Consider the following 57,671-nt stretch of genomic DNA (forward strand, 5'->3'; position numbering starts at 1 on the left):
CCAGATCGCCGAATCGGTAGGATCCGGTGAAGCCGACAGGATCGCTCGTACGGCCATTGTGCTGAGGCGGATATCCATCGTTCTGGGATTGGCCGGCGCGGCACTTCTTGCAGCCCTTTCCCTTCCGATCGCCGAGTTCACCTTCGGCGATAGCCAGCATACCGCGGGTGTCCTGCTGTTGTCGGTGGCGATCTTCTTTCGGCTCGTGTCGGCGGGACAAATCGCCCTGATACAGGGCATGCGGCAGATCGCAAACCTTGCCCGCATCAACATGTTTGCAGCTTTATGCAGCACGGTCATCAGCATACCGATGGTCTATTTCTTCGGCGAGCAGGGCATCGTGCCGTCGCTGGTTGCCACGGCCGGCATCACGATCCTTACATCATGGTGGTATGCACGTAAAATCCACATCAACGTGCAGACCATGTCGCTGCCGCAGATGAGCCAGGAGACAGCTGCCCTTCTGAAGCTGGGTTTTGTCTTCATGGTCAGCGGGTTTCTGACCGTAGGTGCTGCTTACGCGATCCGCATTATCGTGCTGCGGGAAGATGGTGTTGCGGCTGCGGGGTTGTATCAGGCGGCATGGGCTCTCGGCGGCCTCTATGCCGGGTTCATTCTGCAGGCCATGGGCACCGATTTCTATCCACGCCTGACAGCGGTTGCGGGCGATCACGCCGAATGCAACCGCCTCGTCAATGAGCAGGCGCAGATCAGCATGCTGCTCGCCGGCCCGGGCGTAGTTGCGACGCTCACGCTCGCGCCGCTGGTCATGAGGCTGCTTTACTCTCCTGAGTTCTATCCGGCCGTCGACCTGCTGCGCTGGATTTGCTTGGGCATGATGCTGCGTCTCGTCGCGTGGCCGATGGGGTTCATCGTGCTGGCGAAGGGAGCGCAGAAGATCTATTTCTGGACGGAGGTAGCGGCTGCAATCGTGCATGTCGGCCTTGCCTGGCTTCTGGTCACGAAGCTCGGCTTTATCGGTGCCGGCATGGCCTTTTTCGGGCTCTATGTCTGGCACAACATCCTGATCTACCTGATTGTGCGCCGACTAACCGATTTTCGCTGGTCGCGTGAAAATATCAAGCTCAGCCTGATCTTCCTGCCTGCCTCTGCCGTGGTTTTCGGTGCGTTCCAGCTCTTGCCGCTTTGGCAGGCGACCGCCCTGGGTGGCGTGATCGTGCTCGTCAGCGGGGTCTATTCGTTGCGGATGCTTTTGCGTCTGATGCCACCGGATTCGTTTCCGGCAGCGCTCCGGCCCTGGCTGCCAAAATCGGCCTGAACTGAAAAAGCCGCCGGCGATTGCCAGCGGCTTTTTTGCTCGGATCGATCTCGATAGGAGTCGGCTATTCCGCGGCCCGGATGCTGCTTGCACCGAGGCACTCGCGAATCGTGTCGACCACGGCGAGAAGCTCGGCGTCCATCATCTGCGCATAGAGCGGTAGAATGATGGTTCCGTTTTGTGCGGCGACGCTGTTCTGGAGGCTCGTGCCAAGGCGGTGTGTTTCGGGGGCTGCATAGGCTTCCTCGAGATGAATGTTCATCACGCCGCGCCTTGTCGAGACGCCCCTGTCGAGCAAGGCCTGCATGGCCGAGCGCTGACCGACCCAGTGCGGCAGCCTGATGCAGTAGCTCTGCCAATTGCTGCGCGCCCAGCTCGGCTCCAACGGCGTTTCGACGCCGGGTATATCCTTGAGAAGCTTGGTGTATGCGGCAGCAAGCTGCCTGCGTCGGGCCACGATCTCGGGAAGCCGCTTCAGCTGTTCGCGTCCGACGGCCGCCTGCATGTCCGTCATGCGGTAATTGTAGCCGATCTCGGGATAACTTTCGTAGATGACCTGACTGGAACCGTGGCGGACCGTATCTGGCACGCTCATGCCATGCTGGCGCCATAGCTTGAACTTCCGGTCATATTCCGGATTGGCGGTCGTCAGCATGCCGCCGTCGCCGGTGGTCACGACCTTGCGGGGATGAAAGGAAAAGCAGGCGATGTCGCCGTGCGGCTTGCCGATCTTTTCCCACTGGCCGTTCCAGAGAATTTCGCTGCCTGTCGCGCAGGCGGCGTCTTCGATGACCGGGATGGAATAGCGCTTGCCGATCTCGACGATCTGGCGCAGGTCGCAAGGCATGCCGAGCTGGTGCACGCAAAGGATCGCCTTCGTATTGCGTGTGATCGCGCCTTCGATCAGGTCCGGGTCGATGTTGAAGCCGTCTGCCTCTATATCGACGAAAACCGGAACGCCGCCGCAGTAGCGGATGGCGTTGGCGGTGGCGATAAAGGAATGGCTGACGGTGAGCACCTCGTCGCCGGGACCGATATCCACGGCCCGCAGCGCCAGGTGAAGTGCCGTGGTGCAGTTCGATACCGCGCAGGCATGCGGCGCGCCGACAAGCTCGGCAAATTCCTGCTCGAAGGCCGCGACCTCGGGTCCCTGCGTTACCCAGCCGGACAGAATTACCCGACGAACCGCTTCGACTTCGCGTTCGTCGAGGATGGGCTTGGCAACCGGTATCATTCCGCTGCCTCCCGGGTCGCAGCACTTTCGGCCTGCCACCAAGCGACAAGACCGCGAAGACCGTCGTCGAGCGGGATCTGGGCCTCAAAGCCAATCATATCCCGCGCCTTGGTGATGTCGGCGAGCCGGCGCGGCACGGCATTGACCTTGCGTGCCGGTGCGTGCGTCGGCTCGATCGACGAGCCCATGATGCGGGTCAGCTTCTGCGCCAGTTCGAGCAGGCTGGTCTCCTCACCGCTTGCGACGTTGAACACCTCGTCGGTGACGTCGGACTTTGCCGCCAGGATGTTGGCGCGCGCGATGTCGGCGACATGGACGAAATCCATCGTCTGCGAGCCGTCGCCATGGATAAGCGGCGGCTGGCCGGCAGCCAGGCGCTCCATCCAGCGGATCAGAACCTCGGTGTAGACGCCATAGACGTCCATGCGCGGGCCGTAGACGTTGAAGTAGCGAAGCGCGACATAGTTCAGGCCGTACATATCGGCGAAGCTGCGCAGCAGCCCTTCATTGAAGGCCTTCGCCGCACCGTAGATCGTGCGGTTGTTGTAGGGGTGATGCGCCTCTGTCGTGGGAAAGCTTTCCGCCAGCCCGAGTACGGAGGCGGACGACGCCGCGACGACCTTGGACACCTTGGCATTGACCGCCGCTTCAAGCACGTCGAACGTGCCGCCGGCGAGAACGTCGAAGGCCAGTCGCGGCTCCTCGGCGCATTGGGTGATGCGGATCGCCGCCTGGTGGAAGACGATATCGACGCCGTCGAAGAGCTTTGCCAGCAAAGGCCGGTCGCGGATATCGCCTTCGACGATGGTGAGCGGAAAGGCATCCATCGCAACCTGAAGATTCTCCCGCCGGCCACGGACGAAATTGTCGAGAATGATGATCTCGCGCGGCTGTTCCTTGGCTACGAGATCGGCGATGTGGGATCCGATGAGCCCTGCCCCGCCTGTGATGAGAACGCGCTTATCTTTCATGGATCGCCCCGTTGTTTTGTGACGCGGTTCGCGTCAGATCCGAATCCGTCCGCCAATGCAGGAATTTTGCAGGCACGCCGGCGACGACCGAGAAAGGTTCGACGTCGGACACCACGACGGCGCCGGCTCCGACGATCGCGCCTTTGCCGATGGTGACGCCGGGAAGGATGGTGGCGTTGGTGCCGATGTCGGCCCATGCCTCTATGCGCACCGGCTTGATTTCGAGGTCTGTGCGCACGATCGGCACGTCCGCCGGCATGCCGGTATGGGCAGAACCAAGCACCTTGGCGCCGGGACCGAAGCCGACATATTCTTCCATCACCAGATTGCGCGCATCGAGAAACGCTTGCGGGCCGATCCAAACATTGTTGCCGATCACGCAGGTGCCGTCATAGCGGCCCTGGATATTGGCCTGTGCGCCGACGAAGACGCCATTGCCGAACTCGAATGTCTCGGGGTGCTTGAACACCGCACCGCTGCCGACCTGAAGGCGGGCGCCGCAGCTACGTGAGAGCGCGCGCAAGACGGAGCGGCGCATCAGCGCGTCGACGAAGCCGTCGCCGGATGAAAACCGGCCGTAGAGTTCGACCAGCCCCGAAGCGCCATAGGATGTCTTCAGGGTGTCTGCCAGTTCGAGTTCGTAGGCGGGGTCGGCAAGGATTTCCTGCCGGCCATGAACCGCCTTGACGATACGGGCAGCGTGAGCGGGATCAAGCGACATAGGCTTCCTGCTCCACAGCAGCGACCACCTGTTCTACCTGCCTCGATGTCATCTCGGGATAGATCGGCAGCGAGAGAACCTCACGCGCTGCGGCCTCTGATTCCGGGAATGCGCCTACCTTGTAGCCAAGGTCCGCATGTGCTTTCTGCAGATGGACGGGGATGGGATAGTGCAGTCCCGTCTGTACGCCTTCGGCCTGCAGGGCGCGCTGCAACCCGTCGCGATCGCGCGTCCGAACGGCATAGATGTGATAGACGTGGCGGCGATCCGCGAGCTCGGTGGGCGCAGTCACCTGCCTCGATCCAGCGAGCAGTGCCGAATAATGCCGTCCGTGGTCGCGACGCGCCTCGGTCCAGTCTTCAAGGTGCCGAAGCTTGACCCGCAGGATCGCGCCCTGGATGCCGTCCATGCGATAATTAAAACCCTTCAGCGTGTGGTGATAGCGCTGCTCCTGGCCCCAGTCGCGCAGCATGCGGATCGTCTTGGCGTGCTCGTCGTCATTGGTGACGACGATGCCGCCCTCGCCGCAGGCACCCAGATTCTTGCCGGGATAGAAGCTGAAACAGCCCGACGTACCGATGCTGCCGGCGCGCCTCTTCCTGTATTCGGCACCATGGGCCTGGCAGGCATCCTCGATGACCGGAATTCCGTAGCGGTCGGCGATCTCCATGATCGGCGCCATGTCGGCCATCTGGCCGTAGAGATGGACGGGAACGATGGCCTTGGTGCGCGCGGTGATCGCTGCTTCGAGCTTGGCCGGGTCCATCGTGAAGGTGGTCGGTTCGATGTCCACGAACACCGGCAGTGCGCCCGTGTAGCAGACAGCCGAAACGGAGGCGACGAAGGTGAAAGGCACGGTTATGACTTCATCGCCGGGACCGACGCCGGCCGCAAGCAGCGCCAGATGAAGCGCGCTCGTTCCGGTGTTGACGGCGATTGCGTGCTTTGCGTCGCAATAGGCGGCGAACTCACGCTCAAAAGCTGCAACTTCGTCGCCGAGAACATATTGGGCGGAAGCCAGCACGCCCAGGACGGCGGCATCCACCTCGCCCTTGATGCTCGCATACTGGGCCTTGAGATCGAGAAACGGGATCATGCTATGCGCCTCGCGCGCTCGAGTTCGATGACGCGCCCGCGTTGGGCAAGCGACTGGGTGGCGGCTTCAAGGATGCGTACGACGCGCAGGCCGGCATGGCCGTCGGCCGTCGGGACCTTGCCCTGTTCGATGCAGTTAACGAATTCGCGAAGCTCGACGCCAAGGGCTTCGGTCGAGTCCAGCTGCGGCGCCCACATGTCGCCGGTGCGGTAGCCGACCAGCATCTGGTAGACCTTTTCGCCGTTCTTCTGCGGGTTGCCGTTGAGCGTGATGCCCTTGTCGTAGACCTTGATCTTCTCGCTGGGCTCGAGATCGTCATAGACGATCATCTTGCTGCTGCCGCCGATCAGCGTGCGCCGGACCTTCACCGGGGCCAGCCAGTTCACATGGATATGCGCGATCATGCTGTTGTCGAAGAACAGGTTGAGATAGGCGATGTTCTCCGGCTCGCCCACGACGTGGCTCATGCCCGTTGCCGAGACGGCCACCGGCTTTGCCGGCAGGACATAATCCATGATCGAGAGGTCGTGGACGGCGAGATCCCAGACGACGCTGACATCGTGCTGGAACAGGCCGAGATTCACGCGGACCGAGTCGTAATAATAGATGTCGCCAAGTCCGCTTTCGACGAGCTCGCGCATTTTCCGTACCGCGCCGGTGTGAACGAAGGTGTGGTCGACGGCCAGCACGAGCTTGCGCCGCGAAGCCTCGTCAACCAGCCGGCGTGCCTCGTCAGCGGTCGCCGCCATCGGCTTTTCGACAAACACATGCTTGCCCGCCATCAGGGCGCTCATCGCCAGCCTGAAATGCGCGGAAACCGGAGTGGCGATCGCGATTGCATCGACGCGCGGATCGCGCAGGACTTCGTCGAAGTCGTCCGTGATCTCGACGGCCGGATACCGCGCCTGGACGCTGACCAGCCGCTCTTTCTTGAGATCGCAAACGCTGATCAGCCGCGCACCCGGCGTCTCGGCAAAATTGCGAACGAGGTTGGGACCCCAGTAACCGTAACCAACTACTGCAACGCCGATCATGTCACTCTCCCGAAACGATGCGGCGGACCGGAGCGTCCTTGGCTCTGCCGACGATCCGCGCAGGAACGCCGGCGACGATCGCGTAGTCCGGAACGTCCTTGGTGACGACGGAGCCGGCGCCGATGAGCGCACCCCTGCCGATGATCACGCCAGCGAGAATGGTCGCATTGCTTCCGATTGAGGCGTGTTGCCTGACCAGCGTGGGGATGACGGTCCAGTCTTCGTCGGTCTGGAGCCCGCCATCCGTGGTCACGGCGCGCGGATGAAGATCGTTGGTGAACATGACGCCATGGCCGACGAAGACGCCGTCTTCCAGCGTCACCCCTTCACAGATGAAAGTGTGGCTCGAAATCTTGCAGTTCTGGCCGATCGTGGCATTGCGCTGGATTTCGACGAATGTGCCGATGCGCGAACCTGCGCCGACATGGCAGCCATATAGATTGACCAGATCCGGGTGATGGATGACCACACCTTCGTCCAGAGTGACATCGGAAGAAATCATTCCGTCAGTTTCCCTGTTTCCTGAGCCGCTGCCCCGCACACTCCGCGATGCGCCGGCTGGATATGGAAACAGAGGAGCAATCCATGCCCGTCATGCCGATCCCCGCCGTTCACTTGCCAGAGTTTTGAAGAAGCGCTGAAAGTAAATCCGTCCGATAACCAGATTTCTTTTCAGGATCGGAGTAAAGGAAAGAAAACGCAGTACATTCCCGTCCGAAAGGCTTAGGCGGCATAGACCGAGTGGCAGGGTCTCAATACCCGCTACTTGCCCAGCAGACGGCATTTGCGGGCTTGCGTGGCACTGAGCTCGGGGCGGTGCGCATAAGCTAAGCGATAGTAAGCCATTCGAGCACTGGAAGGTGCTGGTAATAGTACCCGGCCTAATCCTTAGGGCTTATAGAGTGACCGAGCTATCCTCCGGAGAAATCAGGGATAGAAACCGGACCTACTCGTAAGCCTAAAGTTCGGAGCCAGCGAAAACATCTATAGTTTTGTCAAACTCGCCAGTGAGTCCATGTGGAACGCGTGGCCGCTGATCAAGCGCGGAGGTAGACAGAGTGCAAGTCGGGGAACGGGTTTTCGAACAGATACAGGAATCGGACGCAAGGCCGAAGCTGATGATCGCCACGCGGGTGTTTGGCGCCAGTGGCCAGCCCTGGATGTGGCGGCAGGTGGTCGGGCTTCAGGGCTTCCGCAAGGAACTGCTTTGCTGGGAACGGCAGAACGCCGGTACCCAACCGACGACCGACGTTCGCGAGCACGTGCTGCCGGGCAAGCTTGCGCCCTACCACAATGACGGACGCTGGCTCTATCGGTCCCGGGCGATCTTCAATGGCAGCTTCTATGCGGCGATCGGCGAGGAGCGCACGCGCCTGAAGCAGCTGTTCGACAAGGACCGGCCGGATGTCATCCTTTGCAATTTCGGAGACATCGCCATGCGCCTGCTGCCGACTGCGCGCGAGGCCGGCATTCCGCTGGTCGCTTATTTCCACGGCGATTTTTCCTTCATCAGGAACAGGTGGTATCGCTGGAGCCTCTATCGCTGCCTGCATGATTTTGCCGCGATTGTCGTGGTGACGGATGCGGAGCGGCAATGGCTGCGCGAACACGGCGCGCCGGAAGACAAGATCCACTATATCCCCTGCGGTGCGCCGACGGATGTGTTCCGGCCGGTGCCCGAGCGCAGCGACGATCTGGTGCGGTTCGTGATGGTTTCGCGGCTGTCCGAGGAAAAAGGCTGCGATGTTTCGATAAGAGCCTTTTCCGAGGTCGCAAAGCAGAATCCGAAGGTCCGGCTCGGCATTTTCGGTGACGGGGTCGAGCGTGAGAATCTTGGAGAGCTCGTCAAGAGGCTGGGGCTTGTCGACAAGGTGACTTTCCATGGCTTCATCGACGAGCTGAGCCTGGCGAAGAAACTGCCGTTGCATGACATCTTCATCCAGCATTCGCGCATCAAGGAAGGGTCGCCGGTATCGATCGTCGAGGCGATGTCCTGCGCCCTGCCCGTGGTGGCAACGACGATCGGCGGCATCACCGACCAGATCGCCACCGGCCAGAACGGTTATCTGGTTTCGGAGGGCGACATCGACGGCATGATCGCAGCGATGCAGCGGCTTGCATCAGACCCGGTACTGCGTAAGCAGCTCGGGGCCGTTGGCCGGGAGCGCGCCGTGGCCTGTCACGACGCCGCCAAGCAGACGCGGCGTCTCGGCGAACTGGTCATGGATGTCACGCGCATGAGCAGCATGAAGCGACAGGACGCACTGGCCTCATGACCACCGTCCAGATCATCGTGCCGTGCTACAATTACGGCCGCTACCTGCGTGCATGCGTAAACAGTGCGTTGTCGCAGGAAAACGTCGATGTGAAAGTTCTGATCATCGACGATTGTTCATCCGACGATACGCTGGATATGTGCAAGCAGCTGGCGTCCGAAGATCGCCGCGTGGACTATATCCACCATGCGGTGAACAAGGGGCATATCGCAACCTACAATGAGGGTCTGGCACTTGCCGAGAGTGACTATCTCGTTCTTTTGTCGGCCGACGATCTGCTGACCCCGGGCTGCCTGTCGCGGGCGACGGCCCTGATGAACTATCATCCTTCGGTCGGGCTGACTTACGGCTATCCCATACCTGTCTACGGCCCGGCGCTTCCGCCCGCGAGGACCGAGGATACCGGTTGGACGATCTGGCGTGGCGGCGACTGGATCGAGCGCATGTGCCGGGCCGGGAAGAACTTTATCTGCTGTCCGGAGGTGGTGATCCGCACCAGCATCCAACACCGGTTGGGTGGATACAAGGCATCGCTTCCTCATTCGGCCGACATGGAAATGTGGCTGCGCGCAGCCGCCATCTCGGATATCGGCCGCATCAATGGCGCCGATCAGGCCTATTACCGCGTTCACAACGCAAACATGCATCGGACGGTACATGCCGGCTTCCTCTATGATCTGCGGGCGCGCCGCGATGCCATTCTGTCGGCTTTCGAAAACGAGGCTGGTGCCTTGCCGGATGCGGCTGCGATGCAGGAGACTGCGCGGCGGACGCTTGCGCTGACTGCGCTTCGCTATGCCTGCCAGATCATCGATTCCGGCCGCGCCGAAAGTGAACCGGTCGACCTCTACCGCGAATTCGCACTCGATCTCTATCCGGCGGCAGCGAACACCAGGCAGTGGCAAAGCCTTGAGCGCAGGCGCAATGGCGTCGATGGTGCGATCTCGACCGTGGTGGCACGCGGTCACGCGCAACTGCGCGAGATCGCCGACAAATATGCGTGGCGTCGCTGGTGGCAGACCGGGCTGTATTGATCGAGCCGCCAGTCCGCTGATCGGCCGGCTTTTGGGCGCGCAGCGTTAAACGCGTTCCACCGCCGCATCCTTGAGCAGAAGCTCGGAATAGATGTTCGTCACGTCGTCGCGTTCGCGCGCCGGCGAATATTCGGACAGGACGAAGCGGGATGCTTCAAGCCCGCGATCGCGGCACCAGCCGGGTTGGTGGCGTTCCGCGAGAATGGCTTTCTCGACAGCACTCGCGAAACCAAGGATGTCGCCGGACTCGATCGGCGCGCTGAACTCCGGGCGAAAGAATTCCCGCCCCGCAAAACCATGATTGCCGATCACGTAGTTCCCGCATGCCATCGCCTCCGCCGGAGGCAGGCCGAACCCTTCCTGATGGGTAAAGGCAAGGAAGACGCGTGTGGTTCGCAGGCGGTCCGCGACCTGGGAATGTGTCAGCCTGTCCAGCGGCACGACCTCCCAGCCGTCGAGAATTCCCCGCGCCTCCAGCATCTCCAGGACCTGCCGCGCATCTTCGCGCCCGCGCCTCGGCATATAGGCTATGCGCTGTCCGGATGGTTCGCTCCCCGGATGGAACAGTGCCGGATCGATGCCGAGATGGACGCGCCGTATGAGCGCTTCGCGGAACGCCCAGCCGAGCATCTCTTGATTGTGCCGCGAGACGGTGATGATGCCGGCGAGGCCCGGATTGGCCGCGTAGAGACGCGCAACCTGATGGACCGGCCGCTTCCAGGTCAGATGGCTGTTCTGGTTGAAGATGACGTGACGCGTGCCCCGCGGCAGCTGAAGCAGAAGGTCGATATCGACTTCGGGAACCACGAGCAGGTCACCGCCACGCAGGGTCGCGCTGGCGATATCCGTCACCCTGGTCTCATGCTCGAACCACTCGCAGCGGAAGCCGGGACGATGGTGGAGGACAAAGGCGCTGATCCCGGCTGCGCTCAGAATGTCGACGTGCCGGTATATGACGCGTATGCCGCCCGAAGGCTCGGGATGGTCCGGCGTCAGGAAGTAGACCGTAGGCGTCGAGGTCTTCTCGTTGCTGACCTGAATCTCCAACCGGCGCCTGCGCCGGCGATCCTTCGCCTCGCTCATCCTTCGAAACAGGGATCGCGCCAGATTTTCCGCAGACACCAAGGTCATTCTTCAGCTCACCGCTTGCTGGTCATGCTGCCGGAGCTTCGTGATGGCCTAAGCTTGGAGTATCCCCGACCCGTGGGAAAGAGTTCCACGATGCAAGGTGCAAAGCAATTCCACCTTTTATACATCAAAGTAACTACTCACATGACCCGGATATTTACTGCTACCCAAGTTGCAGGAGCGTAAATTCGGGTCTGCCTCAAAGATTATCTGCGAGCGGCCGACATTTGGAACGCGGGTGAACCGGGCAACCAAAATGGTGGATGGAACTTTCGGTGCGGTGCCTGATCACGCCGGCGAGGCCAGGCAGGGCCGGCAGTCAGGAACGGGCAGGCGTTCGTCCCGGGCCGAACAGTCCGCGCGTGAAAAGTCTACGCACCGTGGCCTGCCATGGCCGGTCTTCCTGTTCATGGCGGGATTGCTCATTCCCTGGATCATCACCATCGGCCCGATCCGGATGTCGCTCTATCGCTTCATTCTCCTGGCCTTTCTCCTGCCTTGCCTGATCGGCTGGATAAGCGGCAGAGCGGGGCGCATCAGGATCGCCGACATTTCGTTCATCCTGTATTGCTTCTGGTGCTTTCTCGCGATCGGGATGATCCACGGCTTCGACTATGCGTTTCAGCCATCCGGCATGATCTTCATCGAGACCGTCGGTGCTTACATGCTGGCCCGATGCTTCATCCGCGACGCCGATGATTTCTACAACATGGTGCGCATGCTGCTGCGGCTTGTGACCCTGCTCCTGCCCTTCGCGGTGTTCGAGGCGATAACCGGGCGCAATATCCTGCTGTCGGCTTTCTCTGCGGTCTATCCGACATTTCCCGACAATTTCGTCGATCCCCGCTGGGGCATGCGGCGCGTCCAGAGCGTCTTCGAGCATCCGATATTGTACGGCGTGGTCTGTGCCAGCGCGCTGGCTTTCACCCATATGGTGCTTGGCTACGGGAAGAGCTTTGCGGGCCGCTGGCGCGGCACGGGCATTGTCATAGCAGCGACGTTCTTTTCGCTCTCTGCCGGCCCTATGACGGCGCTGGCCAGCCAGGGAATGCTGCTCGGCTGGAACTGGGCGCTCAGAAGCATAGAGGCGCGCTGGAAGATCCTGTGCGCCTTCGGCTTCCTGGCGGCGATGTCGATAGAGCTTCTGTCCAACCGTTCCGTGCCTGTCGTGTTCATGTCGTATTTTTCGTTCGACGAGTCTTCGGCCTATGTCCGCGCCGAAATATACCGATACGGATCCGCATCGATCATGAACCACCCGCTTTTCGGTGTTGGCTTTGGCTATTGGGAGCGGCCGTCATGGATGAGCCCCAGCATCGACATGTTCTGGATCATCGACGGGGTCCGCCACGGGCTGCCGGCGGAACTGTTCATGGCGCTGGGCTTCTTTGCGGTTTATCTGCCCGTGGCGTTCAAATCGGGGCTCGACGAGAGAACGCAAGCGTACAAGACCGCATTCGTGATCGCGATGACTGGTTTCTTCCTGGTCGGGTGGACTGTCTACTTCTGGAACGCGACCTACGTCATCTTCATCTTCCTGATCGGCAGCGGCGTATGGGTACTCGACGTGGAGACAAACGCCGCAGCGGCGACCCCACGCGACAGATCGCGCGGTGAGACGGCCGGCAATGATCGTCGAAATGGGCATATGGCGGAACGTGGCAAGCCACCCGTCGCGGAAGGCCGGAAACGGCCATACGTCTAATTGCCGACCGGTCTAAATCTATAGATGCCAGCCTACTTTCTGGCTGCTCGTGTATGCCTCAGGTAGCTTCGTAGCGGAGACTCCGCAATCGATGAAGAGTTCGTTCAGCCAATCCTCGGGGGTGCGGTTCATGACTGCCATTATGGAATCCCGCAGGTTCGTCGCCGACCACAGCGCGGTCGTCGAAGAGAAGGTGACGACTGCGACCACGCTGGAAGAGGTCGAAGCGCTTCGCGACGTCTGGAATTCGCTTCACGTCGACGATATCGATTCCGACATCGACTACTACATGACCGTGGTGCGCCATGCCGATCAGGTCATCCGGCCGCATGTGGTTCATATCCGCCAGGACGGGGGAGCCGACCTGCTCGCGGTTGCCCGGCTTGAAAACCTGCCCGTGCCTTTCCGGTTTGGATACCGGCGGCTCGGGTCCGCCACCTTGCGTGCCATCGTGGTGACCTTCGGCGGCATACTGGGTGCAAGGAACAAATACGAGGAAGAAATCGTCCTGCGACACCTGATGAAGGACCTCGACAAGGGTGTCGCGGACCTCATCCTGATGCGCAATGTCGACGTGGACAGCACGCTCTACACGACTGCCCTTGCAGCAACGGGCTGGGCGCAGCGGGCACATGCGCAGCCGGTTTCCCGCCGCTGGATGGCTGTGATACCGGATTCGATGACGCGGTTCCTCGAGACGCGTTCGGCCAAGACGCGAGGCAATTTGCGCCGGCACGACAATCAACTCCGAATGGAATTCGCAGGCCGGTTGGAGCTTCGGCATCTGGATCGTCCAGAAGATGCGGCCGATCTGTATCGAGACATGGAAGCAGTTGCCGCGAAAACCTATCAGCGTGGTCTCGGCGTCGGATTTTCCGGCACGCCGATGCAGTGCGCGCTGATCAAGCTAGGGCTCGATCGCGGCTGGTACCGAACCTGGATGCTCGATATCGATGAGCGCCCTGTCGCCTTCTGGAGCGGCTTTGGCTATGGCGGCACTTTCCAGATCGGCACGCCCGGTTTCGACCCCGATATGAGCAAACTCTCGATCGGGCGCTTCACGATGATGCGAATGCTCGAGGATCTGTGCGCCGATCCAGCCATTTCGGAGCTCGATTTCGGTCATGGCGAGGCCGAGTACAAATCCTCCTTCGGTCGGGCGGTTCGCTCCGAAAGCGAGGTCATGCTTGCCGCGTCGCGGCCATGGCCGACGCTGGTGATGCTTGCGGTGTCGTCGCTGTCCTTTGCCAACAATCTGGTTCGCCGGCTTGTCGAGAATTCCGAATGGGGTCGCCGCCTGAAGGCAGGATGGCGCCGTCGCATGGCCAGCAGGTAACCATGGCCAGGCTTCTGCTCGTAGCACCAACCTGTAATGGCGAGGATGTCGGCGAGGCGTGGGTCGCCTATCAGTGGGCGCGACGCCTCGGCGAGCGGCATGACGTGACCTTGCTGACCTATCACAAGCGGGGAGCCCGGCCTGCGACGCAGCAGCTTCCGGGCATGAAGGTCGTGGAGTGGACCGAGCCGCCGCTGCTTGGCCGCGCCGAGCGGCTGAACAGCATGCTGAAGCCTGGCTACGTCCCGTTCTATTTCCGCGCCAGAAAATGGATACGCCAGGCAATCGCCGAGGGGCAGCATTTCGATCTCGTGCACCAGCCCGTGCCGGTGGCCATGCGCTATCCCTCGCCTGCAGCCGGTCTTGGCATTCCGTTCGTCATAGGACCCGTGGGCGGCGGCCTGTCATCGCCGGATGGCTTTGCCGGCGACGAAGGTTCCGCGCCCTGGTTCATGGCGCTGCGCGGGCTCGATCGGTACCGGCAACAGTGGGATCCGTTTTTGCGCAAGACCTTCAGGACCGCAGACTGCGTGTTCGGAATAGCCGCCTATGTGAAGGAACAGCTGGCCGCAATCCCGCTGCGCCGCTTCGAGGTGATGAGCGAAACGGGTTTGGACGAGATCCCGGCACCGATCGATCGCAGCGGGCGATCCGGAACAATCCGGCTGCTTTACGTCGGACGCCTCGTGCGGACGAAAGGCGCTCGCGACATCATACGCGCCATGGGCATGCTGCGCGATGTTTCAGTCCGGCTGGACATCGTCGGCGAAGGGCCGGAACGAGCGGAATGCGAAGCGCTCATCGGCCAGCTTGATCTCGGCGATCGCGTTGCACTTCATGGCTGGCGCTCCAAGGCCGAGGTCGCGGAATTCTACAAGCAGGCGGACGTCTTCGTTTTTCCGAGCTATCGCGAACCAGGCGGCAACGTGGCACTGGAGGCGATGGGGTTTTCGCTGCCGCTCATCGTCGTCGATCGCGGTGGACCGGGAAGTGCGACAACAGACGCCTGCGCCATAAAGCTGTCAGTCACCACGCCGGAAGCGCTCGCGATCGATATCGCGGCTGCAATCCGAAGGCTGGCGACCAATCCGGCACTGCGGCGCAGGATGGGCGAGGCAGCTCATGCGCATGTCAGGAAAAGCGCTTTGTGGAGCGCCAAGCTCGATCGTGTTGACAGTATCTATGCGCAGCTTATCAGCGCGCGTCGCAAGGACGCCTGATCATCAAACCACCGGCGCTGTCTCTATAGAGTGAGTGCGGCACGCAGCGCTGCTCGATGCCCCGGTCCGAATGTGAATCGCATGGTCTCGCCGACGACTATGCTCAGCCGGAACAAGGCCGTGGAAAGACGCCCGTGATGGCGGCGATAATAGCGAATCCGGTTTTTCGTCATCAGTGCCGAGAGGAACGGATTGTCGTGATATTCGCCGCCGATATGAACGACCTGCGCCTGTGGGTGATACACCACTGACAGGCCGCTTCGGCGGACCCTCTCCAGATAATCGACTTCTTCGCTGTAGAGGAAGAATGACTCGTCCCATTCACCGACGACCCGACGCGCTCGGGCTCCAACAAGCAGGGCGGCACCCGTCGCCCATTCGACGACGCCGCCGCGATCGTAGATCGCCGGATCATCGACGATCTCGCCTGCGCCTATGCGTGCGGCAAACGTCGTTCCCAGCAGCGCGTCCGACCATGCCGTCTTCATCGACGGTTCGCGCCGAAGCGACAAAGCCGTCGTACCATCCTCGTGGAGGATCTGCGGCACGACTATGCCCGCCTTGGGGTCTGACAGTCTTTTGCTGAGCAGGCGCACGGAACCTGGCAGAAGCCGGACATCGGGATTGAGGATCAGGACGTCCACTTCGGATCCGACTATCGCCGTCGCGGCGTTGATGCCGGCAGCGTAGCCGGCGTTCCGGCCCATCCTGATCACCCTCGGATGGGTCGGATGGGCTAGCGCGATATCGACCGACGCATCGTGAGAATCATTGTCGACGATGATGATCTCATGACGGCTGATCCCGGCCAGTCCATCAGGGATCGAGTCGAGCAGACCGGGCAGGACCTTGGCGCTGTTGTAGGTGACGACCACCACGGCAACGCCAGCCGTGTCATCCACGGCGGCAGGCGCAAGGATCGATGCAGGTTCAGTCGGTCCGTCCATTTGCATTCACCCAGACTCTTGGCTTCGAGACGCCGAAATACAGGGAAATTCTGCCGGATATTTTGCAGGAATATCAGCACAATGAAAGTCTACATGAGGTGGTGAACTTAGAGGTACACCAACAAGCTCTTTCAGCCATGGAGCTGACTCCGATGATACTAACCATAGTCCTATCGGAGTAGGTCGAACGCTCCAGTACAGGTCCGGAAAACGGCTCCGTAAGTCTTTCAGGGCGATAGAATATTTCTTCAGATTTTCTAGCATCGGTCTGTGTCTCGGCGTGGCGGGACTGTGAAGCGTCAGCTCATCGCCGTGCCTTTCAACTGTAACCGCCAGTGCCCTCGGGCACATGGAGAAACCCTCGTGCAGTGGCCGAAAGGTCGACGCACGCAAGATCGAGAGGCCGTCGGCAAGCCGCATGAACCCGCAGCCAAATCTTACCGGACCCGTCGAAGTTTTCCCCATCGACCGTCTTCAGGCGCTCGACGCCGAATCCCGCGCAACCCGGGCGCGGACAGAGCAACTCATCGAGCTGGCCAAGAAGGGCCTGCCGCAGATGTTTGCGCATGGCGCATTCGTTCACACCGTTCGCGAGGTCAAGACAGCATCAGGCCGGAGTGTCCGTCCCGAGGGCGACAGCCTGCGTTATGCGGCAAATGTCGCGTCGGGACTGGCCTTCGTGGATGAGGCCGTGCAGTGTCATATCCTCGAAGGCGCGACCGCCGCGGATCTGGCGCTGAATTGCGCACGGCGCGCGGAGAAATCCAAGGATCCCGGCGCGGTCGCACTCTGCGCCTGGGCCGCGGCAGAGGTGGCCGATGTCTATGCCACGCCGCTGTTGAAGCGCTTGACTGCTCTGCTCGAGTCCGAAGAGACGATTGCCACGGTGGATTGTTCCTGGACGCTGATTGCCGCCCTTGCGGCGCGTCACCTTGGCGACACCGAGCATTTGACCACGCTTGCGGCCAACCGCCTGATGGGCGGGCAAGGCGCGACCGGGCTTTTCCCGCATATGCTGCCCGCCGTTTCCAATGGCCGGCTGCGTGCTCACATCGGATGCTTTGCCGATCAGGTTTACTCGACGCAGGGGCTTGCCCGCCTGTCTGTGGCCAAGAACGATCCGACAGCGCTGGCCGCAGCCGAAGCATCGGGCGGGCGCATCGCTCACCTCCAGGGTCCAGCCGGTCAATGGTGGTGGCACTATGACACGCGCGACGGAAGCGTCGTCGAGGGGTACCCCGTCTACAGCGTGCATCAGCATGCGATGGGACCAATGGCCCTGCTCGACCTGCGCGAGGCCGGCGGCACCGATCATATGAAGTCGGTGGCCAAGGGATTGCGCTGGCTGGACGAACACCCCGAGGTCGACGTTCCGATGGTGTCCGAAGAGGACGGCGTGATCTGGAGAAAGGTCGCGCGCCGCGAACCGAAAAAGGCTGTCAGGGCAATTTCGGCACTCACCACGGGGCTCAAGCGCGGCTTCCACCTGCCAGGGCTCGACATCATGTTTCCGCCAAGCCGCGTCGACTACGAGTGCCGTCCGTATGAACTCGGCTGGATGCTCTATGCGTGGCTCTCAGGCGGTGTCGTCGAGCGGTTGCGCAACAGCGCAGTCCGTGGCGGCAGGTGACAGACCAGGGAGTATTCAACATGCCGACCGAGCAGCAATTGTTATTCGGGCTCTATCTCGAGCCGCTGCGGATGGATGAGGTGATCCAGCGCTGCCACACGGCTCTGGTGACGAGGAGCAAGCTGCTGCTCGGCGTGCTCAACGCGGCCAAGGTAGTCAATCTGCGCAGCGACGCGCTTTTGCGAGACTCGCTTTTGGAGTGCAATATGCTGCTTGCAGATGGACAGTCCATCGTCTGGGCGAGCAGGTTGCTCGGGCGCCCCCTGCCCGAGCGGATCGCCGGCATCGACATCTTCGAACAACTGCTAGCGCTGGCACACCGCGAAGGCCGCTCCATCTATCTTCTCGGCGCCCAGCCCGATGTCTTGCGGATGCTCGAGACGCGTTTGCAGGAGCGGTTTCCGGGCCTGAAGGTGGCTGGCCGGCATGACGGTTATTTCAAGGCCAACGAGTCCGCCGCCATAGCAGCCGAGATACGGGCCTCCGGAGCCGACATGCTGTTCCTTGGCATGGCTTCGCCGAAGAAGGAGATATTCCTCGGCTCCTATGGGGCAACGCTGAATGTTCCGATACTTCACGGCGTCGGCGGCTCGTTCGACATCCTCGCAGGGATCACCCGGCGCGCGCCGGCGATCTGGCAGCGCGCAGGGATGGAGTGGGCCTACCGGCTGCTGCAGGAGCCGCGCCGCCTGTGGTGGCGGTATCTGAAGACGAACACCGCCTTCCTGCTGCTTACTGCCCGCGAACTGGTTCATCCCGCTCGCGCTTTCCGGCCGACAAGGTCGATCACCGGCGGCGGCACATTGGCTGCCAGCCGTCAAAACCAGTAACCAGGCGGGCGTGGGGCTCCTTTGATGAATGAAGTTTTTTCCGGTCGATTGGCCATAGTCGGGATGGGGTATATTGGCCTGCCCACCGCCGTCGTTCTGGCGACGCGCGGCATCGACGTGATCGGCGTCGACATCAATCCTGCAACGGTTGCCGCGGTATCGCGTGGCGAGGTTCCCTTCGTTGAGCCGGATCTGGCGGTAGCCGTCAGCGGCGCGGTCGCCATGGGCCGCCTCTCGGCCACCAGCGAGATGCCCGAGGCGGACGCCTTCATCATTGCCGTGCCGACACCGTTCAACGGTGATCGCACCGCCAATCTTTCCTATGTCCAGGCTGCCGCCGAGCAGATCGCGCCTAAGCTGAGGTCGGGCAACATCGTCGTGCTGGAATCGACCTCGCCGCCCGGAACGACCGAGAAGATCGCCGAATGGATCGGCGCGTTACGGCCCGATCTGAAAATGCCGCATGACGGCGAGACCGGTGCCGATATTTTCGTCGCCCATTGCCCAGAGCGGGTTCTGCCGGGCCGCATCATGATCGAGATGATCACCAACGACCGCGTCGTCGGTGGACTGACGAAGCGCTGCGCCGAGCGCGCCGCATCTATCTATCGGGTGTTTGCGCAGGGCGAAATCCTGCTCACGGATGCCGCCAGCGCCGAGATGGCCAAGCTCGTCGAAAACGCCTATCGCGATGTGAACATCGCATTCGCAAACGAGATTTCGCTGATCACGGAATCGCTGCATATCGACGTCTGGGAAGTCATCCGCTTGGCCAACAGGCATCCGCGCGTCAATATATTGAGCCCCGGTCCCGGCGTCGGCGGGCATTGCATTCCGGTGGACCCGTGGTTCATCGTTGCGGCCGCACCAAAGCTGTCGCCGCTGATCCGCACCGCGCGCGAGGTCAACGACCGGCGGCCGCATCATGTCGCCGAGCAGGTTGCCGAGAAGGCCAAGCGCTTCCGCGAACCGACCATCGCCTGCCTTGGCCTGACGTTCAAAGCCAATGTCGACGACGTCCGGGAGAGCCCGGCCATCGAAGTCGTCGGGCTGATTGCCGAAGCACTTCCCAATGTCGACATATTGCTTGCAGATCCCTATGTGGACTCCCTGCCGTCGATGCTTTCGGGTTATTCGAACCTGCGCATGGAAGGCGCTTACCAGGCCGTCGAGCGCGCCGACATCGTCGTGCTCCTGGTTGAGCACGAACCCTTCAAGGCGATCCGCAACACGCGGCTGGGCGGCAAGGTCGTCTACGACACGCGCGGTGCCTGGCGCTGAGGCCAGGCTTCGTTTCCCGCTGAATAATCGATCCAGCCCTCCGTCGTTACCAACGGAGGGCTGTGTTTTTCGTGGCCTGATCGCACGGATAATCCGGCCAAATCGATTCCGTTGAAGTTGAAAAAAAAAGCCGGCCCATCCCGACATCATCGGAACGGGCCGGCTGTTCACGCTTGACTGGAGGTCAGGCGGCGAAACCGCTGACGACCTGCGCTGCGCGGCGTGGAGATACGCTTTCCTCGATCCGAATCGTCGGATCGAATTCTACCGGAAGATCGCCGATGCCGAAGAAATGCTCGATCGCGCGGACGGAACGTTCGGCGGCGTGCCCGTCGCCATAAGGGTTCACGGCATGTGCCATGGTCTGGTAGGCGGCCTTGCTGGTCAGCAAGGTCGACACCTCGTCGACGATAAGGTCTTCATCGGTGCCGACCAGCCGCACCGTGCCGGCGGATACGGCTTCCGGGCGCTCCGTCGAATCCCGCATGACCAGCACCGGCTTGCCGAGTGACGGAGCTTCTTCCTGAACGCCCCCGCTGTCCGTGAGCACGACGCTGCAATGATACATGGCGCGCACGAAGTCGCTGTAGCCGAGCGGCGCTGTGATCAGCACATTGTCGAGCCCGGCCAAAGGCGGAAGCAGTACCTCGCGGACTGCCGGGTTGAGATGGGCCGGCAACAGGAAGGCAATGTCGGGAAAGGTCCTGGCCAGGCGGGCGATGGCGCGGGCCGTGCGGGCCATTGGCTCGCCCCAGGATTCGCGCCTGTGCGCCGTGATCAGAACGCTGCGACGGCCGTTGATCTTGCCAAGGTCGGGATTTTCGGCCGGCAGATCCCTGGAGACAACATCCAGCAGGGCGTCGATGACGGTGTTGCCGGTGACGACGATGTTGCTCTTGTGAATCCCGTCGCGGAGCAGGTTCTCCCGCGATGTACTGGTCGGTGCCAGATGAACCGCTGCCAGTTGCGTCGTGAGACGGCGATTGGCTTCTTCCGGAAACGGATTGTAGGGGTCGCCGGTTCTCAGGCCTGCCTCGAGATGGACGACCGGAACCTTGCGATAGAAGGCGGCGAGTGCCGCGGCAAAGCAGGTCGTGGTATCGCCCTGGACGAGAACGGCATCCGGTTCTTCGGCCTCGATCACCTTCGAGACGCCGTCGAGCACGCGGCTGGTTATGTCCTCCAGCCGCTGCCGCTCGGTGATGATGTTCAGGTCATGGCTCGGCCGGATACCGAACAGGTCGTTGACCTGGTCGAGCATCGCCCGGTGCTGGCCAGTCACCGCCACAACCGGTTTGCAGTGACGGGAGCGGCTCAACGCATCGATCAGCGGGGCCATCTTTATGGCTTCGGGACGTGTACCGTAGACGATCAAGACCTTGCGCATATCGAAATCCTTCTTCTGCCGGCCCTCATGCGAATGGCCGGGCTGTTGGACTAGTCTGCGAAACCCTGCTTGCCTGGTGTCTCGACCGCGGTTGTCGCGGCCATGTCGAGAAACTGCATCTTGCGGTCGGCGACGACCTGCCGGACGACTTCCTCGTCGACGACGGAAATGTCTTCGGCGAAAGCGTAAACCAGCGCGTAGTCGCAGATCTGGTTGATCACGCGCGGCAAGCCGCGGCTTGCCTGGAAGACGATTTCGCAGGCCGCCGGCGTGAAGATCTCGTGGTCGGCGCCTGCGACCTTGAGGCGATGGGCGATGTAGTCCTGCACGGCCTCGGCAGACATGCCAAAGAGATGAAAATCGGCGGCGACGCGCTGTGCGAACTGCACCATCTTCGCGCGGCTGATGATCTGTCTCAGCTCCGGTTGCCCGACCAGCACGATCTGCAGCAGCTCGTCTCTTTCGCCATTCATGTTGGAGAAGCCTCTCAGTTCCTCCAGCATCTTCTCCGAAAGGTTCTGGGCCTCGTCGAAGATGAGAATGGTGTGGCGCCCAGCTGCGTGCTGCTCCTTCAGGAAGGCCTCGAACTGCGAGAACATCTGGACATAGGACATCCGCCCGGTGATGGGCTGCCCGAGCGACGACAATATCCAGTGGAGCAATTTGCCCCGTTCGCCATGGGCATTCGAGATCAATCCCAACTTGAGGTCGGAAGGTGCGGAACGCAGCAGATGCCAGATGAGCGTGGTCTTGCCGGCACCGACCTCCCCGGTGATGACGGTGATGGGCGCGAAGGTCGCCAGCCCATATTCGAGCATCGCGTAAGCGCGGGTGTGATTTGCCGACCAGAACAGGAAGTCGGTGTCAGGCCGCAGGCTGAAGGGCCGTCCGGTCAGGCCGAAATGTTCGGAATAGATCAGAAAGGTACTCGACATCGCGATCCTGCGAACACTGCCTGCGTCAGTAACCGTATTTCTCGGGTGCGTAGCGACACTTGTTCAGCACCACGCCGAGCACCTTGGATTTCTCCGAAAGATCCCGCTCGCAGATGTCCACTTCGCTGAAGGTGCTTGCCTCCGCGGCCGCAACCAGGATCACGCAATCGACATTGGGCAGGAAAGCCATGACGTCGTCGTTGGCGAGCATCGGCGGAAGATCGAAGATCAGGACGTCGGGCTTGAGTTTCTGCTTGAGGCTTTTCAGCGCCTGCGCCGCCTCCGGGCTCTGCAGCAGTTCAGCGGCAAAGCGGACCGGCCGGCCATTGGCGCCGATGGCTATGTTGTCGCCATATCGGATGAAGACGTCCTCGACCTCGCTGCGGCCGCGCAGGAAACTTTCGATCGAAGGCGGCTCCTTGATCCCAAGAACCTTGCTGACCTGCGGACGGCGCAGATCGAGATCGATCAGAACCGTCCGGCATTCCTTGTGGTGGGCCATGCTGAAGGCGAGGTTCAGCCCGACTACCGTCTTGCCGCAGGCCGGCGTGGGCGAGGTGATCGCGACGGAGGTCCAGTTGTTCTGGCGCAGATACTGCAGGACCTTCGTCCGCAGCATATCGAACTGCGTGTGCGCCAGGTCTGACCGGTTGATCGTGACGAGCCGGGTCTTGGCGAGATGTTTGGGGTCCGGCTTGAGCGAGGGCAAGCTCGCCCACAGCATGTCGCTTCCCATCCTTGCGACGGTCGTGGTCGTCTGATCATTCGCCGGGTCGGAACCCCGCTGTTGCTTGGCCTTCTGCAAGGCTGCGTGAATATGCTCCATCGTCTGTGTTCCCGCACCTCTTGCAGATGGCTCTGCAGTCCCTTGTTTGCCTGTCACGCTAGATCACCCTGCCGCCGTCAAATCCGGAGACAGTCCGTTCGGTCGAAAGCCCGGCTGGACGGTCCTGCCGGTCGATAGGGATCGCGCTGGTGGCCGTCGTCGCGACGAACGCGGCGAACCCTGCGGCCTGTGCCAGCTTTGCCGTCTTCTTTTCGCGTTTGACCGGAATGTAGGAGATCGTGGCGAGCGGCTGGATCTGGAGCGTCCGCACGAGTTCGGTCGGACGGCGTATGCTTTTGTTGAGCAGCTCGAGCAGCACGATCAAGCCGAGGCCAAGCCCGATACCGCCGGCGAAGCCAGCGCCGGCAATGCGCCGCCGATTGGGGCTCGTCGGTTTCTGCGGGGCAACGGCAGGCTCGACAACGGTAAACCGCTCGCCCTTGGCGCTTACTTCGATCTGCTCGCCGGTCGAGGCTTCGGCCGATCTTGCGGTCGCGATGTTGTATTGCGCCTGGATATTCTCGCGGTTGCGCTCGAGCGAATTCAGGATCGTTTCGTTGCGCGGGGTTGCCGTGATCGATTTGGTCAACTCGGCAAGATTTTCCGTTATGGAGGCCTTTTCCTGCGTGATGTATTTCAGCCGGTCGTCTATGTCGGACAGCTGGAGATCAAGCTCGGAGGTGCCGCGCTTGCCCTTTGTCGTGTCGGCGTCGCTGGCCTGTTTTGCCTGCATGCCGTTTTCCAGGGTCTTGATGCGGGCGCGCAGCGCAACGATGTTCGGGCTGTTCTCGGAAAACAAAGCGAGCTGCTCGGAAAGGGTGCGCTGCAGGTCCTGCAGCATCTGCTGTTCCAGGGTGACCGGGCCGGCGCTGACGATGCGGCCGGTGCTTTCGAACAGCTCGACCAGATTGTTGCGCCGGCTGCGCAGGGCCGCTTCCTCGCGCTCGAGCGATTGAAGCCGTTCCTGCTGGTTGTTCTGCTGGTTGCGCCTGAAATCCAGACCGTCCGGAAGAGCGTCCTTGTTGGCGTTCTTGAACTTGAGGATTTCGGCCTCGAGCCGGCTTAGTTCTCCACCGAGGCGAGCAACTTCCTGGTTGAAGAACTGCATGGTTTCGCCGGCCCTGTCGGTGCGCAGGCGAACGTTCATCTGGAGAATCAACTTGGTAAACTCGTTGACGACCTTTGCCGCCAGATCGGCATCGCCGGCAATGAAGGACACGCTGAACACCTTGGCGCCCAGGCTGCCGCTTGGGCCGTCCTTCTGCAGCAACTCGAATTTCGTGCGGCCGCGCATGTCCTCGATGATATCGGCCTGCGGAATTTCAGACGCCTTGTCGCCGTAGATTTTCAGCTTCTCAGCGAGTGCGAGAACATTTTCGCGCGTCATTATCTGCTGTTCGATGATCTGCAGCTGTTCCACCGCGTTGATGGGCACGGTCGAACGGGCAAGGTCCGCGGGGATCTGGGGCGACTCCACCAGAATCTTGGCGCTGGCCTGGAATATCGGCGGCAGATAGAGCGCAAGCGCTACCGCCGCGGTCGTCACAAATGTGGCGATCACCAGGAAGTATGGCAATCTTCGAAGGAAGATCGATAGATAGAAGCGCAGGTCTAGATCGCCCATTGCGCAGTGCCCCAAGCCTGAACATCGGAATATGCCGAGTGCTCATTTACAAACGCGGATGGATTGCTTGATAGATCATCGATAGTGGGTGCGCGGCGCGCGGCTAGACCGTTGATCTAATCCCTATGGGTGGTGGCCCGTTTCCCCTTACGTCTTAAGTGACAGGGACCTCTCGGCAATCTGGCGTTGCGCAGCTCTGCCTGTGAGGCGACGTTGCGGCATCACACCCTGGAACATGCAGGCGCCCTGTTGGAACGGTCGATGATTCCGGCATAACCCGTGCAATCAGGCGCGAACCGGCGCGCATCTGCTCGGTCACTTGAGCGTGAAGATCGGGCTTGTGGTGGGGATGATGCGGAAATCTGCCGGGCTCAACCGGAAACGATCCGACGGAGCAATGGCTGCTCAGGCCGCGCCGAATTGGTCGCGCGCGACGGGAGCCGGTACCTCATGCGAGCTAACGACGCTACCCGTAATCTCGGAGGGCACAAAAGCATGCTCCCGCCGTGGCGCGCCCTGAAGATGCGAGTCCGCCAGCCACAGGGCCAGTTTCATGATCGTGAAGGTCGGGTTGGCGCTGCCTGCCGTCGGGAAGACGGAAGCGCTGACCACAGAGACGTTCGGTACGGCATGGCAACGCAGGTCGGGGCCGACGACGGACTCAGCGGGGTCCGTACCCATCCTGGTCGAACCGGAGGGATGCGCGCAGGCCTCCGCATTGTCGATGATCGGAAGTGCCGGATCGCTGCTTGCAGGCGACCACTCGAGCGGGCAGACGCGATCCATGCCGGAGCGTTCCCAATAACCGGCGATGTGGGAAATCGCTGACCGGAAAGTCCGCTCGTCGGTCTGGGTCGGAGCCCATTCGAGTTGCGCCTTCGGCACGCCGAACCTGTCGCGTTTGTCCGCCAGTCGGATATGATTGCTCCATTGCGGCAGTTGTTCCGCGCAGACCATCAGATGCAGGTCGATGCTTGCCGGAACGAAGAGTTGCTTGCGCAGATAGCGCCAGTAGGCCGAGCGGGCCACCAGGCCCATGTTCTTTGACGCCTGCCACAGATCGTTCGGATCGACCTGGCGCTTCTGAATGCCATGCGCCAGCTTCTTGATATAGCCAAGGGGGCTTTCGGTAAGGTCCATCGCGACATAGGCGAATGCGCTTGCCACTGCGTCGCCGCGTTGCGCAGTTTCGGTGAGTTCAAGATGCAGGTCACGCCGCGTCGCATTGAGGAATCGATAGCCGAAAATGCGATTGGTGAGTGATGGGTTCCGCCGATTTATCGTCGCGACTTCCGATTTCAGATGATCCTGGAAGTATCGGCCGAGCACCCGGCACGAACGAAAGGCGTTGTCGTCGGATGCCGCATTCATCAAAAGCAGTAATCTGGTCGTCTCAATTGTGCCGGCAGCGATCACGAATCGGTCGGCGGACACCTCCAGCTGCTTACCGCTAAAGTTGCGGGCGACGATCCCGCTCAGCCTTCCCCCGGCGCGATCAAGTTTGAACTCGCATACCGTGGCGCCGAGCCATATCTCTATATTCTCCAGCTCTTTCAGTTCATCCTTCAAAAGCGTGAAGACATTGCAGTTCTTGAAGCTTGGTACTTTCGCCCATCTATTGAGAAGTGATTTATCTTCTACCGGGAAATACTTTGAGGTTATCTCATCGGAGATGACGTTTCCGCGGAATGGACCGTCGCCAACCTTGAATATCTTCTCGATTTCATCGTGGTAGGATTCGAGAGGGTCTACCGCAATTGGCCAGCGCTGCTGCTGCAGATAGGGTCGCGCCTCGGTCTCATGCTTCCCTATCGGGATCATGCGGCCGCCCCAGCGGCTTGAAGTCCCGCCGAGCCCCCGGTATCGTCCGGTCAACGCCCTGGAATATCGTTCGGCCGGATCCTCGATCTCGTTGAGCGCGTGGATGGCCGGGTCATAGGAAGCGTATCCGCTTTCAACGACAATAACCCGCTGGCCTTTCTTGGCTACTCTTCTTGCAAAAAGAAGACCGGCGATGCCGGCTCCAATCACGCAAAGTGGAGCGGTCGATCGTGAACAGTCATTTTCCAGTTCGGAGAGGTTGTATATTGACATTCCTCTATGTACGCACACGCGTATCGGTTTGTCGATGCTATCCAAAAGGTTGATATCCTTTGGGAAATTGGTGAATTATTTTAAACGCGAATAGGTGTTACAGGTTGGCGCTAGGCTCGGTCCCGGTCAGGTTCCGGCCAACTGATCGGCATTTCGCGAAAAAGCGGAAATGCTTCGCTACAGGAAACGCTGATGCGATTGTCGCCACGAGTAAGCGTCGTCATCCCCCATCTGAACGAACCGGGGGATCTGCGGCGTTGCCTGCGTGCGCTCGCGGCGCAGCGTGTCGATGGCATCCCGTTTGAAATCATCGTCGTCGACAATGGATCGGCCGAGCTTCCCGTAGCGGTTTGCGCCGCAGTTCCCGGTGTCCGCCTCGAGAGCGAGGCTATTCCGGGACCTGGGCCTGCGCGCAATCGCGGCGCGTCGGTCGCTCAGGCAGAGCTGCTGGCATTCATCGATGCAGACTGCATAGCCGAGCCGGGCTGGATCCGCTCGATCGTGGAATTCATGGATCAGAACCCTCGCGTCGACTTCGTCGGCGGCGACATCCGGATCCTGCTCGCGGATCCGGAGCGCATGACCGCGATCGAAGCCTATGAGAGCGTCTACAGCTATCGTGCCAAGCGTTATGTCGAACAGCACGGTTTTGCCGCGACCGGAAACATGGCCGTTCGCGCGGAGGTTTTCCGTGCGGTCGGACCCTTCGGCGGTATATCCTCCATGGAAGATACCGAATGGGGCCAGAAGGCTACGGCGAAAGGCTACAAGATCGCCTATGTGGCCGATGCAACGGTGCGGACCGCATCCTGCAAATCGTTTGCTGAGCTCACGCGCCGCTGGGACCGGCATATCGCGCACGAATTCCGGCAGATCAAACACGGCGGAATGAGCCTTGTAAAATGGGTGGCGACCAGCGGCATCATTGCCGCCTCTCCCGGTGGCGAGATCATACGCATTCTGCGCTCCGATCGCGTCTCCGGCCTTCGCGACAAATGCCTTGCCCTGGCCTGCCTGACGCGGGTGCGCCTCTACCGGGCCAGACGCATGCTGGGGCTGGCTTTCCATGACAACACCGCCTTGATGGTCGGGTCGTGGAATCGCGAAAACTCCTGAGCCTGCCCGGCTTCTCCTGAATTGATTTCCAGCCATTCCCGGCGCAGCTCGCGTCTGCCCTATCGTGGCGGCTGCTGACCGCTCATCCGTTCTACCTCCCCCGTCTGCCGCACTCATTCGACCGCAGGATCGGCGTTGATCGCGCTCGATTCATTGCTGCTGCGACACAGCCAAACGTCGAGCCGCCTGGGGTATCTGACTCGTCAATTCGGACGAAGCGGAAGGCATCCGGGTTGTCTAGCCCGAATTGTTTAAAGAGGATTTATTGATATCACAGTGAACAGGCGATTAACTTTTGGCAAAAGCGTAGCTGTGCGATTCTCTTCTTTTTATAAAAAGAACAAGTCAGAAGAAATCATCCAAGCAACGGTCAGATACGCTTCCTTTTGATCTTATGACAGCTGGCGAAGAAGATTTTATCTTCGTTCGTGGCGGGGAGATTCTGTATGCTTGAAAGTTATCCCAGATCGCATCTTGGCGATCTGCCAGTCGATGCCGCCCCTTCAAGGTCGGAGATTCGATCAGGCGCGTTCTATCTCGGCGTGAAGCGTATCCTCGACATCGGGGTCATACTGCTTATCGCTCCTCTCGCCCTTACCATCGTCGGCGTCCTGGCGTTTCTCATCCATCGGGATGGCGGCAAGGCCTTCTACGGCCAGAAGCGTCTGGGAAGAGACGGCAAGATCTTCACGCTTTGGAAGCTGCGGTCGATGGTTCCCGATGCCGCGTTGCGCCTGGAAGAATACCTGCAGGACAATCCCGCTGCGCGCCGGGAGTGGGATGGGACACAGAAGCTGAAATACGATCCGCGCATTACCAGGCTGGGTTACTACCTGCGTAAGTATTCCGCTGATGAGCTGCCGCAGTTGTGGAACGTGCTTATCGGCGACATGAGCCTCGTCGGCCCTCGCCCGATGTTCCCCGAACAGCGCCCGCTCTATCCCGGCACCGCCTATTTCAGCATGCGTCCGGGAATGACAGGGCTTTGGCAGATAAGCGAGCGGAATGGGTGCACGTTCGCCGAGCGCGCCACGCATGACACCCGCTATGCGACGAAGATGTCGTTCGGCACCGATATCTGGATCCTGATGATGACGGCGGTCGTGGTTCTCAGAGGCACTGGCCTGTAGGCTTTTCGCAGGTCTCACCAATCATTTTCGGTCTCTTGTTTTGTTGGCCACTGCGCAAGCGGTGGCCAACTGCTTTGTATGGCATGGCCGCTAACAAGCTTCCCGGGGACGTCACCTGCCGCGGGCTCTTGCGGCGACATCGTGCAGGAATTTGGCTAAGCTCGAAGTTATCGATCGGGGCCTTTGAGTCGCGCCGAACGCATTTCAAGTCGGTCGACCGCTTTTTGAAATGACTAATATATCGTTTCAAATACACCGTGGCCGGCATTAGAAAACGGGATGTAGAAACGAGTTATTAGTTTTTAGCTGGATGTATACCCGAAAGTTGTACTGAAGGGATTGTGAACCTAGTGTATCTATTAGTGAGAATCGGTCGAGGGCGACAGGAGGCGATGTAAGAATGACGCTTGCTCCGGAGAGCAATCCGAAGATCCAGGATACGCCTCCATTTCGCATTCCGCTCAGCGACGCAGACAGGGCGTTCCTCACAGGCCTGGGAGCAACCTTGCGCCGTTACGCGCCGCATGAAACGATCATGCGGCAAGGCGACGATGAGGGCAGGGCGTTCATCATTCACTCCGGCTGGAGCTGCGTCCATACCGACCTTCCGGACGGCGAACGACAGATCATCGACTTTCCCTTCAGCGGCGACATCATCGGCCTGCGAGCCTATCAGAGCCCGAGCTACATCTCCCTCACGTCGATTACCAAGTTGATTGTATTCGAAGTTCCGGCAAAAGCGCTTACCGCGGCGGTAGAGCACTCGCCCAGGCTGGCCGGAACTTTCCTGTCGGTCGCCGCCCGCCAGAGAGCCATCCTTGTCGAGCATCTTACCAATGTTGGACGAAGGCGCGGTGCTGCGCGCGCAGCCCACCTGCTGCTTGAAATCGGAACCAGGCTGGGCGACGGCCAGCGCTTGGCAAGCCACTACGAATGCCCTCTTACACAATATGATCTAGCCGATGCGCTCGGAATGACGGCGATTCATATCAATCGGATACTCAAGGATTTGCGCGAACTCGACCTTCTTTCCTTTCGGCACAGAACGGTCGATTTCATAAACCTACCAGCGACGAAGAAGTTCGCGGGCTTTAATCCGTCTTATCTTTTACTTGAAAGAATATAGTCCTGTAGCTTTACCTACCAGTAAATACCCGTTCATCACTCAAACGATTTATGCTTTTATAATTTTATTTTGTTAATATAGAATATTACCTAAAGTTTGTTCATCGAATGCTGTGCAGCATCAATAAATTGTTACTAACGGTATTTATATGTGTAGATAGATATGTTTAATATATGCGATCATCATCACAAGATTTACACCAACGGAAATTTAACCAAAAATATTCATTTTTTGCTAACTTAAATTAGCGCCTTTCTCCCGTCGTGATGTACCTTTGGTTGTAGCACTGCTTGCGGTGGGGTGAAACGGGCTGGGTATCAATCACATCCTTTCTTGTGACGTTTGAAGGTGCGAAACAGCACCGCAAAGTGACGTTACCACATGCAACAGTACTATTGGGAGGATGACCGTCGCATAAACGGTCATCTGGGCAAATACAGTTGTCAAACGGAGCGTAAACTTATGAGTACCACGAGTGGAACCAACGGAAGCCATGCTTCTGAACATAACGTGCCAATCGAATTGCTTCAGACATCCATGCTCGGAGGACAGGGGCCTGTCGAAAGCGTGGTCAACTTTCACGGAACGAGAAGCGCAAATCGCTCTCTGGTTGTCCTGGATAATCGAGCACTCGACCGTGAGTGCTTTGCGCAAAGCCTTACGTCCCACAAGATCGGGATGGAAGTATTGGCGTTCGGGACTATCGAAGACTGGAAAGCCGAGAAAGATCTTCATCCGCCGCTGTCGGCTATATTGCTGAACGTTGGCGGATGCAAAATCACCGATGCTCTCGTTGCCGACGAAATCAAAAAACTGACGTCAGAATTTCGGACCACGCCGGTTGTCGTGCTGGCCGACACGGATGATCTGACGCAAATACTCAAGGCGCTCGAATATGGCGCTCGCGGCTACATTCCATCGTCAGTCGGCATCGACGTCTGTGTCGAGGCTATCGGATTGGCGCTTGCCGGCGGCATCTTCGTGCCTGCAAGCAGTGTTCTGGCAATGCGCCAGACCATCGCCTCCGGTGGCGAAGCCGCTCGGCCGATGGCTGGGCTGTTCACATCGCGCCAGGCTGAAGTCGCCCAGGCGCTGCGGCGGGGCAAGGCGAACAAGATCATCGCCTATGAACTCAATCTCCGCGAAAGCACGGTGAAGGTTCACATCCGCAACATCATGAAGAAGCTGAAGGCCACGAACAGGACCGAGGTCGCCTACAAGATCAACGACCTGTTCCCAGGCGAGATGAACGCCGCGTAAGAAGGCCGACAGAGGGTAACACTATCTTCGGCGTAAAATGCAAAGGCACGACGCCGAAGACATCCAAGAAGCAAAGCGCCGCGTAACCTCCGGGTTGCGCGGCGTTTCAGCGATCGGCGGCAAGAAAGTTCTCGATCACCTTTGTATCGAGCCCGGCTTTCGCGCCGATTCGACGGATCAGCTCAGCTGCCGCGGGCCGCGGCCGACCCATCGGCCGATCCATCCAGTAGGAAACCGGATTGAGCACCCGGCGCTTGTCAACCGCCACGATGCGGCCTGATTGCAGCTGGTCCTGTGTCAGAGGCGGCCGCGCCAGGGCAATGCCCAGATTGTGTGCCGCGGCGTCCAGCACCAGATTGTAATCTTCGAAACGGCGATCCTGCGGCCGGGGGCGGTAGTCCATGCCATGCTCGCCGAACCAGGCACGCCATGCCGAGGCGTCGGAATCGTGAATGAGCGGATAGCGCAGCAATCGCTCCGGTGCGCCGGCACCGATTTCCTCGGCCAATGCCGGCGAGGCGATGGGAAAGCACCTCTCTTCGAAAAGCTGCACGGATATTCGCCCGGTAATGCGTCCGCGTCCGCAGCGGATGGAGACATCGATGCCTTCATCGTCGAGATCGGCCTGGCGTATGTCGATATCGAGCACGATCCGCAGCTTTGTCGGGCCATTCTCCAGTGCCGAGAGCCGCGGCATCAGCCACAGCCCGCAGATGGAGGGGATGGAGGTCAAGCGCACGACCGCCGTTCCGCGCGGCTCGCTCCACCGCTCGGTGGTATTGGCGATCAAGGCGAAGGCTTCGGTGGTCCGCAGAAACAGACGCTGGCCTTCGAGGGTGAGCGATACGCCGCGCGCGCCGCGATCGAAGACTTTCAGGCCGAGCCACGCTTCCAGTTTTGCGACCTGACGGCTGATCGCGCCATGCGTGAGGTTCAGCTTTTCAGCCGCGGACGAAAAGCTGCCAAGACGGGCCGAGGCCTCGAAGGCGCGCAGTGTCTCAAGCGGCAGGATGGGTTCTGAGCTGTGATCCATGCTCACAGCAGAACCTCGATTTATTCGTTTGTCAATCAGCTCGCGGCGGCGCTTCTTGTCGACGATCCCAGAGGAGGCCGCCATGAACGCAACCGCAGCATCGCTTTATCGCTCGGCAAACACAGTTACCGCCGCTGCGGTCGTCGTTACGATCCTGGCCTGGGCCTCCGCTTTCCCGGCAATCCGGGCCGGGCTTGCCGCATTCGGACCGCTGGAACTCGGCGCGCTGCGCTTTGCCATTGCCGCCGTTCCAGCCGCGATTTTCCTGGCGGTGACAAGACCTGCCTTGCCGAGGCTCGGCGAGATGTGGCGCTTTGCCTTTGGCGGCGTGGTCTTCGTCGCGCTCTACACCGTTCTCCTGAACTTTGGCGAGCTGACGGTCTCGGCGGGTGCTGCAAGCTTCATCATCAATGTCAGCCCGATCCTGACCGCCGTCTTTGCCATGGCAATGCTTGGTGAGCGTTTTACGGGCCTGGCATGGCTCGGCACCTTCCTGTCATTTGCCGGCATCGGAATCATTGCCCTGGGCGAAGGGCAGGGCCTTCATTTCGACAACGGCGCCTTGCTGATCCTCGGTTCGGCATTGTGCACTTCGCTCAATACGGTCGTGCAGAAGCCGCTCTTTGTCCGTCACAAGCCGCTGACGGTGTCAGCCTGGAACATGATCATCGGCGCCATCTGCCTGCTGCCGGGGTTGCCGAACGGGATCGCACAGATGGCGGTTGCCGATCATCAGGGCCTGGTCGCAGTCATCTATCTCGGAATCGTGCCCAGCCTGATCGCCTATGGAAGCTGGGCCGTAGCCCTGTCGCGCCTGCCGGCTTCGAGGGCCTCGAATTTCCTCTATTGCGTGCCGCCGGTGGCCACCTTGATCGGCTTCCTTTGGCTCGGCGAGGTGCCGACGTTTCTGGGCATTGTGGGCGGTATTTTGGCGCTCGGCGGCGTGGTCATCGTCAACCTGCGCCAGCGATAGCCATCCGGCTCCATCTCCATCGAAATTCACCGCCGTCGCGATATGTCACCGTCGGAAGGGCACCTGCTCCTACCGTGATAATCACATCGGTGGATAGTAATTACGGGCTATGTATCCACTTTAGAAGGGTGGTGCACACCGATTGATGCCGTTCACTGATCCGCAAAAGCTGGCAGGATCAACGTTCTTGAATATCTGATCCAGATGTTCGGGTCAGGCGGCAACCGGGGCGATGCACATGCTCAGAATCCATTTCAGGAATCATGATTATTTGAGCGCTTCCGGCGGTTCGACCAGGGTCTATACCGCGGCGAGCGAGGACATTTCAGCAAATGCAAACGCAGGGCCATCGACGGGCATCACGGCCGAGGCCGAAGAGTCCGACGGCAGAAAGCGTGTAGCCTGTTCCCTTCCGGACGCGCCCCATGGCGGTGGCGGAAAAGTGCTGACGGCCATGCTTGGCGACGAGGGTCATTCATCCGCCTTGTCCGGCGTTGCGGCGTCTGCGCGCATGTTTTCGGCTCACAGTGACGCCGAGCTGAAGAGTATCGGCTTTTCACTGGAGAGGTCCGTTACCGTCCCGCAGACAGGATCTTCTGGAGCGTCTGCCGCATTTGCCCCATTCCCATCCTGGACCGTAGGCACAACATCTGCCCTGTCCGCCGGCTCATCGAGCGCCGTTTCGCGGGTGTCGAGCGATGCGTCGTCAGGAGTCGTCGATGTCTTGTCGCCGACCGCGCCGGTTACGTCGATCGTGGACGTCATTTCCTCGGGCACGGCCGGGGGCATCACCAGTCCCGCCACGTCCACCGCACCGGCGACAAGCATACTGCCTGCCGCAACAGGCGCGCACCTGCCTGCTGTCGACGTCTCCGGCATAGCGCCGGCGGCTACCGATACGGACATGGACGGCGGCGTCACGCCTCCTGTGGGACCCTCGTCGGTTGGCGCCGAAACGCCGGCTGGACCTTCGACCTCGAGCCTTGTCACGCCAGCGGCAGCGGCCAATTCAGATCCCGCCGCCGGCACTCCCAATGTGGAGAGTTTCAGTGCGTTCGTTGCGGCGGCCGCTGCCGGAGATCCCGCCGCAGCGGCACCTGCGGCAGCAGCCTTGGCTGCGACACCCAACAAGATTGCCATCGAAAACGCGAAGCAAGGCAACCCGCAAAGCGAATGGGGCATCACCGGGGACGGCGATGGCAACATCCAGGGTTTTGCCACCGAAATCAGCACCAATATCGGGCAGACGGTGGACTTCAAGATCGCCACCGATTCCACTCATTATCGCATCGACATCTATCGCATGGGCTATTACGGCGGCGACGGTGCGCGCAAGGTCGCCTCGATCGACCAATCGCTGACGACCGCGCAGGTCCAGCCGCATCCGATCGTCGACATGTCGCTCGGGCTTATCGACTGCGGCAACTGGTCGGTATCGGCAAGCTGGGGAATTCCGGCAGACGCGACCTCAGGCATCTATTTTGCAAAGCTCGTGCGGCTGGATGGCACCCCCGGCGAGAGCATCATTCCTTTCGTCGTGCGCGACGACGCCTCGGCCAGCGATATCGTCTTCCAGACGTCCGACACGACCTGGCAGGCCTATAACGCCTGGGGTGGCGCCAGCCTGTATTTCGGCGAGGTGCCGGTCGATCCGGCCGATATGATCGGCTACATGCCGCCCAATTGCAGTTGCGGCATCAACGCCATCGGCCGTGCCTCCGCGGTCAGCTACAATCGCCCCATCATCACCAACACCAGCCCGGTCGGCGGCACGCACGATTTCATCTTCGGCGTGGAAAGCTCGGCCGTCAGCTGGCTCGAGCAGAACGGCTACGATGTCTCCTACATTTCAGGCGTAGACGCGACCCGCAACGGCAGTCAGCTGCTGAACCACCAGGCGTTTCTTTCGGTCGGGCACGATGAATACTGGTCGGCCGAACAGCGCGCCAATGTCGAGGCCGCCCGCGATGCCGGCGTCAATCTCGCCTTCTGGAGCGGCAATGAAGTCTATTGGAAGGTTCGCTGGGAAACCAGCATCGACGGTAACGGCACGCCTTACCGCACCATGGTCTGTTACAAGGAAACGTGGGGCACCAGCAGCGATCCGAGCGATGTAGGTACCGGGACGTGGCGCGATCCGCGCTATGCCGATCCCGGGCAGGAGCCCGAAAACTCGCTCACCGGCACGATGTTCTCGGTCGACGGTTATCGTCTGGACACGATCACCATTCCGTCCGATTACGGCAATCTCCGCTTCTGGCGAAACACTGACGTCGCCAATCTTCAGCCTGGACAGACGCTTGAGCTCTCGCCGAACCTTCTCGGTTACGAGTGGGATTCGGACGTGGACAACGGCTTCAGGCCGGCTGGCCTGATCAACATGTCGCTGTCCACCGTTTCGGTGAACACCTATCTGCGCGACTACGGCACCAGCGTTGGTGCGGCAGATGCGACGCACAGCCTGACCATGTATCGCGCCGAAAGCGGCGCGCTGGTGTTTGGCGCGGGCACGGTGTTCTGGTCTTGGGGCCTCAGCGACAACCACGAAGGCCCGGAAACGGCCACGGACCGCAACGTCCAGCAGGCCATGGTCAACATGTTCGCGGATATGGGCATCCAGCCGACAACGCTGGACGCAAGCCTGATCCTGGCGACACAATCCACCGATCACACCAAGCCGATCTCGACGATCACGTCTCCGACGCTGGGCGCAAGTTTCGTCGAAGGGCAGCGCGTCACCATCACCGGCACCGCGCAGGATCTCGGCGGCGGCGTTATCGCCGGCATCGAGGTTTCGCTGGATGGCGGCCTGCGCTGGTTCAAGGCCACGGGCCGCGAAAACTGGAGTTTCAGCTGGGTCGTCCAGGCCAGCGGCACATACAACATCATGTCGCGCGCCGTCGACGACAGCCTGAATCTCGAAACGCCCGGCACCGGAAAACAGGTGACGGTCACTCTGCCGTCAACGTCGAGCCTGTGGTCCATGGCCGCCAAGCCGGCGGTGGAAACGGCGATGGACCGCGTCGGCATCGAACTCGGCGTCAAATTCGAGACCACCACCGGCGGCTTCGTGACAGGCATCCGTTTCTACAAGGGCTTCTACAATGTCGGCGAACATCTCGTCAGCTTGTGGAAAGCCGACGGCACGCTTCTGGCGACCGGTGTTTCCACCGGAGAATCGCTGTCCGGCTGGCAGACCGTAACCTTCTCGAGCCCGATACAGATCGCGGCAGGAACGACCTATGTCGCCTCCTATCATACGGGTGGCTACTATTCGATCACAGATGGGTATTTCAACTCCGCCTACTCGAATGGCGCGATCAAGGTTCAGGCCGGAGGCGGCGTCTTCGCCTATAGCGAGAGCACCGGCACTTTCCCCGGCAACAGCTTCAACGGCAGCAACTACTGGGTGGATGTGGTCTTTGACGCAGGGCCAAACTCACCGCCCGTGGCAACCGATGACAGTGGCTTTACGGTCACCAAGAACGGCACGCTGACGATTTCCATCGCGGCGCTGGTCGCCAACGATACCGATCCCAATGGCGATGCGCTGACGATCACCGCAGTCGGCAACGCCGTCAACGGAACGGTGACGCTGGATACCCAGACCGGCAATGTGATCTTCACGCCAAATGCCGGCTATTCCGGTCCGGCGACCTTCAGTTATACGCTTTCCGACGGGCGAGGCGGAACGGACCAGGGTGGCGTCAGCCTGACCGTCGAAGACGGGCCGGCGGGCGTTTCGCTGTTCCAGCCAAGCGACGGTCCGACGGGTGGCGCGTCAAACGAAGGTGTCGGGCTCGAACTCGGCATGAAGTTCGTCGCATCGGCCAGCGGCACCATAACCGGCATTCGCTACTACAAGGCGGCCGGCGACACCGGCACGCACACCGGCTCGATATGGAGCGCCACGGGTGCGCTTCTCGGCACTGTGACCTTCACCAACGAGTCCCTGAGTGGTTGGCAGACGGCCAAATTCTCAAGCCCGATCCAGCTCACCGCCGGCACGACCTATACCGCTTCCTATCATACGACCGGAAGCTACGTGGCGACGTCGAACTACTTCACCACCGCCATTACCAATGGACCGCTGACTGCACCGTCGTCGACGACGAGCGGCGGCAATGGCGTGTACACCTACAGCGCAGGCGGCGTTGCGCCGACATCCAGCTATCAGGCGACGAACTATTGGGTCGACGTCGTCTTCAACCAGTCGACGGTCAATACCGCGCCGGTCGCCAACAACGACAATGGCTTCGTCGTCACTTATGACACGCCGCTTGCCATCACGTCCGCCTCGCTGCTTGCAAACGACACGGACCCGGACGGCGATGCGCTGACGATAACGGGCGCCAACAATGCCACGAACGGCACTGTTTCGTTCAACAGCCAGACCGGCGCCATCACCTTCACGCCGACCGCAGGTTACAGCGGGCCGGCAAGCTTCTCTTACGGCATATCGGATGGCCGCGGCGGAACCGCATCGGCAACGGTCAACCTGACGGTTCGTCCGCTCGATACGAGCAAGAACCTGTTTTCGCCTTCCGACACGCCGGCCAACCCGGCGGTCAACGATCCGAACTCGGTGGAACTCGGCGTCAAGTTCATCGCGTCCGCCGGCGGCACGATCACCGGCCTGCGCTATTACAAGAGCGCGCAGGATACCGGAACGCACACCGGCTCCCTGTGGACCAGCACGGGCACGCTGCTTGCCACCGCCACCTTCACGAATGAGACGGCAAGCGGCTGGCAGACAGTCAACTTCTCGCAACCGGTCACGGTGTCGGCCGGCACCACCTATGTCGCCAGCTATCACTCCAACGGCTTCTACTCGGCAAGCGACAACTACTTCACCACCGCGCACACCAATGGCCCGCTCACAGCACCGTCGAGCGCGTCGAGCGGCGGCAATGGCGTTTATCGCTATGGCTCCAGCAGCCTGTTCCCGAATGCGAGCTACAATGCGACGAACTACTGGGTGGATGTCGTCTATCAGCAGGCGACGCAGAACATGGCTCCCGTCGCCAACAATGACTCGGGTTATTCGGCGAGCTTCAACACGCCCTATGCAATCCAGGCGTCCGCCCTGCTTGCCAATGACAACGATCCTGACGGCGACCCGCTGACGATCACCGGCGTCAGCAGCCCCGTCAATGGCACCGTTGCCTTCGACAGCCAGTCGAACATGGTCACGTTCACGCCGACGACCGGCTACACTGGACCGGCAAGCTTCTCCTATGCCATCTCCGACGGCCATGGCGGCACAAGCTCGGCCCAGGTCTCGCTCAATGTCATAGGGCAGGGCGCCGAACAGAGCGTGTTCTCTCCAAGCAGCACGCCGGCGACGGTCACCGTCAACGACAACAATTCGGTCAATCTCGGCATGAAGTTCCAGGCCGACGTCGCTGGCTGGATCACCGGGTTCAAGTTCTACAAAGGTCCCAGCAATACCGGTCCGCATACCGGCTATCTCTGGACGGCAGGCGGGACACTCCTGGCAAGCGCCACCTTCACCAACGAGACCGCGAGCGGCTGGCAGTCCGTCGACCTGTCCCAGCAGGTCCAGATCCAGGCGAACACCACCTACGTCGTCTCCTACAGCACCAACGGCTCCTATTCGGCGACCGGCAACTTCTTCACCTCCGACATCGCCAACAACAATCTGCATGCCCTGTCATCGACCCTTAGCGGTGGTAACGGCGTCTACGCATACGGGTCGAGCGGGCTGTTCCCGACGAGTTCCTTCAACAGCACAAACTACCATGTGGATGTGGCGTTCAGACCGCAGCTTGCGGCGTAGAGGTGAGCATGGGGGCCCAGAAAATACGCGACAATCGCCTGCCGGTGACGGTGCTGGCAGGGTTTCTGGGCGCCGGCAAGACGACGATTCTGAACCACGTCCTGCGTAACCGCGAAGGACGCCGCGTCGCGGTCATCGTCAACGATATGAGCGAGATCAACATCGATGCCGATCTCGTTCGCGATGGCGGCGCCGACCTTTCGCGCACCAATGAAACGCTCGTTGAACTCACCAATGGCTGCATCTGCTGCACGCTGCGGGATGATCTGCTGGGCGAAGTGCGCCGGCTGGCAGCCGAAGGGCGCTTCGACTACCTGTTGATCGAAGGCACCGGCATCGCCGAGCCCCTGCCGATCGCGGCGACATTCTCTTTCAAGGACGAAAAGGGCGCGGCCCTTGCCGATGTCGCACGGCTCGACACGATGGTGTCGGTCGTTGATGCGGCAAACCTGCTTTCCGACTATTCGAGCTCGGATTTCCTGAGCGATCGCGGCGAAACCCGCGACAAGGATGACAAGCGCACGCTGGTCGATCTCCTCGTCGAGCAGATCGAGTTTGCCGACGTCGTGGTGATCAACAAGATCTCGGAAGTGATGGCTGAGGCCCGCGCCACCGTGCGCCGGATCGTTGCCGCCCTCAATCCCGATGCGCGCGTCATCGAGACCGATTTCGGCCACCTGCCGCTTAGTGCGATCCTTGACACCGGCCTTTTCAGTGAGGCGAAGGCGGCGAGACATCCGCTCTGGCACAAGGAACTATATGGCTGGGGCGATCATGTGCCGGAAACGGAAGAATATGGCATCGCCAGTTTCGTCTATCGCGCCAGGCGTCCGTTCGACCCGTCGAAGCTAAACGACTTCCTTGCGCAGGAATGGGCCGGACTCATCCGAGCGAAGGGGCATTTCTGGCTGGCCACCCGTCCCGACTGGATCGGCCTGCTTTCGATCGCCGGCACGCAGCGCCGCACCGAGGCGAAAGGTCTGTGGTGGGTGACCGTGCCGAAGGCGCACTGGCCGCGCTATCCGCAATTCCGCGAGCTGCTCGATCGCCATTGGAGCGAGGTCTGGGGCGATCGCCGGCAGGAGTTGGTCTTCATCGGCGCAGGTCTCGATGAACAAGCGATCTGCGCGGCGCTCGACGAATGCCTGGTCGGCGAAGAAGCCGGCTTTGATCCTCGGCTTGCGCGCGAGCTCAACGATCCGTTTCCACCGTGGCAGCACGCACATGCTGCATGACAGAACTCGAACCTGAAACCCATGGAGATGACAATGAGCAACGAACTCTACGCCGACGGCATTGGTGAAATCACCGTCACCGGCACGATCGTCAGGATCGACCTGATGTCCCTGTCCGCCACTGAGCGCGACGACAAGAACAATCCCAAGCCGGTGTTTCGCCAGCGGGTGATCATGCCGGTGGATGCTTTCGCCAATGCAGTGGATCTCATGCAGAAGGCGCTTGGCGGTCTCGTCGAAGCCGGTGCGGTGCGCCGGGTCGGTGACGTCCAGAAGGCGCCGGTGGCAGATACGGGCTCCCAGGGAAAACCCCAGAACGCATCACCGAACTTCAACTGACCGGTAACGCAGCTTCTATTGCTCGGGCGGGGCCATGGACACGTATCAGCATACCAGCCTTCAATGCCTGGCCTTGGTCGCGCGCCATCATGGCGTCGACCTATCGCCCGAACGGCTCGTTCACGATTATGCAGTGGGCGACCAACCTGTCGCTACGCGGAAGCTCCTGCGAATGGCGAAGGATGCCGGGCTGCGCGCCCGGCATATGAAGCTTGCCTGGCGTTCGCTTTTCCAGTTGGGCGATGCCTATCCCCTGCTTGCCGAACTTGAAAACGGCAACTGGGTGGTGATTGCCGGCGCCGCCATTGGCGGCGAAGAGGACATGATCCGCATCCTCGATCCGCTGGCCCAGCGTCCGGAATTCCTTCTTCTGAACGAACAGCAGTTTTCGAAGGGCTGGAGCGGGTCCGTCATTCTTCTGAAGCGTAACTATCGTCTGGCCGATGACGACCAGCCGTTCGGCTTCCGCTGGTTCTTGCCCGAAATTATCCGCCAGCGCAGCCTGTTCCGCGATGTCGCCCTGGCGGCATTCGTTCTCTACGGGCTCGGCCTGACAACGCCGATCTTCTTCCAGCTCGTCATCGACAAGGTGCTGGTGCATCAGAGCTATGCGACGCTGACCGTCCTTGTGATCGGCGTTGCCGTTGCCCTTGTCTTCGACGCGGCCTTCACCTTTCTCAGGAAATACCTGCTCCTCTATGCGACGAACAAGATCGATATCCGCATGGCGACTCGCACGTTCGGGCATCTCCTGAACCTGCCTATCGCGCTGTTCGAGCAGGCATCGGCCGGCGTTCTCGTCAAGCATATGCAGCAGACCGGCCGCATCCGCGAGTTCCTGACCGGGCGGCTCTTCCTGACGCTTCTCGACGGGTTGTCGCTTCTGGTCTTCATACCGATCCTGGTTCTCTACAGCGTCAAGCTCACCTTCGTCGTCCTCGGCTTTGCCGCTTTGGTCGGCCTCGTTGTCATGTGCCTTGTGGGGCCGTTCCAGAGACGATTGCAGGCGCTCTATCAGGCCGAAGGCGAAAGGCAGGCACTGCTTGTCGAAACCGTTCACGGCATGCGCACCGTCAAGTCACTTGCCCTGGAGCCGCGCCAGCGCCGCGTCTGGGACGACAGCTCGGCGCAGTCAATCTCGGTTCGCTTCCGTGTCGACAAGATCTCGAATATTGCGCAGGCGCTGACCGGTCTTCTCGAAAAGCTGATGAGCGTCGCCATCATCGGTCTTGGCGCGCTCGACGTGTTCAGCGGAACGATGACGATCGGCGCGCTCGTTGCCTTCAACATGCTGGCCGGCCGGGTCTCCGGGCCGCTCGTCCAGATCGTCACAATGGTCCACGAGTATCAGGAGGTAGCACTTTCCGTCCGCATGCTTGGCGAGATCATGAACCAGCGCCCCGAGCAGTTCGGGCGCGGGCGCGGTATCAGACCCGAGCTCAAGGGCCAGATCGAGTTCGAAAAGGTGACGTTCCGCTACGGGCCTGATGGCGCGCCGGCGCTTGACGACGTTTCGTTCACCGTGCCTGCGGGCTCGGTGTTCGGCATCGTCGGCAAGAGCGGTTCGGGCAAGACGACGGTTACGCGCCTGATCCAGGGGCTTTACCAGAACCAGCAGGGGCTGGTGCGCATGGACGGCTATGACAGCCGCGAGATCGATCTCGTTCATCTCAGGACAAGCATAGGCGTCGTGCTGCAGGACAATTTCCTGTTCAAGGGGTCCGTCCGTGAAAACATCGCGGCGGCAAAGCCCAATGCGAGCATCGAGGAGATTGTCGAAGCCGCCCGCATTGCCGGTGCGGAGGAGTTCATCGAGCGGCTTCCGCGCGGTTTCGAAACCCTGCTGGAGGAAAACGGATCGAACCTCTCCGGTGGCCAGAAGCAGCGCCTCGCTATTGCGCGCGCTTTGATCACCGACCCCAAGCTGCTTATCCTGGATGAAGCCACCAGCGCGCTCGATCCCGACAGCGAGGCGATCATCCGCCAGAACCTCAGCAAGATCGCGGAGGGGCGCACGGTCATCATCGTTTCGCATCGCCTGTCGACGCTGGTCGACGCCGACGCCATCCTGGTCGTCGATCGCGGCAAGATCGCCGACATCGGCCGCCACGATCAGCTCGTCTCGCGTTGCATGACATATCGCCATCTGTGGTCCCAGCAGACGAGGCAGGTGGCATGAACGCGCACACGCCAAAGCCCAGCGAGAACCTGCCCGTACCGGTTAATAAGCCGGCAACCGAACTGGTTGTGAAGCGGCCGCCGCTTCCGCCGGTCATTGCCGAATTCCAGTCGGACGCGGTGGAACTTGAAGAACGCGTTCCGCCGAAGATCGCGCGGCTTACGCTCTACGGCGTCACCGCGCTCATCGTCGCTGCGGTGACGTGGGCCTCGGTCTCGCAGATCGACGAGGTGGTCATCGCCCCCGGCAAACTGATCACCACCCAGCCGACAATCATCGTGCAGCCGCTGGAAACCTCCATCATCCGTTCCATCGATGTCGCCAATGGCGATGTCGTTCGTGCGGGTCAAACGCTTGCGACGCTCGACGCAACGTTCAGCCAGTCGGATGTCGACCAGCAGCGTGCGAAGTTTGCCGCACTCGACGCGCAGGTCAAGCGCAGCGAGGCCGAACTCAGCGGTGCTGATTATTCCAAGATCGCCGGCAGTTCGTCGGATGAGCAGCTGCAGGTGCAGCTCTTCGGCCAGCGGCTCGCCTTCTATGTCGCGCAGATCCAGAATTTCGATCAGCAGATAGCAGGGCAGGCGGCGTCGATGACGGCCGGCAAGGAACAGGAAACGATCCTGCTCAGCCGGCGTGAAAATCTCAGCCTGATCGAAAATGCGCGCGAGAAACTGTACAAGCAGGAAACCGGGTCTCTGCTCAATCTGCTCAGTTCGCGCGACGCCCGTCTCGACGTCGATTCGAGCATCTCGCAGTTGCGCGGCAAGGCCGAAGAGGCCGGCCATTCGCTGGCGAAGCTCCGGGCCGATCGCCAGGCCTTCATCGAGGATTTCCGCCGCGTGACGATGGAAAAGCTCGTCGAGCTCAGAAGCCAGCGCGACACGGTCGGCGAAGAGCTGAAGAAAATGGAGCTGCGCCGCAACATGGTCGTCCTGACGGCGCCGGCAGATGCGGTCGTGCTCGATCTTGCGCAACGCTCCATCGGGTCCGTCGTGCGCGAGGCCGAGCCGATCGTCACGCTCGTTCCGCTGAACGTGCCTTTGGAGGCGGAGGTCTCGGTCAATTCGCGCGACATCGGGCGTATTGCAGTGGACAAGGACGTGCGGATCAAGTTCGACGCCTATCCGTTCCAGAAATTCGGCACGGCTTCCGGCTCGATCCGAACCATCAGCCGCGATGCCTTCACGCCGAGCCAGCAGGAAGCGGCTGTAGGTCAGCCCGCGGTTCCGTATTTCAAGGCGCGCGTCCTGCTTGCAGACACGCGGCTACATGCTTCGGCCGAGCCCGTGCGGCTATTACCCGGCATGACGGTGTCGGCCGAGATCAAAGTCGGCCGGCGGACAGTGATCTCCTATTTCCTCTATCCGCTCCTGCGCGGCCTGGACGATGCCATCCGCGAGCCGTGACCGGCATTCAACGTTGGATGCTCGAAAACGAAAAAGCCGCGGCGAACCGCGGCTTTTCGTTGCTTGTAAATTGGAGCGGGTGAAGCGATTCGAACGCTCGACCCCAACCTTGGCAAGGTTGTGCTCTACCCCTGAGCTACACCCGCTCGCGCGGTCTCTCGACCGCAAGCCGCGCCTATATGGCGGAAGAGACGGCCGAATGCAACAGGGAAAATTGCACGAAGATGCGTAATAATTGTGGCCTTCGGCGACACCCCGGATTTTGGCTGGCTCGTCGCGTGCAAATGTTTCGTCGCATTGCGCAGAACGGGGTTGTTTCCATGCGATCTTTGGCGATAACCGTTCCACCAGAGATAATGACAAGCCGGATGCCATCCATGCCGAAACATCCCGATGAGCTCTTTGCCTTTCTCGAAGGGCTTGGAATCGCGGTCGCAACGAAGGCGCATCCGCCGCTTTTCACCGTTGCCGATTCACAGTCGCTGCGCGGCGAAATCCCCGGCGGTCACACCAAGAACCTCTTTCTGAAGGACAAGAAGGATAACTTCTTCCTGGTCACCGTCGATGAGGACGCCGCGGTCGATCTCAAGCAGATCCACCATCTTATCGGCGCGTCCGGCAGGGTTTCTTTCGGCAAGCCTGAAGCACTGATGGAGCTTTTGGGCGTCGTGCCTGGTGCTGTAACCGTGTTTGGCCTGATCAACGACAGCGAAGGCCGCGTAAAAGTCATTCTGGACAGCACATTGATGGAAAATGCGGTCATCAATGCCCATCCGCTGACCAACGAAGCCACGACCTCGATTTCCCGCGATGACCTTGTCGCCTTCGTAAAAGCGACCGGCCACGAGCCGGTTATCTTGAAAGTCTCCGCATGATCGCCACATGGGTGACGGAAAACGGTTTTCCGTGTGCCCATTGCGCGCGTAGAATAAGCCGAACACGCACCGGAAAGCGGTGAAAGGGTAACAATGAGCAACCAGGACAATTCATTCGGCGGCCCCAGCGGCAATTACGCCACCAGCTTCAGCTACGGCGCACCCAAGCCGGCGGAGCCGCAAGGCGGCTCGCCCGCTATGGTGCTTGGCTCCGACGCCGGCGCGGAGCCTTTCGTGGTGAAGGACACGACGACAGCGAGCTTTGCCGCCGACGTCATACAAGAGTCGCGAAACCAGCCCGTGCTCGTGGATTTCTGGGCGCCCTGGTGCGGTCCTTGCAAGCAGCTGGCGCCGGCGCTCGAAAAGGCCGTGCAGGAGTCCAGAGGCCGGGTCAAGCTGGTCAAGATGAACATAGACGACCATCCGGCGATTGCAGGACAGCTCGGCATCCAGTCGATCCCGGCGGTCATCGCGTTCAAGGATGGGCAGCCCGTCGACGGCTTTATGGGGGCAGTGCCCGAGAGCCAGATTCGCGATTTCATCCAGAAGGTCGCCGGCAAGGACGACGGCAAGGGACAGCTCGAGGAAGCCCTGGCCGCGGCCGCCGAGGCGCGCGCGGCCGGCGATCTCCAGACGGCAGCCGACATTTTCGATGCCGTGTTGCAGCAGTATCCCGATAATCTCGATGCGCTGGCCGGCCTCGCAGATCTGCTGTTCGAGGCGGGTGATGTTGCCGGCGCGGAGGAAATTCTGGCCAAGGTGCCGGCTGACGCCAAGGATACGGCAGCACTTTCGGCAGTGAAAGCCAGGCTCGCTCTGGCCAAGCAGGCTGCTTCGCTCGGCAATCCGGCGGAATTCGAGGCGCGCCTCGCGGCAAACCCCAAGGATTATCAGGCGCGGTTTGACCTTGCCATGATCCAGAACGGGCTCGGCCAGCGCCAGGAGGCCGCGGACAATCTGCTGGCGATCGTCAAGGCGGACCGGACGTGGAACGATGACGGCGCGCGTGCCCAGCTTCTGCAGTTTTTCGAAGCGTGGGGCATGACCGACGAGGTGACGCTGGCGACCCGGCGAAAACTGTCGTCACTCCTGTTCTCGTGATCGGATATGGAGAAAGGCGAGGGCCAGCCCTTGCCCTTGCCTCCCTCCATTCCACATTGCTGGTGAAAGTTCCGGGAAGCCGGTGATGATTCTCGGACTGGCCAGGTCACCCGTGCCGGCACGGAGGTGAAAATGCAGGCGGGAAATGCGCATTATCGGTCGGGCAAGGACGTGCCTGCGACGATACCTGTTTTCCCATTGACCGGCGCGCTTCTTCTGCCGGGCGGCCGCACCCCGCTCAACATCTTCGAGCCGCGCTACCTGCAGATGGTCGACGAGGCCGTCGGCGGAACGCGGCTGATCGGGATCATACAGCCGGCGCTCGATGGCTCTTTGCGTGAGGACGGCGAGCCGGAAATCTGTGAAGTCGGCTGCGTCGGGCGTATCACCTCGTTTGCCGAATCGGGCGATGGCCGCTACCTCATCTCCCTGCAGGGCGTCTGCCGTTTCCGGGTCGCCCATGAACTGGCGGTGAAAACGCCTTTTCGGCAATGCCGCATCATGCCCTTCATTGCCGACCTGTCGGATGACCCGACCGGAAGCGAGGTCAATCGGCTGGCTCTGCTGAAGGCATTCCGAGCCTATCTGGAAGCAAACGATCTCGAGGCTGATTGGGAAAATGTCAGCCGGGCCGAAAACGCCATGCTGGTGAATGCGCTGTCGATGATGGCGCCCTATGGCGCGGCGGAGAAGCAGGCGCTTCTCGAGGCGCCGGATCTGAAGACGCGGGCCGATACGCTGATCGCCATCACCGAGATGGTGCTTGCGCGCGAAAACGACGACTTCGGGTCAAGCCTGCAATAGCTGGACGCATGGGTCGGAGGGGAATCGATGAATCAGGAAAAACCCAGCCCGGCAATCGACGTCAAGCTTCTGGAGCTGCTGGCCTGTCCCCTGACAAAGGGCCCGCTGACATGGGATGCGGAGCGTCAGGAACTGGTGTCGCGGCTGGCCCGACTTGCCTATCCGGTTCGCGACGGCATTCCGGTCATGCTGCCTTCCGAAGCGCGAAGCGTTGAAATCGATAGCGAAACAAAACCGAAGGCGGGATTGGAAGACGATTAGAGCGACGTGCGTTCTGTGAAATCGGCTGCCGCGGCTTTTCATCGGCCTTACTGAAAATTTCGCCCCTTCGGCATGACGCTGCGTGCCTGCCGGGACAGGGTTTCGTAGTCGCGGTGTGGTATCGTGGTTTTGATATCCTGCGCTGACGGGTTCGCGCTTTGGGCTTTTTCACGCTGCTCCAGCCGCCTTATCATCGCTTCCTCGGAAAGTTCGCCCAGCCATAGCGACAGATCCTCGATGGTTTCGGCCACGATGTGGATGACGTTCGATACCGATTGCAGGCGGCCTTTCACCCTGACGAAACGCGCACCCATGACCACCGGCCGGAAGCGATCGAACACCTTTGGCCAGACGATGACATTGGCGATCGATTTCTCGTCTTCAAGCGTCATGAAGACGACACCCTTGCCCGAACCCGGCCTTTGACGAACAAGAACCAGGCCAGCAACGGAAATGCGCCGGCCATTGGGCGTTTCGGGCAGGAGCGCATTGGGCGTGATGCCGGCCTTGTCGAGCCTGCCGCGCAGGAAGGACAAGGGATGCGCTTTCAGGGAGAGACCAAGCGACCGGTAATCATGCAGGACATGCTCGCCGAGCGGCATCACCGGCAGTTTTGTCTCGGGTTCGTTGTCACGCAGGCGGATATCGGGTTGATCGAACAGCGGCAGGCTTTCTGCGGCACTCTTGCCGTTCAGCGCGCGCACGGCCCACAAGGCGGCACGCCGATCGAGGCCGATCGAGCGGAAGGCATCGGCTTGCGCCAGCCTTTCCATCGCGTCGACGCGTAACCCGGAGCGCAGCCATACATCGCGGACGGAGGCGTAGCCTGAACCACGGTTCTTCACGAGAATTTCCATGGCGTCTTTAGCGAGTCCCTTGATCTGCCGAAAGCCGAGGCGGACGGCGTGGCAGCTCTTGATCACGCCGCGCATTCCGGCATGACGTGCGGCGATCCGCTCAGGGTCGAAGGATGATTTCTCCAGCAAGCAATCCCAGTCGGAATGGTTGACGTCTATGGACCGCATCTCGACGCCATGATCCTGGGCATCGCGCACAAGCTGTGCCGGTCTGTAAAAACCCATCGGCTGCGAATTCAGGATCGCCGCGCAGAAAACGTCCGGATACCATGCCTTGAACCAGGACGAGGCATAGACCAGCAAGGCAAAGGAAGCGGCGTGGCTTTCGGGAAAACCATAATCGCCAAAACCTTCGATCTGTCGGAAACAGCGTTCGGCAAAGCCGCGGTCGTAGTCATTTTTGACCATGCCTTCGATCAGGCGATCCCGGTAGTTGCCGATTGTTCCGGTGCGTTTGAAAGTCGCCATGGCGCGCCGCAATTCGTCGGCCTCATCAGGAGCGAAACCACCCGCCACGATGGCGATCTTCATTGCCTGCTCTTGAAACAGCGGCACGCCAAGGGTCTTCTCTAAAATCGCCTTAAGTTCAGGCTTCTGATACTCGGGGTCTTCTTTCCCTTCCCTTCGTCGCAGATAGGGATGCACCATATCGCCCTGGATCGGACCCGGGCGCACGATGGCGACCTCGATGACAAGATCGTAGAATTTTCTAGGTTTGAGGCGTGGCAGCATGCTCATCTGCGCACGGCTTTCGATCTGGAAGACGCCGAGTGTGTCGGCACGGCAGATCATATCGTAGACACTTTTTTCTTCCGACGGAATCGTCGCCAGAGTCAGCCGTTCCGGCCAGTCATGCTTGTAGTTATCTTCCAGAAGGTCGAAGGCGCGCCTCAGGCAGGAAAGCATGCCAAGCGCCAGGATATCGACCTTGAGTATCTTGACGGCGTCGAGGTCGTCCTTGTCCCATTCGACCATCTTCCGTTCGTCCATGGCCGTCTTCATGATGGGCACGACCTCGTCCAATCGATCCCTGGTGATGACGAAGCCGCCGACATGCTGGGAGAGATGGCGCGGGAAGCCCATTATTTCGTTGGAACGGTCGATTACATGTTTCGTGGCTGAATCCGATTGGTCGAGGCCGCCCGCAGTCGCTTCCTTCTCGCCAAGCTCGGAAGAAGACCAGCCCCAGATCGATCCCGAAAGAGCGCCTCGGACATCGTCGGAAAGGCCCATGGCCTTGGCGGTTTCCCTGAGTGCAGAGCGGGCACGATAAGTGACGACGGAGGCAGCGAGCGCGGTGCGCTTCTCGCTGTACTTACTGTAGATATACTCCATGACGATATCGCGCTTTTCATGCTCGAAATCGACGTCGATATCCGGCGGTTCGCCGCGTTTTTCGGAAATGAAGCGCTCGAACAGGCTGTCGATGATCTCAGGGCCGACATCCGTGATTTTGAGGCAGTAGCATATGACAGAATTGGCCGCCGAGCCGCGCCCCTGACAGAGTATACCCTTTGAGCGCGCGTACTTCACAATGTCGTAAACCGTCAGAAAATAACGTGCATAGTTCAGCTTTTCGATAATCCCGATTTCATACCGGATAAGGCCTTTTACTTTTTCCGGGACACCTTTGGGATAGCGTTCATCGGCGCCCAACCATGCCAGTCTTTCCAGTTCGGCTTGCGAAGGCAGGCCGGATTCGGTGGGTTCGTCCGGGTAATTATATTCGAGATCCTGGAGGGAAAAGGAGAGCGTTTCTGCAAAACGCAGTGTCTGCGCCAATGCGTGCGGATACGCCTTGAAAAGCCGCGCCATTTCCATCGATGGCTTCAGATGGCGTTCGGCGTTGGCTGCTAGTTCGAGGCCTGACTCGGCGACGGGCCTGTTCAGCCGGATCGCGGTCAACACGTCCTGCAGGGGCCGCTGGTCGGCGGCGTGATAGAGGACATCGTTGGTCGCCATCAGAGGTATGGCGGCAGCCGTTGCCATGTTCGCCGCCTGCTCGAGACGGAAACGATCGTTGCCGCTGTAATCGGGGGCGGCGGCGAGCCAGAGGTTGCTGCCGAAACGATCCTTGAGGCGATGTAGAAAGGTCAGCGTCTCCTGCGTCGGCCCTGACAGGTCGGGCAGCACGGCGAGGGACATGCTGTCGCCCCATTCGAAAAGGTCGCCGGCATAGAGAAGCGGCGCGCCTTTCGGACTTTCCTCGCGCATATTGGCCTGCGTCAGCAGGCGGCACAGATGCCCCCATCCCTTGCGGTCCTGCGGATAGGCGAGCACGTCGGGCGTGCCGTCGGCAAAGACCAGCCGGCAACCGGGATGATAGGCAAGCGATAGGGGCTTACTCTCCTCCGAGAGCTTGATGTGTTTCGACTGGCTCCAGGCGCGCACCACGCCGGCCACGGTGTTGCGGTCGGCAAGGCCCATGCCGACGTGGCCGAGAAAACAGGCGGCAACGACCAGGTCCTCCGGTCGCGAGGCGCCGCGCAGGAAGGAAAAATTCGATTGCACGCCGAATTCGACATAAAGCGGGGAAGCGGCGGGTGCGCGCGAAACGTCTTCCTTCATGCGAAAAATCCCTGCAAGAACCAGCGCGGGTTGCCTTGCGTGGCGCCGTAAAACCCCTGGCGGAAAAGCCAGTAGCGGCGGCCATCGGCGTCCTCGATGCGGAAATAATCGCGCGTCGCCTCATCCGCACCATCGCGCCACCATTCGGGTGCGATGCGCTCCGGGCCTTCCGCGCGTGCAACCTCATAAAGCGCGCGACGCCAGCGGAAGCGGGCAGGCGGCCCGTCGGGCACTTCGGCGGCCATGACCTCGACCGGTTCCGGTTGAGAAAAAAGGCGGATCGGGCGCTCCGGTCCAGGCGGCGGGGGAAGCGCGATCTCACGCCCTCTGTTCCTTGCATGGCCGAGGTCTTTTTCCGCCTCGGCAAAAGACAGGCAGGAAACCGCCCGCTCTGGAATATGGCTCTCGACAGGGACAGGCCTCAGCACCGTGTCGCCACCCAGGCGAGCGCTTACGCGGTCAGCGAAAAGCGCCAGATCCTCGTCGCTGCCGGAAGCATCTCCGCTGAAATCGGCCTGATCCATCTCGAATGGTGCTGTCGCCAGAACGGAAAGGCGGACAAGATCGAAGCCGTAGCCGGCATCGAGGACGTCTTCGAGAGCCGTTAGTCTTTCGTGAAACAGTTTTCCGATCACGCCCGGTTCGCGCAACGGGCGTGAGGTGCCGACGCCGATGCGGCTGACCACGCCGTCGACCCGAAACAGAAGGAGCTGCAGGGCGCGCGCGCCTTCGCCATGGCGCTCGAGATCGGTCTTCAAGGATCGGGCGAGCAGGAGCACCAGATGCTCTATGTCTTCCACGAGCGAAACCGGCTCGGGCAGATGCCGTTCCACCGATAGCGGGGCTACGGGCCGGCGCGGCGAAATGGCTTCCTCAAGCTGTCCGAGCGCCTGGTCGAGGCGCAGGAGAAGCATTTTGCCGAAACGGCGCGCCAAGGGCGCGCGTGGCGCCTGCAGGATTGCGCCCGTGGTGCGCAACCCCACGCTCTCCAGAGACGCGATCGTTTCGGGCGCGAGGCGCAATGCGGCGAGCGGCAAGGGCGCCATGGTCTTTTCCTCGTCACCCGGCGCGACGACCGAAGCCGTGCAAAATCGCGCCGCTGCCCAGGCTGCTCCGGGTGTCGAAGCCAGCCCGGCGCGGACGTCAAAACCCTGATGGAAAAAGCGCGACAGCATGTCGTCCAGCATGGGTTTCTCGCCGCCGAAGAGATGGGCGCAGCCGGTGATGTCGAGAAACAGCCCGTCCTGCCCATCGAGCGCCACCAGTGGCGTATAGCGGTCGCACCAGTCGGCAAGGCTTTCGAGCAGCCTGCGGTCCGCCTGCGTGTCGGCCTCGACGATCTCTATGCCGGGATGCATGGCGCGTGCGTCGGCGATGCCCGTGCCGGGCTTCAGCCGCAGCCGTTCAGCCTGCTCGTCGAGGGCTGCGATGCGCTGGGTGTTGTTGTCGCGATGGCTGATGACGAGCGGCGGCCGCGCTGCCTGCGGGTTTGAACGCCAGGACCGCCCCAGGCGCTGGCGCAATATCCGCTCGGCGGGAAGATGCGGAAACCATAGCGCCAGGATTCGCTGAGCCGAGACCATTGGGCCGTCTTTCTTCGAATGAGCGTTCATCGGCGTTCCACTCCAGCGTGAACTGTCCGGGCAAGGCATTGCGGCTTTTGTCGATCCTGACCATGAAGCCAGGGGGGCCGATGGAATCGGGCAAAGGCCCGGCGATGGTCCAGCGCAGCGCGGCAGGGGCCGGCGAGACGATGAGGCGCATGGGGGCCGCCGTCGGCTCGGCTTGCGCTGCCTGGCGCAGCAGGAAAACCGGCCTGCCTGCGTCCTGGGCCCGGTAATGGAGGCGTCGCGTGGCAACGAGGTCGAGCTTCTGCGGATTGCCGCGGATTTCCAGGATCACGGCAGAAAGTGCCTTCAGGCTTGCCGCCTCCTCGGCGATCCACATGGCGTCGGCGAGTTTCGGTGCCTGCGCGATGATGAGATCCTCCGGCGCAATGCCGAAGCGGGCATGCAGACCCGGCGCATAGGGAAAGCCCGCCTCGCGGAAGATTTCATGCGTGCCGATCCACAGCACGGGCAGTTTCGGCTGCGCGGCATTCTTTAGGAGCAGCCCGGCTAGCGACAGGCCAAAGCCTGCTACCGCGCCGGCATCGCGGGTCAGTGTTCCATGGATTTCCGTCAGCGCAGCCTTCGGCAACCCGCCGCCCAGTGCGGTGTCGAAATCCTCCGCGCCCGTCAGCAAAAGGTCCTGCACGACTGTGACCCCATGGCGGCGCAGCACCATGGTCTGCCCGGCCGGATCTGTCTCGGCAGGGGGCGCCAGCCGCTCGGGCAGCGTGCCCTCTATGCGGGCGATTTTCTGGCGCAGGGCAAAAACGATTTCCTGCGCCACGGCGGATGTCGCCATGACGGTCTGCTTTTCTGATATGTTCCTGTTATGTTCTTATAGATTCCAGAGCGCGCCCGAAGAGTCAAGCGGAACGGGAGGAGAATTTATTCCTTTCGGGCATTCAGCAAAACCAGCTGTCCCGGCTAATTTCCCGATAAGCGCGCAAAAGCCTCGAAAGCCGCGCTCCGAAAGGCTATATGCGGTCAAAAGGGAAAAGAATGGCTCGCATCTACAAGACCCGCTCCTGGCACGACCAGCTTTCACCATCGATGGAAGAAATGGAGTTCATGGCTCTCGAAGCCTATGCGCACCTGCCGGAGGAGTTTCGCAAGCTCACCGGCGAGGTCATCATCCAGATCGCGGAATTTCCGACCGACGAGATCATGGATGATCTGTCGCTCGAAACGCCGTTCGATCTGCTTGGCCTGTTCGAAGGCCGCGGCATTGCCGAGCGCTGGAACCCCCAGACCGGCGAGGGGCCGAACCGCGTCACGCTCTATCGCCGCGCCATCCTGGATTACTGGTCAGAGAACGAGGAGACGCTGGGCGACATCGTCACCCATGTCCTCATCCACGAGATCGGCCATCATTTCGGCCTCTCCGACGACGATATGGAGAAGCTCGAGGAAGCGGCCGACCATCCTCAAAGCTGATAGACACGCGATGAGCGCTTTCAAAACACCCGATCAATTGTACGAAAAACTGAAGGCTGCGTGGAGTTCTGAAAGCTCGGGAAGCTGGAGCCTTGATAACCCGGCCAAAGGGCAGTGCAGCGTCACCTCGCTTGTCGTGCAGGATGCGTTCGGAGGAGAAATCCTCAAAACCCGCACGAAAGGCGGCACGCATTTCTACAATCTGATCGACGGCGTCAGATGGGATTTAACCGTCAGCCAGTTCGACCACCCGATACCTTTCGAGGATCGACCGTCCAGCCGCGAGGAAGCGATGGCCGATACGTCGTCTCGCCAGTACGAAGCACTCAAAGCCAGATTGCAGATGTAGACGACTACCAGTCGCTCAGCTTGGTGACGCCTGCTTCGTATTCCTGGCCATCGACGTCCTTCACCACGGCCTGGCCGCATTTCATCACCTTGGCCTCGGCGTCATAGCCATAGGTCGGCGAGCCGAACAGGTGCCAGCCCTTGTTCAGGGCAGCCGTGACCTTGTGGCAGAAGCTCGCATCGTCCGGCCCGGTCAGAAAGCGGTAGAGTTTCATGTCGTCATTCCCGTACTGCCCTGGCCATCTTCGGCATCAAGGCGTTCGATGATTTCTAGCCAATCATGGACGTTTTCGCCAGCAGCCTTTCAGCCTGTGCGCGATGAAGCAGCTCGACCATGCGCCCGTCGAGGCCGATCGCGCCCTTTCCGGCGTTTTCGGGGAGAGAAAAAGCGGCGATGATTTTCTCGGCTTCCTTGCGTGCGGCTTCCGACGGCGAGAAAGCCTTGTTGGCAGGCTCGATCTGCGCCGGATGGATCAGCGTCTTGCCGTCAAAACCCATGGCGGCGGCTTGCGTGCATTCTGCGGCAAAGGCTTCAAGGTCGCGAAAATCGTTGCTGACGCCATCGACGATATCGAGGCCGCCGGCACGCGCGGCCAGCAGCATCTGCATCAGCCAGGGCATGAGATAACGCCGGTCGGGCGTGGCAAGAACGCCGGTGGCGGCTATCAGATCATTGGTGCCGGCGACCAGGCAGGACAGCCGCGAGGCGGCGTCGCGACCAAGCTCGGCGATGGCGCCGATGTTGAGCAGCGATTTCGGCGTCTCGATCATCGCCCAGAGACGCAGGCTGTCGGGCGCGTCATTGTCGTCGAGCACGTCGCCGGCTTCCAGCACGTCGCGTGGCGTGTCGATCTTGGGCAGCAATATGCCGTCCGGCTCGCAGGCGGCAGCGGCCAGAAGATCGTCCGCGCCCCATTCGCTGGAGACCGCATTGATGCGGATGATCATCTCGCGAATGCCGGCCGGGCGGTTCTTGAAGATGGTGCCGAGCTTTTCGCGGGCGGCGATCTTTTCCGTCGGCGCGACTGCGTCTTCCAGATCGATAACTACCGCGTCGCAGGCGAGGGACGCCAGCTTTGCCAGCGCCTTGTCGTTGGAAGCGGGGACGTAAAGCACCGAGCGGCGCAGATAGAGGCGGGTCTCTTGCGTCATGTGGTCTTCTTGCCCGGCAATGCTGGCTCTTGCAAGACGGAAGCTGGAAACCTTGATAACAGTCTCAAGAGACCTCTAGATTCGATTCATGTTGGGAACGTAAGCACATGGCGCGATATGACGTCATCATCATCGGCGGGGCGATCGTCGGCAGTTCGATCGCCTATTATCTGCGCGAGGAGGGCTTTTCGGGTTCCATCGCGCTGATCGAGCGCGATCCGCAATTCACCTATTCCTCCACGACGCTGTCCTGCGCCTCGATCCGCCAGCAGTTCTCCATCCCTGAAAACATCCGGCTGTCGCAGTTCACGCTGGCGCTGTTCCGGCGGCTGGAGCAGGAGTTCGGCACTGGCGCCGATATCGGTTTTCGCGAAGGCGGCTATCTCATTCTCGCCGGCGAGAACGGCTTGCCGATCCTGCAGCAGAACCATGCCGCGCAGATGGCCGAAGGCGCGGATATTTTGCTGGAAGACGCCGCCGCCCTTGAGAAGCGCTTTTCCTGGATATCGACCGAAGGCGTTTCGGCCGGGGCCTATGGGCGCTCGGGCGAGGGCTGGTTCGACGCCCATGCCATGCTGATGCTGTTTCGCAAGGCGTTGCGCGAAAAGAACATCGATTTCATCACCCACGCCGTCACCGGCATCGAGCGCGAAGGCGACCGCGTCGTTGCGGTCACGCTGGAAAATGGCGACCGGCTGGAAGGCGGCACGATCTTCAACGCCGCCGGCCCTTCCGCCGGCAAGGTTGCGGCCATGGCCGGGCTGGTCCTGCCGGTCGAGCCACGCAAGCGCAGCGTCTTCATCTTCGAGGCGCGCGACAAGTTCGCCGACATGCCGCTGATGGTCGATCCAAGCGGCATCTATGTGCGGCCTGAGGGGAGCGTCTACATCACCGGCGGCGCAGAGAATGAAGAGGGCGAAGGCCCCGCCGACCCCAAGGATTTCGATCCGGACTGGTCGCTGTTCGAGGAGACGATCTGGCCGGTTCTGGCGACCCGCGTGCCTGCCTTCGAAGCGATCAAGGCGACCCGCGCCTGGGCCGGCCACTATGACTACAACACGCTCGACCAGAATGCCGTCATCGGGCCGCATCCCGAAGTGCAGAATTTTGTCTTTGCCAACGGGTTTTCCGGTCACGGCCTGCAGCAGGCGCCGGCGGTCGGCAAGGCGCTGGCCGAACTGCTGGTCCATGGCGCCTACAAGACCATCGACTGCTCGGCCTTCGGCTATGCGCGCATCACGGAAAATCGGCCGTTCCGCGAACTCAACGTGATTTGAAGGCCTGCTTCGAATCAAGTTCTTTTATTCCCGGCTTCCTTTGTGTAAAGCAGGGCCGAAACAATTTCCCGGAACCAGAAACGGGCAGAAGCCATGGAAAAGTTCACCAAGCTCACCGGCGTCGCCGCACCCTTGCCGATCGTCAACATCGACACCGATATGATCATCCCCAAGGATTACCTCAAGACGATCAAGCGCACGGGCCTGAGCGTCGGGCTTTTTGCCGAAATGCGCTTCAACGAGGACGGCTCGGAAAATCCGGATTTCGTGCTCAACAAGCCGGCCTATCGCAAGGCGCAGATCCTGGTTGCCGGCGACAATTTCGGCTGCGGCTCGTCGCGCGAACATGCGCCCTGGGCGCTGCTCGATTTCGGCATTCGCTGCGTCATCTCGACCAGCTTCGCCGACATCTTCTACAACAACTGCTTCAAGAACGGCATTCTGCCGATCACGGTCAGCCCTGAAGACCTCGACAAGCTGATGGACGACGCCTCGCGCGGCGCCAATGCGACGATCTCGGTCGACCTCGAAGCCAAGGAAATCCGCGGTCCCGATGGTGGCGTGGTCAAGTTCGACCTCGACGATTTCAAGCGTCATTGCCTGCTCAACGGTCTCGACGATATCGGCCTGACCATGGAAAAGGCCTCTGCCATCTCGAGCTTCGAGAAGAAGAACGCCGAGAGCCGGCCCTGGGCGTAATGCCCCTCAATTCCAGACGATGAGCTTTGCTGTCCGCCCCGAAAGATTTCCTTCGGGGCTGACAGCGTCTGCCGGCCTGTGGCATGGTCGGAGGCCTCGCCGCTGGAAAGCCTGATTTTCCGGCATTCCGAAACGCCCTGATTCGGAGCTTGTCATGCGCTGGGCTATTTCTCTTCTCGCCGCCGGTCTGACTTTTGCCGCGACCGCTTTTGCCGTCGCGCAGGAAGATCAGCCGAGTTCGATCCCCTTTGCGGGCGGAACGCTGAGCATCAAGGAAACAGCCGATCTCGACAAGATCCTTGCCTTCGACGGCAAGGAATTGGCCCGCAACTATGTCGTCTATTACGACCGCACGGTCGATCTCGACGGCACGAAAGTGGCCCTTTTCGCGGTCGGCGATGGCGGCAATGCCTGTGGCCCGGCAACCGTGATCATCTGGAAGCCCGAGGGTGGCGAACTCAAGACCGCGACGGTGGGCGAGGATTGCGGCGCGCCGC

The 57,671-nt window shown here is 60.9% G+C and carries 47 protein-coding genes and 1 tRNA gene (2 of these 48 running past the window's edge); 28 read left to right on the top strand and 20 right to left on the bottom strand.

Annotated features, from left to right (window positions below):
• On the top strand, positions 1-1,279 hold the 3' portion of the coding sequence (locus tag DZG07_RS02960) for an O-antigen translocase (RefSeq protein WP_119814134.1). 230 nt of this gene lie to the left of the window's left edge; the window shows 1,279 of its 1,509 coding nt (coding positions 231-1,509); the start codon falls outside the window, past its left edge; its stop codon occupies positions 1,277-1,279.
• Positions 1,280-1,343: 64 nt separating this feature from the next.
• Here DZG07_RS02960 and DZG07_RS02965 read toward each other — a convergent pair whose 3' ends face one another.
• From DZG07_RS02965 to DZG07_RS02990, 6 genes are read right to left on the bottom strand one after another with little or no spacing between them, the layout of a single operon-like run.
• On the bottom strand, positions 1,344-2,513 hold the full coding sequence (locus DZG07_RS02965) for a DegT/DnrJ/EryC1/StrS family aminotransferase (protein ID WP_119814137.1): 1,170 nt from the start codon (positions 2,511-2,513) through the stop codon (positions 1,344-1,346).
• Positions 2,510-3,484, bottom strand: coding sequence for an NAD-dependent epimerase/dehydratase family protein (locus DZG07_RS02970; protein ID WP_119814140.1), 975 nt, complete (start codon positions 3,482-3,484; stop codon positions 2,510-2,512). The genes DZG07_RS02965 and DZG07_RS02970 overlap by 4 nt, the downstream gene beginning before the upstream one ends.
• A complete protein-coding gene (locus DZG07_RS02975; RefSeq protein ID WP_119814143.1) occupies positions 3,474-4,205 on the bottom strand; it encodes an acyltransferase in 732 nt (243 codons plus the stop codon). Before DZG07_RS02975 ends, DZG07_RS02970 begins: the two co-directional genes overlap by 11 nt.
• Positions 4,195-5,301 carry a DegT/DnrJ/EryC1/StrS family aminotransferase gene (locus DZG07_RS02980; RefSeq protein WP_119814146.1) on the bottom strand — a complete coding sequence of 369 codons (1,107 nt, stop codon included), beginning with the start codon at positions 5,299-5,301 and terminating at the stop codon, positions 4,195-4,197. Before DZG07_RS02980 ends, DZG07_RS02975 begins: the two co-directional genes overlap by 11 nt.
• Complete coding sequence (locus tag DZG07_RS02985; RefSeq protein ID WP_091915767.1) at positions 5,298-6,335, bottom strand: Gfo/Idh/MocA family oxidoreductase; 1,038 nt, start codon at positions 6,333-6,335, stop codon at positions 5,298-5,300. Before DZG07_RS02985 ends, DZG07_RS02980 begins: the two co-directional genes overlap by 4 nt.
• A 1-nt stretch (position 6,336) precedes the next feature.
• Positions 6,337-6,837 (bottom strand): acyltransferase, encoded by a 501-nt coding sequence (locus DZG07_RS02990; protein ID WP_119814149.1) that lies wholly within the window; start codon positions 6,835-6,837, stop codon positions 6,337-6,339.
• 556 nt (positions 6,838-7,393) lie between these two features.
• On the opposite strand from DZG07_RS02990, the gene DZG07_RS02995 reads away from it, so the two are divergent.
• Together DZG07_RS02995 and DZG07_RS03000 are read left to right on the top strand one after the other, a co-directional pair.
• Positions 7,394-8,611, top strand: coding sequence for a glycosyltransferase family 4 protein (locus DZG07_RS02995; RefSeq protein ID WP_119920245.1), 1,218 nt, complete (start codon positions 7,394-7,396; stop codon positions 8,609-8,611).
• Positions 8,608-9,645: a glycosyltransferase family 2 protein gene (locus DZG07_RS03000; protein WP_119814155.1), complete on the top strand. Its 1,038-nt coding sequence runs from the start codon at positions 8,608-8,610 to the stop codon at positions 9,643-9,645. The genes DZG07_RS02995 and DZG07_RS03000 overlap by 4 nt, the downstream gene beginning before the upstream one ends.
• Positions 9,646-9,690: 45 nt before the next feature.
• Here the strand turns inward: DZG07_RS03000 and DZG07_RS03005 are convergent, their stop codons facing one another.
• Positions 9,691-10,776, bottom strand: coding sequence for a glycosyltransferase (locus DZG07_RS03005; RefSeq protein ID WP_245429568.1), 1,086 nt, complete (start codon positions 10,774-10,776; stop codon positions 9,691-9,693).
• A 253-nt stretch (positions 10,777-11,029) separates the two neighbouring features.
• Between DZG07_RS03005 and DZG07_RS03010 the strand changes: the two genes are divergently transcribed.
• The 3 genes from DZG07_RS03010 (at position 11,030) to DZG07_RS03020 (ending at position 15,034) form a co-directional block, all read left to right on the top strand.
• A complete protein-coding gene (locus tag DZG07_RS03010; protein ID WP_245429569.1) occupies positions 11,030-12,478 on the top strand; it encodes an O-antigen ligase domain-containing protein in 1,449 nt (482 codons plus the stop codon).
• A 130-nt stretch (positions 12,479-12,608) separates the two neighbouring features.
• Positions 12,609-13,814, top strand: coding sequence for a GNAT family N-acetyltransferase (locus tag DZG07_RS03015; protein WP_162931537.1), 1,206 nt, complete (start codon positions 12,609-12,611; stop codon positions 13,812-13,814).
• A 2-nt stretch (positions 13,815-13,816) separates the two neighbouring features.
• Positions 13,817-15,034, top strand: a complete 1,218-nt coding sequence (locus DZG07_RS03020; RefSeq protein ID WP_119821339.1) for a glycosyltransferase family 4 protein — start codon at positions 13,817-13,819, stop codon at positions 15,032-15,034.
• A 23-nt stretch (positions 15,035-15,057) separates the two neighbouring features.
• Here the strand turns inward: DZG07_RS03020 and DZG07_RS03025 are convergent, their stop codons facing one another.
• Positions 15,058-15,981, bottom strand: coding sequence for a glycosyltransferase family 2 protein (locus tag DZG07_RS03025; protein WP_119814161.1), 924 nt, complete (start codon positions 15,979-15,981; stop codon positions 15,058-15,060).
• 418 nt (positions 15,982-16,399) lie between these two features.
• Here DZG07_RS03025 and DZG07_RS03030 point away from each other — a divergent pair, with 418 nt between their 5' ends.
• The 3 genes from DZG07_RS03030 to wecC are packed head-to-tail and all read left to right on the top strand — an operon-like array spanning position 16,400 to position 19,722.
• Positions 16,400-17,611 (top strand): hypothetical protein, encoded by a 1,212-nt coding sequence (locus DZG07_RS03030; RefSeq protein WP_245429570.1) that lies wholly within the window; start codon positions 16,400-16,402, stop codon positions 17,609-17,611.
• A gap of 20 nt (positions 17,612-17,631) precedes the next feature.
• On the top strand, positions 17,632-18,441 hold the full coding sequence (locus DZG07_RS03035; protein ID WP_091915781.1) for a WecB/TagA/CpsF family glycosyltransferase: 810 nt from the start codon (positions 17,632-17,634) through the stop codon (positions 18,439-18,441).
• A gap of 24 nt (positions 18,442-18,465) precedes the next feature.
• A complete protein-coding gene (gene wecC, locus DZG07_RS03040; RefSeq protein WP_091915783.1) occupies positions 18,466-19,722 on the top strand; it encodes a UDP-N-acetyl-D-mannosamine dehydrogenase in 1,257 nt (418 codons plus the stop codon).
• A gap of 184 nt (positions 19,723-19,906) precedes the next feature.
• Here wecC and wecB read toward each other — a convergent pair whose 3' ends face one another.
• The 5 genes from wecB to DZG07_RS03065 all read right to left on the bottom strand — a co-directional run bounded on the left by wecB (position 19,907) and on the right by DZG07_RS03065 (position 26,588).
• The gene (wecB, locus tag DZG07_RS03045; protein WP_119814163.1) at positions 19,907-21,109 is read right to left on the bottom strand and encodes a UDP-N-acetylglucosamine 2-epimerase (non-hydrolyzing); all 1,203 of its coding nucleotides are present in this window, start codon (positions 21,107-21,109) and stop codon (positions 19,907-19,909) included.
• A gap of 50 nt (positions 21,110-21,159) precedes the next feature.
• Positions 21,160-22,044, bottom strand: a complete 885-nt coding sequence (locus DZG07_RS03050; RefSeq protein ID WP_197716833.1) for an AAA family ATPase — start codon at positions 22,042-22,044, stop codon at positions 21,160-21,162.
• Positions 22,045-22,069: 25 nt separating this feature from the next.
• Entirely contained in the window at positions 22,070-22,870 is an 801-nt protein-coding gene (locus DZG07_RS03055) for a CpsD/CapB family tyrosine-protein kinase (protein ID WP_119814166.1), read from the bottom strand.
• Between the two features lie 58 nt (positions 22,871-22,928).
• Positions 22,929-24,494 carry a Wzz/FepE/Etk N-terminal domain-containing protein gene (locus DZG07_RS03060; RefSeq protein ID WP_091915791.1) on the bottom strand — a complete coding sequence of 522 codons (1,566 nt, stop codon included), beginning with the start codon at positions 24,492-24,494 and terminating at the stop codon, positions 22,929-22,931.
• A 405-nt stretch (positions 24,495-24,899) separates the two neighbouring features.
• A complete protein-coding gene (locus tag DZG07_RS03065; RefSeq protein ID WP_119814169.1) occupies positions 24,900-26,588 on the bottom strand; it encodes a GMC family oxidoreductase in 1,689 nt (562 codons plus the stop codon).
• 192 nt (positions 26,589-26,780) lie between these two features.
• Here DZG07_RS03065 and DZG07_RS03070 point away from each other — a divergent pair, with 192 nt between their 5' ends.
• From DZG07_RS03070 to DZG07_RS03085, 4 genes are all read left to right on the top strand, one after another.
• A complete protein-coding gene (locus DZG07_RS03070) occupies positions 26,781-27,704 on the top strand; it encodes a glycosyltransferase family A protein (protein WP_119814172.1) in 924 nt (307 codons plus the stop codon).
• 446 nt (positions 27,705-28,150) lie between these two features.
• Positions 28,151-28,834, top strand: a complete 684-nt coding sequence (locus DZG07_RS03075) for a sugar transferase (protein WP_091915797.1) — start codon at positions 28,151-28,153, stop codon at positions 28,832-28,834.
• 400 nt (positions 28,835-29,234) lie between these two features.
• Positions 29,235-29,960, top strand: coding sequence for a Crp/Fnr family transcriptional regulator (locus DZG07_RS03080; RefSeq protein ID WP_091915799.1), 726 nt, complete (start codon positions 29,235-29,237; stop codon positions 29,958-29,960).
• A 381-nt stretch (positions 29,961-30,341) separates the two neighbouring features.
• Positions 30,342-31,220, top strand: coding sequence for a response regulator transcription factor (locus DZG07_RS03085; protein WP_348626407.1), 879 nt, complete (start codon positions 30,342-30,344; stop codon positions 31,218-31,220).
• Positions 31,221-31,326: 106 nt separating this feature from the next.
• Here DZG07_RS03085 and DZG07_RS03090 read toward each other — a convergent pair whose 3' ends face one another.
• Complete coding sequence (locus tag DZG07_RS03090; protein ID WP_119821343.1) at positions 31,327-32,253, bottom strand: LysR substrate-binding domain-containing protein; 927 nt, start codon at positions 32,251-32,253, stop codon at positions 31,327-31,329.
• Between the two features lie 82 nt (positions 32,254-32,335).
• Between DZG07_RS03090 and DZG07_RS03095 the strand changes: the two genes are divergently transcribed.
• The 6 genes from DZG07_RS03095 to DZG07_RS03120 all read left to right on the top strand — a co-directional run bounded on the left by DZG07_RS03095 (position 32,336) and on the right by DZG07_RS03120 (position 44,188).
• The gene (locus DZG07_RS03095) at positions 32,336-33,226 is read left to right on the top strand and encodes a DMT family transporter (protein WP_119814175.1); all 891 of its coding nucleotides are present in this window, start codon (positions 32,336-32,338) and stop codon (positions 33,224-33,226) included.
• 511 nt (positions 33,227-33,737) lie between these two features.
• The gene (locus tag DZG07_RS03100) at positions 33,738-39,026 is read left to right on the top strand and encodes a DUF4082 domain-containing protein (RefSeq protein WP_119821345.1); all 5,289 of its coding nucleotides are present in this window, start codon (positions 33,738-33,740) and stop codon (positions 39,024-39,026) included.
• An 8-nt stretch (positions 39,027-39,034) separates the two neighbouring features.
• Positions 39,035-40,261 carry a GTP-binding protein gene (locus DZG07_RS03105; RefSeq protein ID WP_119814177.1) on the top strand — a complete coding sequence of 409 codons (1,227 nt, stop codon included), beginning with the start codon at positions 39,035-39,037 and terminating at the stop codon, positions 40,259-40,261.
• Between the two features lie 33 nt (positions 40,262-40,294).
• Positions 40,295-40,600 (top strand): hypothetical protein, encoded by a 306-nt coding sequence (locus DZG07_RS03110; RefSeq protein WP_091915805.1) that lies wholly within the window; start codon positions 40,295-40,297, stop codon positions 40,598-40,600.
• A gap of 34 nt (positions 40,601-40,634) precedes the next feature.
• A complete protein-coding gene (locus DZG07_RS03115; protein ID WP_119814179.1) occupies positions 40,635-42,779 on the top strand; it encodes a peptidase domain-containing ABC transporter in 2,145 nt (714 codons plus the stop codon).
• On the top strand, positions 42,776-44,188 hold the full coding sequence (locus DZG07_RS03120; protein ID WP_119814182.1) for an HlyD family type I secretion periplasmic adaptor subunit: 1,413 nt from the start codon (positions 42,776-42,778) through the stop codon (positions 44,186-44,188). Before DZG07_RS03115 ends, DZG07_RS03120 begins: the two co-directional genes overlap by 4 nt.
• Positions 44,189-44,259: 71 nt before the next feature.
• On the opposite strand, the gene DZG07_RS03125 is transcribed toward DZG07_RS03120, so the two are convergent.
• Positions 44,260-44,334: transfer RNA gene (locus DZG07_RS03125), tRNA-Gly, on the bottom strand.
• 231 nt (positions 44,335-44,565) lie between these two features.
• Between DZG07_RS03125 and DZG07_RS03130 the strand changes: the two genes are divergently transcribed.
• The 4 genes from DZG07_RS03130 (at position 44,566) to DZG07_RS03145 (ending at position 47,229) form a co-directional block, all read left to right on the top strand.
• Entirely contained in the window at positions 44,566-45,063 is a 498-nt protein-coding gene (locus DZG07_RS03130) for a prolyl-tRNA synthetase associated domain-containing protein (RefSeq protein WP_119814185.1), read from the top strand.
• 93 nt (positions 45,064-45,156) lie between these two features.
• Positions 45,157-46,164 (top strand): thioredoxin, encoded by a 1,008-nt coding sequence (gene trxA, locus DZG07_RS03135; RefSeq protein WP_119814188.1) that lies wholly within the window; start codon positions 45,157-45,159, stop codon positions 46,162-46,164.
• A 132-nt stretch (positions 46,165-46,296) separates the two neighbouring features.
• On the top strand, positions 46,297-46,968 hold the full coding sequence (locus tag DZG07_RS03140) for an LON peptidase substrate-binding domain-containing protein (protein ID WP_091915848.1): 672 nt from the start codon (positions 46,297-46,299) through the stop codon (positions 46,966-46,968).
• A gap of 27 nt (positions 46,969-46,995) precedes the next feature.
• Positions 46,996-47,229, top strand: coding sequence for a Trm112 family protein (locus DZG07_RS03145; protein WP_091915850.1), 234 nt, complete (start codon positions 46,996-46,998; stop codon positions 47,227-47,229).
• A 47-nt stretch (positions 47,230-47,276) separates the two neighbouring features.
• On the opposite strand, the gene DZG07_RS03150 is transcribed toward DZG07_RS03145, so the two are convergent.
• From DZG07_RS03150 to DZG07_RS24165, 3 genes are read right to left on the bottom strand one after another with little or no spacing between them, the layout of a single operon-like run.
• Positions 47,277-50,654 (bottom strand): error-prone DNA polymerase, encoded by a 3,378-nt coding sequence (locus DZG07_RS03150; RefSeq protein ID WP_119814191.1) that lies wholly within the window; start codon positions 50,652-50,654, stop codon positions 47,277-47,279.
• Positions 50,651-52,177 carry a DNA polymerase Y family protein gene (locus tag DZG07_RS03155; RefSeq protein ID WP_245429571.1) on the bottom strand — a complete coding sequence of 509 codons (1,527 nt, stop codon included), beginning with the start codon at positions 52,175-52,177 and terminating at the stop codon, positions 50,651-50,653. Before DZG07_RS03155 ends, DZG07_RS03150 begins: the two co-directional genes overlap by 4 nt.
• Positions 52,059-53,063, bottom strand: coding sequence for a hypothetical protein (locus DZG07_RS24165; protein ID WP_245429572.1), 1,005 nt, complete (start codon positions 53,061-53,063; stop codon positions 52,059-52,061). Before DZG07_RS24165 ends, DZG07_RS03155 begins: the two co-directional genes overlap by 119 nt.
• Positions 53,064-53,263: 200 nt before the next feature.
• Here DZG07_RS24165 and DZG07_RS03160 point away from each other — a divergent pair, with 200 nt between their 5' ends.
• Together DZG07_RS03160 and DZG07_RS03165 are read left to right on the top strand one after the other, a co-directional pair.
• Positions 53,264-53,698 (top strand): metallopeptidase family protein, encoded by a 435-nt coding sequence (locus DZG07_RS03160; protein WP_091915856.1) that lies wholly within the window; start codon positions 53,264-53,266, stop codon positions 53,696-53,698.
• 10 nt (positions 53,699-53,708) lie between these two features.
• A complete protein-coding gene (locus DZG07_RS03165) occupies positions 53,709-54,047 on the top strand; it encodes a hypothetical protein (RefSeq protein ID WP_119814197.1) in 339 nt (112 codons plus the stop codon).
• A 4-nt stretch (positions 54,048-54,051) separates the two neighbouring features.
• Here DZG07_RS03165 and DZG07_RS03170 read toward each other — a convergent pair whose 3' ends face one another.
• Entirely contained in the window at positions 54,052-54,261 is a 210-nt protein-coding gene (locus tag DZG07_RS03170; RefSeq protein ID WP_091915860.1) for a DUF1737 domain-containing protein, read from the bottom strand.
• Between the two features lie 55 nt (positions 54,262-54,316).
• Positions 54,317-55,198, bottom strand: coding sequence for a CoA ester lyase (locus tag DZG07_RS03175; protein ID WP_119814200.1), 882 nt, complete (start codon positions 55,196-55,198; stop codon positions 54,317-54,319).
• Between the two features lie 107 nt (positions 55,199-55,305).
• Here DZG07_RS03175 and DZG07_RS03180 point away from each other — a divergent pair, with 107 nt between their 5' ends.
• The 3 genes from DZG07_RS03180 to DZG07_RS03190 form a co-directional block, all read left to right on the top strand.
• Positions 55,306-56,475, top strand: coding sequence for an FAD-binding oxidoreductase (locus DZG07_RS03180; protein WP_119814203.1), 1,170 nt, complete (start codon positions 55,306-55,308; stop codon positions 56,473-56,475).
• A 93-nt stretch (positions 56,476-56,568) separates the two neighbouring features.
• Complete coding sequence (gene leuD / locus DZG07_RS03185) at positions 56,569-57,174, top strand: 3-isopropylmalate dehydratase small subunit (protein WP_091915864.1); 606 nt, start codon at positions 56,569-56,571, stop codon at positions 57,172-57,174.
• A 154-nt stretch (positions 57,175-57,328) separates the two neighbouring features.
• Positions 57,329-57,671 carry the 5' portion of a hypothetical protein gene (locus DZG07_RS03190; RefSeq protein ID WP_119814206.1) on the top strand. 485 nt of this gene lie beyond the right edge of the window, so 343 of the gene's 828 nt are visible here — the first part of the coding sequence; the start codon lies at positions 57,329-57,331; the stop codon falls past the right edge of the window.

Origin of the sequence: Mesorhizobium sp. DCY119, assembly GCF_003590645.1 — a bacterium.
Classification (GTDB): domain Bacteria; phylum Pseudomonadota; class Alphaproteobacteria; order Rhizobiales; family Rhizobiaceae; genus Mesorhizobium_M.

Coding starts and splice junctions, on each gene's coding strand:
- DZG07_RS02965 (WP_119814137.1), bottom strand. CDS start 2,513: ATGATACCGGTTGCCAAGCCCATCCTCGACGAACGCGAAGTCGAAGCG.
- DZG07_RS03175 (WP_119814200.1), bottom strand. CDS start 55,198: ATGACGCAAGAGACCCGCCTCTATCTGCGCCGCTCGGTGCTTTACGTC.
- DZG07_RS03070 (WP_119814172.1), top strand. CDS start 26,781: ATGCGATTGTCGCCACGAGTAAGCGTCGTCATCCCCCATCTGAACGAA.
- DZG07_RS03110 (WP_091915805.1), top strand. CDS start 40,295: ATGAGCAACGAACTCTACGCCGACGGCATTGGTGAAATCACCGTCACC.
- DZG07_RS03170 (WP_091915860.1), bottom strand. CDS start 54,261: ATGAAACTCTACCGCTTTCTGACCGGGCCGGACGATGCGAGCTTCTGC.
- DZG07_RS03120 (WP_119814182.1), top strand. CDS start 42,776: ATGAACGCGCACACGCCAAAGCCCAGCGAGAACCTGCCCGTACCGGTT.
- DZG07_RS03025 (WP_119814161.1), bottom strand. CDS start 15,981: ATGGACGGACCGACTGAACCTGCATCGATCCTTGCGCCTGCCGCCGTG.
- DZG07_RS03005 (WP_245429568.1), bottom strand. CDS start 10,776: ATGACCTTGGTGTCTGCGGAAAATCTGGCGCGATCCCTGTTTCGAAGG.
- DZG07_RS03160 (WP_091915856.1), top strand. CDS start 53,264: ATGGCTCGCATCTACAAGACCCGCTCCTGGCACGACCAGCTTTCACCA.
- DZG07_RS03090 (WP_119821343.1), bottom strand. CDS start 32,253: ATGGATCACAGCTCAGAACCCATCCTGCCGCTTGAGACACTGCGCGCC.
- DZG07_RS03075 (WP_091915797.1), top strand. CDS start 28,151: ATGCTTGAAAGTTATCCCAGATCGCATCTTGGCGATCTGCCAGTCGAT.
- DZG07_RS03100 (WP_119821345.1), top strand. CDS start 33,738: ATGTTTTCGGCTCACAGTGACGCCGAGCTGAAGAGTATCGGCTTTTCA.
- DZG07_RS03150 (WP_119814191.1), bottom strand. CDS start 50,654: ATGAAGGAAGACGTTTCGCGCGCACCCGCCGCTTCCCCGCTTTATGTC.
- DZG07_RS02985 (WP_091915767.1), bottom strand. CDS start 6,335: ATGATCGGCGTTGCAGTAGTTGGTTACGGTTACTGGGGTCCCAACCTC.
- DZG07_RS02990 (WP_119814149.1), bottom strand. CDS start 6,837: ATGATTTCTTCCGATGTCACTCTGGACGAAGGTGTGGTCATCCATCAC.
- DZG07_RS03105 (WP_119814177.1), top strand. CDS start 39,035: ATGGGGGCCCAGAAAATACGCGACAATCGCCTGCCGGTGACGGTGCTG.
- DZG07_RS02975 (WP_119814143.1), bottom strand. CDS start 4,205: ATGTCGCTTGATCCCGCTCACGCTGCCCGTATCGTCAAGGCGGTTCAT.
- wecB (WP_119814163.1), bottom strand. CDS start 21,109: ATGCGCAAGGTCTTGATCGTCTACGGTACACGTCCCGAAGCCATAAAG.
- DZG07_RS03115 (WP_119814179.1), top strand. CDS start 40,635: ATGGACACGTATCAGCATACCAGCCTTCAATGCCTGGCCTTGGTCGCG.
- DZG07_RS03180 (WP_119814203.1), top strand. CDS start 55,306: ATGGCGCGATATGACGTCATCATCATCGGCGGGGCGATCGTCGGCAGT.
- DZG07_RS03095 (WP_119814175.1), top strand. CDS start 32,336: ATGAACGCAACCGCAGCATCGCTTTATCGCTCGGCAAACACAGTTACC.
- DZG07_RS24165 (WP_245429572.1), bottom strand. CDS start 53,063: ATGGCGACATCCGCCGTGGCGCAGGAAATCGTTTTTGCCCTGCGCCAG.
- DZG07_RS03030 (WP_245429570.1), top strand. CDS start 16,400: ATGAACCCGCAGCCAAATCTTACCGGACCCGTCGAAGTTTTCCCCATC.
- trxA (WP_119814188.1), top strand. CDS start 45,157: ATGAGCAACCAGGACAATTCATTCGGCGGCCCCAGCGGCAATTACGCC.
- DZG07_RS03140 (WP_091915848.1), top strand. CDS start 46,297: ATGCAGGCGGGAAATGCGCATTATCGGTCGGGCAAGGACGTGCCTGCG.
- DZG07_RS03145 (WP_091915850.1), top strand. CDS start 46,996: ATGAATCAGGAAAAACCCAGCCCGGCAATCGACGTCAAGCTTCTGGAG.
- DZG07_RS03055 (WP_119814166.1), bottom strand. CDS start 22,870: ATGGAGCATATTCACGCAGCCTTGCAGAAGGCCAAGCAACAGCGGGGT.
- wecC (WP_091915783.1), top strand. CDS start 18,466: ATGAATGAAGTTTTTTCCGGTCGATTGGCCATAGTCGGGATGGGGTAT.
- DZG07_RS03130 (WP_119814185.1), top strand. CDS start 44,566: ATGCCGAAACATCCCGATGAGCTCTTTGCCTTTCTCGAAGGGCTTGGA.
- DZG07_RS03020 (WP_119821339.1), top strand. CDS start 13,817: ATGGCCAGGCTTCTGCTCGTAGCACCAACCTGTAATGGCGAGGATGTC.
- DZG07_RS02980 (WP_119814146.1), bottom strand. CDS start 5,301: ATGATCCCGTTTCTCGATCTCAAGGCCCAGTATGCGAGCATCAAGGGC.
- DZG07_RS03010 (WP_245429569.1), top strand. CDS start 11,030: ATGGTGGATGGAACTTTCGGTGCGGTGCCTGATCACGCCGGCGAGGCC.
- DZG07_RS03035 (WP_091915781.1), top strand. CDS start 17,632: ATGCCGACCGAGCAGCAATTGTTATTCGGGCTCTATCTCGAGCCGCTG.
- DZG07_RS02970 (WP_119814140.1), bottom strand. CDS start 3,484: ATGAAAGATAAGCGCGTTCTCATCACAGGCGGGGCAGGGCTCATCGGA.
- DZG07_RS03000 (WP_119814155.1), top strand. CDS start 8,608: ATGACCACCGTCCAGATCATCGTGCCGTGCTACAATTACGGCCGCTAC.
- leuD (WP_091915864.1), top strand. CDS start 56,569: ATGGAAAAGTTCACCAAGCTCACCGGCGTCGCCGCACCCTTGCCGATC.
- DZG07_RS03080 (WP_091915799.1), top strand. CDS start 29,235: ATGACGCTTGCTCCGGAGAGCAATCCGAAGATCCAGGATACGCCTCCA.
- DZG07_RS03085 (WP_348626407.1), top strand. CDS start 30,342: ATGCAACAGTACTATTGGGAGGATGACCGTCGCATAAACGGTCATCTG.
- DZG07_RS03050 (WP_197716833.1), bottom strand. CDS start 22,044: ATGTCGAGTACCTTTCTGATCTATTCCGAACATTTCGGCCTGACCGGA.
- DZG07_RS03060 (WP_091915791.1), bottom strand. CDS start 24,494: ATGGGCGATCTAGACCTGCGCTTCTATCTATCGATCTTCCTTCGAAGA.
- DZG07_RS03015 (WP_162931537.1), top strand. CDS start 12,609: ATGACTGCCATTATGGAATCCCGCAGGTTCGTCGCCGACCACAGCGCG.
- DZG07_RS03165 (WP_119814197.1), top strand. CDS start 53,709: ATGAGCGCTTTCAAAACACCCGATCAATTGTACGAAAAACTGAAGGCT.
- DZG07_RS03065 (WP_119814169.1), bottom strand. CDS start 26,588: ATGTCAATATACAACCTCTCCGAACTGGAAAATGACTGTTCACGATCG.